This window comes from Deltaproteobacteria bacterium (assembly GCA_016930875.1).
In the GTDB taxonomy this organism is placed as follows: Bacteria; Desulfobacterota; Desulfobacteria; order Desulfobacterales.
Genome location: JAFGFW010000047.1, coordinates 1 through 57671, shown reverse-complemented (window position 1 = coordinate 57671; position 57671 = coordinate 1). Strand labels below are relative to the sequence as shown.

Here is a 57671-nt window from a genome sequence, read left to right as displayed (position 1 = left end):
GCAGGGCACGTGTAGAGGAGTTGAGTGATGTCGTATTCTCCTTCACACCCCAGACATCGATAAACAACGCGGCCGCTTGACTTAGGGATTAGGTATTGCTGAATATGTTCAGGAAAGTTTTGTATTTTCATAATAGCGATCCATGGAAATGAGATAAAATGCCACCATACGTTTTCTTGGATAACTTCAAGCCAATACTTCGACCAATCTTAGTTAACCAAAGGAAGGTAACTCTGAACGGTGAACTCTGAACCTGTAAACGCCCACCCAATGACCAATAATCAATGACAATGACCAATAACTAATTACTAATCCTCTCCACTCCATCCATATAGGGCCTGAGGGCTTCGGGAATAATGACAGAGCCGTCTTCCTGCTGGCAGTTCTCCAGTATGGCGACAACCGTGCGGCCAACGGCAAGCCCTGATCCGTTCAGAGTATGGACCAGTTCTGTGCCTTTCTTCCCTTTTCTCCTGAAGCGGATCTTGCCTCGTCTGGCCTGGAAGTCTTCGAAATTGCTGCACGATGATATCTCACGATATTTCTGTTGTCCGGGAACCCATGCCTCAATGTCATAGGTTTTGGCAGCAGAAAACCCCAGATCACCTGTGCACAGCTCAACTACCTGATAAGGGATCTCAAGTCGCTTAAGGATAGTCTCAGCGTCTTGCAGAAGCCTTTCCAGTTCTTCATAGGAGGTCTCCGGCGTGGTAAATTTTACGAGCTCCACCTTATTGAACTGGTGCTGTCGTATGAGTCCCCTTGTATCCTTGCCATACGATCCGGCCTCGGACCGAAAACAGGGTGTATAGGCAGTGTATAGCTTGGGGAGTTCTCTCTCATCAAGGATTTCGCCCTGATGTATGTTTGTGACAGGAACCTCTGCAGTAGGCACCAGGTAATAATCCCAGCCCTCCAATTTGAACAGATCCTCTTCAAACTTAGGCAACTGCCCTGTGGCAGTGGCGCTGATGCTGTTGGTCATGAAGGGCGGAAGCACTTCCAGATACCCGTGTTCCTTGGTCTGGATATCCAGCATGAAGTTGATCAAGGCTCGCTCAAGCCTTGCCCCCTGACCTATATACAACGCAAAACGTGCCCCCGTGATCTTGGCTGCACGCTCAAAATCGAGAATCCCGAGATTTTCTCCAAGTTCCCAGTGCGGGAGTGGTTCAAAGCCAAATGAAGGGATCTCGCCTACTTTCCTCACGATTGGGTTGTCTTCGCTGTCTTTGCCCACGGGGACGGAGGCATGGGCAAGGTTGGGAAGACCCATCAGGACAGAGCGCAAGGTCTGTTCGTGTTGCGAAAGTTCTTCGTCCAGCCCCTTTATCTTCTGTGAGACGGCCTTCATTTCGACCATCAGGTCCGAGGGATCTTGGCCATCCCTTTTTATTCGTCCAATACGTTCAGAGGCTCTGTTGCGCTGACGCTTAAGCTCCTCAACCTCAAGCAGGATGGCCCTGCGTTTTGAATCACAATCAAGAAAACCGCCAAGGCTGTAAGCTTGTCCCCGCTTGCGCAACGATTCCTGAACCAACTCCAGGTTCTGTCGAACAAATTTGATTTCGAGCATGATCCATTACCTTTTCGGGGATCGCAACTTCTAACATGCAGGTATTAGTTAGTCAATAATTATCATTACTTGACTTTCTTGCCATTTTTTGCTATTTTAAAAATTTATATAATAAATCACATTCACAGCGCAGACGCATACCTGCCGCAGACGTTTGTTAAATTTGTAAGCAAATTGCGGAGTCATCTCATGCAGGATTTAAAGGAAAAGAAGTCTGAAATTAGGCGTAATACCCTCGCACAACGCGATGCCCTATCAGAAGAAAAGCGTCATGAAAAAAGTAAGGCAATCATGGAACATCTCTTTGATTTTGCCAATTTTCTTGAAGCTAAAACCGTTCTCTTCTTCATGAACTCCACTAGCGAAGTGGTCACCGAGGCCATGATCCGCAAGGCATGGGAGTACGAAAAGCTCGTTGCCCTGCCTCGGGTTGACAAGAAAGAAAAAAAGATCGTCCCGTTCAGAATTGACGACCTTGATCTGGATCTTCGGCCCGGTTATCGAAAAATCCGGGAACCCGTTCCGAAACGGTGCAAGCCGATCCCTGTTGAGCATATCGACCTTGCGATCATCCCGGGCATTGCCTTTGATGAACGCGGAGGCCGCATTGGCCACGGTACGGGGCTCTACGACAAATTCATTCCGACCCTTGATGTGACGACTCGAAAAGTGGCACTCGCCTTTGAATGTCAGATCGTACCCCAAATTCCCATGGAGCCACACGACCGGTATATCGACATCATTATTACCGAAAAGCGCATGATCTACAAAATTTGACCCGGCGGATTGTAAGTTCTTAATAACCTGCGGCATGAAGACTTTTTCTGCAAGGCGATATCTTTGTTATTGGTGCAAGTCTTCGCAGTGGCCAGGCATCATTGGTCCGCCGCAGGCGGATTGATATCGCCTGGAAGCAAAAGCCTTCATGCCCCGCGCGTTTACGGCCACCGCGCCGCCCTGAGTTACCTCGAATTCAATACGTGCTCAAGGCCTTCCAGATTCTTTTTCTCCCCAATTGCCACTACTGTGTCGCCGCCCTGGAGTTTGCTCTCAGAGGAGGGGTTAAATAACATCTCCCCTCCAGGCTTCCCGATGGCCACAATGATCAGATTGAAGTCCGTGCGGATCCCTGAGTCTTGCAAAGCCACGTTGATCAATTTTGACGAGGGGTGTACCGGTATCTCTTCCATCTGAATGTCGCGACTCTTGTCCATCAGGGTGAGTTCCAGGAAGTCGGTGACTGTTGGGCGGGCTATCATTTGGGCAATTCGGTGGCCGCCCATGACATAGGGGGAGACCACTTTGTCGGCGCCGCCCGCGATCAACGTCTTTTCTGATTTTCTCTCCCCGGCCCGCGCTATGATGAAAAGATCCGGATTGAGCTGTCTGGCAGCCAGGATAACATAAACATTGTCGCTGTCAGTTTTCAGTGCGGCCACCAGTCCCCGTGCCCTTTCGACTCCCGCCTTGATGAGATTCTCTTCATCAGTCGCCTCACCAGGCACATGGAGTATCTTACGATCCTCGAGTTTTGCAATTCTAGCAAGGTCTCGCTCTATAACAATGACGCCAATATGTTTTGAAGTAACAAGCTCATCGCAGATACTTCTTCCAACACGACCGTAGCCGCAAACAATGTAGTGATCCTTTTGTGCTCGAATATCTTTTCCCAATTTTCGCCTCCCCATAATCTCCCTGATACGACCCTCCATCATGAACTGAATCATGCTGCCCGCAAAATAGAAGACAAAACCCACTCCCAGAAAAATCAGGACCATTGTGAAGATCCGTCCCGGTATAGAAACCTCTTGAACTTCGCCGTATCCCACGGTGGCCAGGGTGATTACTGTCATGTAAAGGGAGTCGATGAGTGGCCAGCCTTCTATCAACATGTATCCGAAGGTGCCGCCCAAAAGCATCAGAACTAAAAGCAAAATGCCAATCATAAGGTGGGATGTACGGTTCAAAGCAAGACTCCGCTTATTCTATAATATAGATATAGAGGTATTGTAAAAAATTCAACAAATCTTTTGGCATATTGCGCTTGCTCTAGATATGGAAACTGCGGGGAGTGTGAATCTGCCGCCAAGCGCGGCATAATCGGAATCTTAAACCATAAGACGGGAGACGGCTCACGACTTGGAACAGGGAAAAACGCCGAACAGAGGCATCCAGCCATTTGCTCTGAGCCCCAAGGGCATGATGCCCATGCTGTGGGACACCAACAACAAGAAGCGGTTCCTTTTCCCAAAGCAGCAGGGGCTGCGAGACGTCCATTATGCCGGAATAGAACCTACTACCTCCACGCTGAACTCACCTAACTCTTCAGGCAAATCAAAAAATACAACCATGAAGGGAAGGACTTTGCCATTAGGCACCCTGAAGTTCAACTTGTTCTGACCGAATCTGTTACCCAATCTCTTGTTGATGGTCTGTCTGTCCAGGCTTTGCAAGTCAGTATCCGATAAGACGTTGCCGCAATAAACAATACGATCTTGCGCTATCTTGCCGTCCTTCAAGTAGATGACACCTTTCAACCTTATGAAGTTGCGTGTTTCAGGATAATTACTTCTAATCTTACCCTTGACCACGAAAAGGCGTCCAGCCGATTTGCTCTCAACGAATTCACCGGCAATCAGATTCTCAAGCAAGCTTATATGCATGTTTCCAAGATCAATCGTCTCGGATTTGCCGGCGCCTGCCAAAGATTCCAGAAAAGGTATTTCTATATTCTGGCTCTTTAAAATCGTGTATGCAGCATAAGCCCCCCCTCCTACGAGGACAATGATCAACATCACCATAAAGGGCATGCTGATACGTCTTTTCTCCGGGAGCTGTTCAACTATTGGTGGAGGCGGAATTTCATCTTGAATACCTTCTTCCGTCTCTTCGCCTTCCTCCACGGAAGCAATAGGCAAACCTTCAGGCAACGGCACGCCGGCATCTTTCGGTATCTCTGCTGTCTCTTCCTCGGCAGGCCCCTCTTCAGTAAGCTCCTCTTCGACCTCGACTTCCTCCACACTCAGGTCTTCAAAGGAAATTTCTTCTTCAGGCTCATCCTCCAGAGTCAATTCTTCGGTCGGTTCCGGTACTCCTTCGGCAACAGGTTCTTCCTCCAGACTGAAATCTTCAAAAGAGATCTCCTCTCCGGCTTTGATCTTTTCTTCTTCAGCCTGTTCTGCTACCGGAGGAACGCCTTCAGATGGAGTTCCTTCTTCCAGGCTAAGGCCATCAAGATCGATCTCCTGCTCCCCTTTTTCCTCAGAAACCGGCTCTGGCGTTGGTTCAGGCGCTTCCTCAAAACCAAGATCTCCCGCAGTGATCTCCTCCTCACTTACAGATATTTCTTCAGAAGCCTTTTGTTCTGCGGACTCTTCTTCGAACCCGAAATCCTCGAGCGAGAACCCCTCTTCATCCTGTCCCTCTTCTGACCCAAACAGATCAAAATCAAGGGGCTCTTCAGAGGATTCATCGGGTTGCGCTGGATCTTCCTCTTGGAGGTCAAGAGTTGGGCTGATCTCCTCGGCCGCGGAAGTCTTGTAGGCCGTGAATATGTGCTGACAGTTGGAGCATCTGACTTTGGAACCTGATTCCTTGACAAGGCTTTCGTCCAGCCTAAACTTGGACTCACAATTTTCACAGGTTATGACCATTGTGGGCTCCTTTCCCTCACAGTATCAAATGGTAGATTTCCGGCAGATTGCGATATTTCTCATCAAAATCCAGCCCGTATCCCACCAAAAATCCAGCATCCACCACATACCCTGCATAGTCAATCGGAATTTGCACCTCCCGACGTTCAACCTTATCAATAAGGGCACAAACCTTGACAGACTCGGGATGGAATTGCTTGAGATAGTCCAAAATGTATGCAATAGTCAGGCCAGAATCCACTATGTCCTCAACCACGATGACATGTCGACCCCTTATGTCCGTTTCAATTTCCTTTGTTATTCGGATTTGCCCGGAAGATGATGTGTCGGAGCCGTAACTGGCCAAACGGGCAAAGTCTATCTGAACAGGGATGGTAAGCTCACGGACCAAATCGGCCAGGAAGATGAAAGCGCCTTTAAGGATGCCGATGAGTACAACTTCCTTTCCATCATAATCTTCGGAAATGCGATTTGCGAGGATTTTGGTCTTTTTCTCGATTTCAGCCTTGGACAGGACTGGAATCAATTCTGGCGGCATAAGCTAACCTCAAAGCCCGGTCTCTGCCAACTCCTCGATCAAAGCCTTCTGTTTCTTGCTCAAACGTTTGGGAATCTTGACCAAGACCCGGGCATAAAGATCCCCCTTTAGCCCCTTTTTCATTATAGGGAGGCCGAATCCCTTCAGACGCATCTTGGTGTTGTGTTGAGTACGTGGAGGTATTTTTAGATTAAGGTGCTTTCCGTCAAGAGTTGGAATCTCAACTCTTGTCCCCAACAATGCATCGGTCAGCCTTATCTCTTGATCGATATAAAGGTCGTGGCCCACATGTTTGAAGACTGGGTCATCCACCACCTTGGCCTGGATGTAGAAATCTCCCGGCGGTCCACCAAAGGCCCCAGGCTGCCCCTTGCCGGCCAAACGCAGTTTCTTCCCCGTCACCATCCCCTTGGGGATCTTTACGATGATTTTTTTATGTGCTCCAACTTGCCCCTGAGCTACAGTTTTGGTAGCGCCATTGAGTACTTCTTGGAGGGTCAAAGGCAGTTCGTATACCAGATCGGCCCCTTTTGCCGGGGCCCTCTGCGGTGATGTGTAGGCCGTAAACGGATCTCCGCCAAAGTCAAAGCTGGCCTTCCGACATCGCCTCCCACCCGTGAATACATTCCCAAAAGCGCTATCGTCAAAGCCGAATTCCCTGAAAATGTCTCCAAAATTGAAGCTACTGAAAATGTCTTCCTGGGAATATCGCTGGCGAAAGCCGGAAACGCCAACGGCGTCATATTGCTTGCGTTTTTCCTTGTCACTCAGTACTGCATACGCCTCACTGACCTTCTTGAACGTTTCCTCAGCCAACTTATCCCCTTTAGTGCGGTCAGGATGATACTTCATGGCCAGTTTGCGATAGGCCTTCTTGACCTCACCCTCGCTTGCCTTCCTGTCCACACCCAGGATTTTATAATAATCGGTTTCTGCCATAATATTATGATGTTGCTCTTTGCAAAAAAAGAAGTCGGAAATTGTAAAAACCCTATGTTTTAAATATAATTGAGGTCTTGATATTGTCAAGGGAATAACATGAGTATGGGAGATTAGCCCTCACAAGCCCAGGCGTTGAAGATCTTGACATTTCTTTGGTTTTTTGCCATATGGTGCGGCAGACTTTGTCCTCGGAGATTGGTTGCGCCATGAATGTGCAACACGGCTCATGAGGGCTGGATTTTGCTTGTTGACGTTCTAGAAAGGAGTTGGAGAGTGGAAGTCGTTGTTTTATTGAAACAAGTTCCTGATACTGAGACTGCGATCCAGATTGGGGAAGACAAAACTACCGTTAAGACAGAGGATGTGAAATGGGTCATTAACCCTTACGATGAATTTGCCGTTGAAGAAGCCCTGAGAATCAGAGAGAACCAAGGGGGGGGCAGAGTCACAATCCTTACTGCAGGACCAGAGAGAGCAGTCGAGGCTATCCGAACCGCCCTTGCCATGGGCGCCGATGAAGGAGTGCTTATCAATGATCCGGCGCTTGAGGGAGCCGACGGCCTAGGAACAGCTAAGGTCCTTGCCACAGCTTTAAAAGACATCCCTTATGACATCATCATAGCAGGCCAGCGCGCAGTGGATGATGATGGTTACCTGGTGCCGGCAGCCGTAGCGGAGTTTCTTGACATCCCTCAGGTGTCCATGGTGTTCAAGCAAGAGATCAGTGACGGAAATATCAGGTGCGAACGAACCGTTGAGGGAGGGACAGTGGTTATTGAGGCTGAATTGCCGGCGCTTTTTACCACTCAAAGAGGTCTCAATGAGCCAAGATATGCCTCCCTTCCGGGGATCATGAAGGCAAAGAAAAAGCCCCTGGGAAAAAAGACACTGGCTGACATCGGTTTAGACTCGAGTGAGGTGGGCCCGGCTGCGGCCAGATGTAGAGTTAGGACGCTCTCGTTCCCGCCGGAGAGGGCCCCAGGCAGGATTATTGAGGGAGAGACTGTTGAGGAAGTGGCCGGTGAACTCGTGAGATTGCTACGAGAAGAGGCGAAAGTCATTTAGAGCCCCCACAACGGTCGTGGGATCGCAAAACAAAAAGAGGAGAGACTGATATGGCAGAGGGTGTTTTGGTACTGGCAGAACAGGTTGATGGTGGCTTGAGAAAGATTGCCTATGAGGTCGTCAGTGAAGGCAGCCGGCTGGCTGACGTCCTTGGAGAACCGCTCACAGCAGTAGTTCTGGGTTCCGGCGTGGAGGGAATTGCAGCGGAGCTGGCCAAGCACGGGGCAGAGAAGATCCTGGCAGGAGATGATCCGGCACTGGCTGACTACACTACAGATATCTATACGAACGTACTTTGCGATATTGTGAAGGACAAAGATCCGAAGATCTTGTTACTGGGGGCCTCAACCCAGGGCAAAGATCTCTCCGCACGGCTGGCTGCGCGGCTCGATGCCGGTCTTGCCATGGATTGCATTGCCCTAAAAGTTGACGGAGAAACACTCATCGCCACACGTCCGATCTTTGGGGGCAAGGTTTTGGCCGAGGTTGCCATTGAGGGGACACCACAGATGGCGTCCATACGCCCGAACGTGATGGAAATCATTGATGCGAAAAAGACCGCAGATGTGGAGAGCATTCCGGTCAATCCCGGCGTGGGCAAGACAAGAGTTCTGGAAAAAAAGGTGGAGGCTGCCGCCCAGGTCGATCTAACCGAGGCCGATATCGTTGTCTCAGGCGGACGCGGAATGGCAGGGCCCGACTTCAGTGTTTTGGAAAAACTGGCCCGGCTTCTAGGCGGGGCTGTCGGGGCGTCAAGATCTGCGGTAGATGAAGGCTGGCGACCTCATTCCGATCAGGTAGGACAGACCGGGAAGGTCGTGTCGCCAAACCTCTACATTGCTTGTGGCATCTCAGGTGCTATACAACACCTTGCCGGCATGGGATCATCAAAGTATGTTGTAGCCATCAACAAGGACGCTGAGGCGCCCATCTTCAAGAAGGCTGATTTTGGCATTGTGGATGATCTCTTCAAGGTCGTGCCTGCCATAACAGCCGAGGTAGAAAAGCTTAAGGGATAAAATGACCTGATAGCGGATGTCTGATGCCAGTTACCATTTGGCATATCCTTAAGTTCAGTACAATGGCAATAAGAGCAGGGCGAATAAGTGCCTTGCTCTTTGTTTTTCAGCCAGGTGATATGTGAGAAGGGATTTGAATTCAACACGTCCTGCATTGAATGAAAATACATTTCATCAGTCTTGGCTGTCCGAGGAATTTGGTGGACACGGAAATCATGCTGGGCCGCCTACTTCAGGCAGGCTGCACCATTACCTCCGAGGAGTCAGAGTCTGACTGCGTCGTGGTAAATACCTGCAGCTTTATACGCCCTGCCGTGGATGAATCGATCGACACTATTCTTGAGATGGCGCAATGGAAAAAGCAGGCTGTGGGCAGGAAACTCGTTGTTGTGGGTTGCCTCCCGGAACGTTATGGCGCAAACTTGGCCAAGGCGCTTCCGGAAGTAGATGCCTTTCTTGGAACAGGGGCCTTTCACCTGATCATTGACGCTGTCCGGGGTTCATTAGATGGGACGTGCGTCCTGTTGCCCCATCCGTGTAATGGTTCGGACCTTAACGAAAATGTCCCCAGGTTACGCACCACGTCGCCCCATACCGCTTATCTGAAGATTGCAGAGGGATGCTCTGGCCGTTGCACCTACTGCATTATTCCAAAGCTCAGAGGACCACTCAGAAGTCGTCCCATGGAAAAAGTGCTATCTGAGGCGACAATCCTTGCCAAGACCGGGGTTGAGGAATTGATATTGGTGGCTCAAAACACCACGGCTTACGGCCAAGACCTGGACCGCGGTTACGGCCTGGAACACCTCCTGACGAAGTTGGCGGAAATCTCCGGGTTAGCATGGGTGCGGGTCCTTTATGGCCACCCGGATTTCATAACTGATTCACTCATAGAGACAATCGGCACGCACAATAATCTCTGTTCATATTTTGATATCCCGGTCCAGCACATAAGCGAGCCGATTCTCAAAAACATGGGGCGTCGCCACAACAGTGCGGAAATCCTCAAGCTCTTTGAGCGCATACGTGACAAGGCGCCTGGCGCTGTGCTGCGCACCACGCTCATCGTAGGATTTCCGGGTGAAACAGAGCATGATTTTGAATGCATGTTGGACTTCATTGAAAAGGTCAGGTTTGACCACCTGGGAACGTTCATGTATTCCAATGAAGAAGACATCCCGTCGTACAACTTAAGAAATCATGTGGCGGAGCAAGTGAAGCAAGAACGTCTTGACCGTCTCATGACGCTCCAGGCTGCTCTTTCCAGGGAAAACAACCAGAAATATGTAGGCAAAACCCTCCAGGTGGTCGTGGAGCGGGCTGCCGAAACCAGCCAAGGTCAAATGATCGCAAGGGCCGCCTTTCAGGCGCCTGATGTAGATGGCGTCATCCGCATCAATCAGGGCGGGGCAGAGCCGGGTAGCTTTGTGAAAGTGCGGATCACCGAAGCCCACAACTATGACCTGACAGGAGACACGGTATGACCGGGCTGAAAGAACGGATACTGGAGGCCATTTCACAGGACCTGGTGGGAATCGAGAAGGCCCTTGCGGAAAACCTCCAGCCTTATCTTCCCCTTGTTTCTCACGTGGCCAAGTACATAATGTTTAGCGGCGGCAAAAGGCTCCGTCCAGTCCTCATGGTACTCTCAGCACGACTCTGCGGATACAAAGGAAATTATGACAAAACCCTGTCCGTCGTGTTTGAATACCTGCACGCTGCCACCTTGCTTCACGATGATCTGGTGGATGGGGCTGAGGTTCGCCGGGGTAATCCGGTAGCCCACTCAATCTGGGGAAACCCAGCTACAGTCCTTGTGGGAGACTTCTTGCTCGCCCGTTCCATTGCCATTGCAGCCAAGACGGATCAGATCGCCATAATTAACATCCTTGCCCATGCCACGGCCGAAATGTCGGAAGGCGAAATTCACCAGCTCTTGCACCGGCGAGATGTAGCCCTGGACGAAGGGCAATACATGGAAGTGATCAAGCGCAAGACTGCCTGTCTAATTCAGGCTGCGTGTCAGTCAGGGGCCTTGCTGGCAGGCGCCCCTGCGGATAAGGTAGATGCCCTGGCCCAATACGGGCATTGCCTTGGAAGCGCATTTCAACTGGTTGATGACCTGCTCGACTACACGGCAGACAGCAACGTCCTCGGAAAGGCAACAGGGGCAGATCTGAGGGAGGGAAAATTGACCCTGCCTCTCATTCACGCCTTAAATCGTGCCGCCAAGGAGGACCGCCACACAATGGAGACTATTATCCTAGATGAGGAATTCAAGAGCGAGGACTTTGACACCATCCTGGACCTTGTCAGTAAGTACGGCGGTATCGCCTATGCCAGGAAGCAAGCCGGGGAGCACGTTGACAGAGCAAAAAGATGTCTTGGCATATTTGAGGCCTCAAAGACCCGAGCCCTCCTTGAAGACCTGGCCGATTATGTGCTCACGCGGAAGATGTAAGCAAGCCTTTATCGCGCAGGATGTCAAGGATTTGACAGGAGTTTTCTCCCTTGACAACAGAGGGTATTTGTACTAATAGAAATGCACTATTTTTTCGGATCATGTGGCGTTTGCTTGCCAGTCCTCTTGGCGTCAAGAGGTGTGATTGACCCCGGACAAAAGCAAACTCATTTACCCTGTATGAAAGGAAATTTCATGAATACGAGACTACGACAGGAAAGGAGGGGAGGCCCTGGAAACGGAGAGCACACAGGTCGGGGAGCCTGGTTCTTATCCCCAGCATGTGACTTTAGGATGAAGGATATTTTGAAGTTTTTTGGTTTTCAGGTTTATTGATAAGGAGGTATGCGATGTCATTACTGATAGAAACGCCCCCGCCTCATGGAGGGAGACTGGAAGAAAGGGTCGTGAGAGATCCTGAGTTAGGAAGAAAGTTGGCAAAAGGCTGTCCTGTTTTTGACATCAAGCCGACCCTGGACGAAAATGGTGTGCCTATAAGGAATGTCTACAGGGAGATCATGTCCATCTGCTACGGTTTCTTTTCTCCTGTTGAAGGGTCCATGAAGAAGGCAGAGGTCGAAAGGATATTAAAGGAAAGAAGACTGTTAAATGATTGGGTTTTTCCCTATCCGTTGGTTTTTGATATCAGTGAAGAAGACTTTAAGAATTTGGGTGTCACTGTAGGAGACAGGCTGGTCTTGAGGCTTAAGGGAAAGCCCTTTGCAATCCTTGATATCGATGAAATATGGAGAATTGACAATCCGGAAGAGCTGGCTACTAAGACCTTTGGCACGCCTGAAGGCAACCCTGAGGTCGTAAATGAGCCATTTGACAAGAAGATGCCGGGCTGGGTTATTTACAAAAATTTGAATCCGGTGGTTTTGGCCGGAAAGTTCAGGATCATCAATGAGCCCACGTTCTTGCCGCCCTTTGATCGGTTCTGGTATCCTCCCAAGAAGTCCAGGGAGGAATATGCCAGGAGGGGCTGGAGGACTGTCATAAACCATCAAACGAGAAATGTCCCACATATCGGCCACGAGTTCCTCATGAAGAATGCCGCTTATATGGGGGATATAGAGCCCTGTCACGGCATACAGGTAAACGCGATCATTGGTGTTAAGAGACCCGGGGATTATCCGGATGAGGCAATCATTGAAGGTCATGAGGCGGTTAATCTTGGAGGCTATATCAAGCCGTCTCGGCACCTGGTAACGTTTACTCTGTGGGACATGAGGTATGGAAATCCTCTTGAGTCTATGCTGCACGGGATCATCAGGCAGAACATGGGGTGCACGCACCACATGTTCGGAAGAGATCATGCGGCTGTCGGTAAATATTATGATATGTATGCCACACAGACACTCTGGAGTGTGGGAATACCCAGTTTTGGTTTTCCTGCTGCGATTAATGAGGTTCCGTATGGTTTGAAGATGCGGCCTCAGAATATGAAAGAATTCTGGTATTGTCCTGTGTGTAACGAGATCGCATACAGTGATTGCTGTGGTCATGACAAAGAAAAAGAGAAATTCAGCGGGAGTTTTGTCAGGGGCATGGTCGCAGAGGGTGTCTTTCCACCTAAGGTTATCTTCAGGCCCGAGGTATACAAGGTTATTGTTAAGTGGTGGAAGAAATTTGATTATCCCTTCTGCAATCCGAAGTATGTGAAGGAAAAGGAAATGAGACTAGAGGTAGATTTGCCTGATATGGATATCTAATAGGAGGTGCGAGATGGCTAAGACCATAGTTGTACTTTTAGACGACAAAAGATTAGGGGCAATCAAGGGAAGTGGGCTTGAGGATAAAGTAGTGGACCTATTTGGAGGCGGCGTACAGGCCTTGAATGTAGAAGTTCCTGAAGATAAGGTCAAAGATATCACACATGCCTTTGACACCGCAAGGATAGATACAAGGGATTGTATAACAGATACACCTATAGCATTTAACAGGACGCTTTTTGAGGAGATAGCCAAATCAAAGTCTGTTGGTGCAGAGGCGGTAGATGGTGTTTTAAAGCGAATGGATGAGATAAAGGAGATGGCTGCCAAGGAGGGAGAATACTTGCCTGTTCCGGAGTTTTAGAATGTGATGGGTTTGCGCAGGCGCGTTGGGCTACAAGAGTTTTTAGGGCCTACCGCCCACAGTTTTTAGGGAAGAAAAAAGGGAGAGACGGTTTTAAGTCTCTCCCTTTTTTGTTGGTAACCGTTCAAAACAATTCCGTAAGGCATAAATGTAAGCTGTACAAAAAAAGCCCCTTGGACCCTTTGCTGCAACGGTCCAAGGGGCTTTTTTTTCCAAAATCCGCGATCTAAAATCCTATTTATTCCAACGGCTCCCTCCCAGAATACCGCGAGTAGGACATGGCCAGTGTTCGATAAACAAGGTGCGCAAGCTTTGAAAATGGCAGATAGGTAAACAGACAGAACACAAAGACCAGATGAGCAAAATACATGGGATAGGCCACAACAGGCATGTGGGCCAACCGGGTTAATTGCGACAGCTCGCCGGTAACCCCTAATCCCAGAACCAGTATAAGCAAGGACCAGTCAAAATAACTTCCCTTTCCAACATTAGTGCCCCTGTCTTTGGCGCGATTAGCCATCATGAGTATGGCTCCCACAATGAGTGCAATGCCACTGACATTGGCCAGGATCTTTACAGGGTTGGTCTGGGAATACGGCCCAGGCACCTGAAGTATGTACAAGGCAACAAAAAAGATGTTCGTGACCACAAAAAGCCCGATAAAGGAGTACATGACGAGGATATGGGCAAGGTACCTGTCTTTGTTCGTGCTACACTCGCTGAACTTGCTGTGCCTTAAAATAGTAGGCAGGGTGCAGACTATAGTTCTTAGAAAATCCGGGACATTTAAATCCTTCCGTTTGGCCTTTCCATCTGCAATGGCATGCTGGCGGATGTCAGTCATAAATCTTGAGATGCCGATTCCAAAGGTCAAAAAAACCCATCCGGTTAGAGGAATAAAGATAGCGTCCACTAGCAAGGTGGGAAAGAATTTGGCAAATTCGATCTCACCCTCTGGTACGTGCAAATGACCGATTGCACCAAGTAGTAAAAAATAAAGGGCCACGGGGATCCCTAACAACAGCCACCACAACCTCGAATCGGCCACAAGCTTGCCCAGCCAACTCGGCCAGGCATATTCCTGAATGCTGTACGCTCTCACAGCATTTAGCACATCCCCAGGTCGTGCCCCCCTTGGGCAGTATGTAGAACAATCATTACACTGATGGCAAAGCCAGACATCCATGTTGCCAACAAGCTTGTCCTTCAACCCCCACTGGGCAGCAATCATCTCTTTTCTGGGAAACGGTTTTTCGTCCGGCGAGATGGGACACACTACCGAGCACGTCGCGCACTGGTAACACTTCTTGAGAGTATCTCCCCCCAATGCCTTGAGCTGTCTGACAAAGTTAAGATCAGGTTCCACCCACTTGCTGTCTGCCATTTTCCTACCTCCTCCTGCCGTTAAGACCAAGGTTTATTGGGTTTACCGAGGAACACTAAAACCCCTTAAACGGGTTAGGGCCAACCCCTTCTATTACTTCCATGAACTCTGCGATTATGCCTGGAAGCTTCTCGTACTCGTCAATGGCGATCTGGACCTGCTGCACTCGCTCTTTTTCAAGGGCCAGGCTCTGCAAAGCGTCGCCTATTTTATCCATGCGGATGTCGGCCAGTTCGCTTCCCTTGATAAAGTGGCATTGGTAGTCGTCGCCAAACTTGCAGCCGATCATAAGAACACCGTCCATCCCTTTGGACAGGGCATCCTTGATCCAGACCACGTTCACCGAGCCAAGGCACCTGACCGGAATAACCCTTACGTGTGCATTATAGTTGAGACGATTCAAACCGCAGATATCAAGGGCAGGATAGGCATCGTTCTCACATGCAAGTATCAGGACCCTCAGTTTCTCCTCATCGTCTTCGGGAACGTCAATCGCCTTGACCATGGAGCCGATCGAATCAATATTGTAATCGGAAAAACCGATGATGCGCTCCGGACACGCCCCCATGCAGATACCGCACCTTCGACATCGGGTCGGGTTGGGTAGCGGTGTACCTTTCTCGTCGTCATCCAAGGCCCCAAAGGGACACTCTTCAGTACATCGCTTGCACTGTGTGCACCGCTGAAAGAAAAAATCAGGAAATGTCATATCCCATGACCTGGGGTGCACCGCCATGCCCCGGTTGGCCGACTCGAGACATTGGATCGCCTTTAAAGCAGCACCAGTTGCATCCTCCCTGCATTCCTGTATTCCTAACGCCTTGCGTACGCAGCCTGCCACATAGATACCCGTCCTTCGGGTCTCATAGGGGAAACAGATGAAATTCGAATCTGCATACCCGTCAAAAAGGTCCAGATCCTTAAACCCAGGCCCTTGTCGATAGGCGAGATTTAGGATCGGATCATCCCTTGTCACCGGCACCATGCCCGTGCCCAGGACCACCATGTCCACGCCCACCTTGATGTTCTCGCCAAGAAGCGTGTCATTGGCTTCTAACACAAGGGTGCCGTCGCCATTTTGAGACACGCTCACCACGTCCCCCTTGGTTAAAAAGATCCCTTCGTCCTGTTGGATACTCTTATAAAAATACTCGTTCTGCCCAAGGGTACGCATGTGCTGGTAGAAGATATATGCCTTGGCATCGGGGTTGTCGTCCCGGACATATTTGGCCTGCTTCAAGGCAACCATGCTGGTAACTGCTGCGGCATACGGAAAGTCCTCGTCAGCCCCCTGTCCGGGACACTGGACAAAGGCAACGCTCTGGGCAGGTTTCCCATCAGACGGTCGCAAGATCTTGCCCTGGGCCGCCATCTCTTCAAAGGCCACGTTAGTCACAACGCCCGGAAGCTTGCCGAAACCAAGATGATCGTAACTAGGCTCTTCCACTGCTTCAGCTTCCTTACCCTCTTTGGGCGCCCCACCCTCTGTCTCTGCGGGTGCTTCAGCTTCGGCTTCTTTTTTTAGCTCATACGGTTTCCAGCCCGTGGCTAATATGATTGCCCCAAAGCGCTCTGCCTCAGGATCCCTTGCCAGGATGTTGGCAGGGTTCTCAGGAGTAGCTTTGTCCGCACCGGGCGGTTGCGGTGGGGCTTCAGCTCCCTCGGCCGCTTCAACGGGTGCCGGTATGTCCCACTTGCTCTTGGTCCCGGGCGGCTTAAAGCTCACGTCATATAGCCCAGGGGCGCCAAAGACACGGGCCACCTCGGTCTCTGTACGGATGGTGATCTTTGGATTGGCCTCCGCCTCTTTTATGATCTCTTCAATTATGGGCGTCTGCAAGTTCTCGTACGGAAAGGACCAGGGTGTCTGTTTCCTGAGCTTAGCCGCAAATCCGCCGACTTGAGGCTCCTTTTCAATGACCGTGGCCTCGTAGCCGGCCTTTGCTGCATCAAGGGCCGCGCTCAGGCCGGTGACACCGCCTCCCAGCACCATGATCCGTTTGTTAATCTCTTCCTCTGGATGATATGGCTCGGGACGCTCGATCTTCTCGGCCTCGGCAATGCCCATGCGGAGATAATCCTGAGCCATATCTTGAAGCCACTCGTCTACCTGGGGGCCCTCTTCGGGCATGGCATCTTCTCGAGGCTTATGGCTCCATACCACGCCTTCTCTTAGATTAACCCTTTCTACAACCGCCGGACGAAAATCAAAGACATCCCAAAGCACGCGTCGTGAACAGGCAGCAATAACAACCGTATTGACCCCTTCGGTTTCTATGTCATTTTTGATGAGATCAACGCCTTCCGGGGAGCATAGGGCGGGATGGGTCTTGCAGATCTTTATCTTTGGCGGGACCTTTTTTTCCAGTTTTTCTATATCCAGGGCCTCTCCCAGCCCACAACCTTTACAGATGTATACGCCAAACTTCTTTTCCATGGATTACCTCCTACCTGCTCACCAAAGTCTGAATGGCCTTAAGGGCCATACCAGTGGCATGTTGATTGGATGAAACTACATCTAGGGGCTTTGCCGCGCAACCCGTGGCAAACATGCCGCCCTGGGCCAGATCCGAGACCACAAAGCCATCCGGGTCGTACTTGACATTACCGGGTAACTTGGTGTCCGCCGTGTTCGGAACCATTCCAGTAGCCAGTACAGCCATGTCAACCGTTTCCTGGATTTTTTCGCCGGTCACTGCGTTTTCTGCCACAACCGTAATATCCTTGGTGCTCGCATCTTCCTGAACTTCTGCGACTTTGCCCTTGATCAGGAAGACATTCTCGTCCTCTTTGATCTTCTTGTAGAACTTTTCGTAACGCTGTCCAGGTGCCCGTATGTCAATATAGAATATATAAACCTGTGCTTCAGGATACTGCTCCCTCACATAGGTTGCCTGTTTTAGTGATGCCATGCAGCAGATATAGGAACAATAGGGCAAGTGATTTTCGTCTCTTGAGCCCGCGCATTGAACGAAAGCGATCTTTGAAATCTTCTTATTATCCGAAGGGCGCAGGATTTTCCCGTTGCTCGGGCCGTTAGGGGCGGCAAGGCGTTCCATCATCATGTTGGTGATGACGTTGGGATATTGGAAGCCAAGATTATCTATCTTGGCAGCATCATACGGCCTCCATCCGGTTGCCCAGATGATGGCGCCCACCTTCAAATTTATGGTCCTGGGTTGCATATCAAGATCGATAGCATCGTACTTACAGGCCTCAACACACTTTTTTGCGTCCTCTGTGCCGATAATCTTGGGAGAAATGACGTAGCGCATGGGAAGGGCCACCTGGTGCGGCAGATAGGCGCCTTTCATCGTACACATATCGAAATTGAATTCATCAGGTAGTTTTGTCATGCAAACCTTTTCGCACTCGCCACAACAAGTACACTTTTCATTCACATAGCGGGGATTGAGTTTGACTGTCACATCATAGCTTCCCGGAGACCCTGAAACGCTCTGTACATCTGCCAAGGTGAAGTAGTGAATCCTGGGGTTTTCTTTAATCCTCCTATAATTGATCTCAAGGCCGCATGTCGGAGGACATAGCTTGGGGAAGTAGTGCCTCAATTGGGCCACCCTGCCCCCCAAAGAAGGCTCCTTTTCCACAAGGAAGACCTCATGGCCTACTTCAGCCGCTTCAAGGACTGCAGTGAGCCCGCTAATACCTCCTCCCACAACCAGGATGCTGCCCGTCTTAATCGGATCTTCGGCTCTTTGTTCTTCTGTCATGCTATTCCTCCGTAGGTGTACGTTCTTGCGGAGAACCCCCGCGTTCCAAGGTTGACAAACTCGTGAAAAGCTGGTTTATGCCGCTTCGCGGCGTCCTGTCGACAACAAACTTGAATTAGGTTCGTTGGAAGTCTCAACAACCTGTCATTTCAAACGCAGCGAGAAATCTTTCCCGCCTAACAGCAAAAATACAACATTTCTCCCTGCGGTCGAAATGACATATCCAACGGATTCCACTTTTTACGATTCCATCAAGGTTCAAGTTAAAAAAATCTCCAGGTGCCGCAAGAGCGGCACCTGGAGTGTTAGGATATTATCCCCTCACAGGAATCGTAACCCCTAGGGAATGACCTTGATATAGTCTTTCTTAATCATAGTCCACTCTCCGCTCGCCGGATCATACTTGGAATTCCCAAAACAGAACCAATTTTCATCATCGGTGGCCGGAAAGTCTGCCCTGTAGTAGAAGCCCGGATAGCGGGACTCCTCCCTGAAGAGGATATGCCGGTTATGGAGCTCAACAGTCCAGAGTCTGTGTCTCATCTCATGGGCCCGCAAGAGTTCATGCAGGTCGCCAGCGCCCAGTTTAAAAGAATCCTCATGCATTACCTTGAACATATCCATGAGAATCTTGAGGTTGGTGCCGTTCGTCTGATAGTACGTGGCCCAGCCGCCGCCATACTCATTAGTAGCCTTCATCAACCGCATGGAAAAACCCGAGGGCTTGATGTAATTCGGGTTGATGTCAGTTGCCGTGGTGTACTCATAGTTGTCGAGGAAGAGTCTCACCGGTTGCCACAGGTAATCTACGATCTCCTGTGCGGACTCCTTGGGCGCGGGCACATAGTCGGCATTGTCGACCCCATACTTGCACATCGCCTTAATAGCAATACGACCCTCTGCGTGGGAGCCTGAGGAGAACTTATGCCCGGAGGCGCCTACAACGTCACCGGCGATAAAGAGGCCATTTACGGTCGTCATGCGGTTATAACCCGTCTTGTAGGCATCCACGTTCCAGTCTTCCATCGGCCCGCCGCACCATACACCGCAGCAGCCGGAATGAGAACCGAGCAGATACGGCTCCGTGGGCATGATCTCTGACATGGTCTTTTCAGGCTCAACGTTGTTTGCGCACCACAGGTTGGCCTGGCCGCAGGTCATGTCAAGGAAGTCTTCCCATGCCTCGGATTCGAGGTGTTTGAGCTCTTTCTTGTCTAGCTTCTCTGCAAGCGCGGCCAGGGCGGTCGGGGTATCAAGAAAGACCGGGCCACGGCCCTCTTTCATCTCCGCCAGCATCACGTGGTTCCTCAGACACGTGGGGGTCACCGCAGCCAGCCCGTAAGGTGCATATTTCTCAAGCTCGGCCTTGGTAAAGTCGCTCAACAGATAGTTTTCACCCATCCCGTTTTGGACCTTTGCCTTGAAGAGGAGGAACCAGGCGCCCACCGGACCGTAACCGTCCTTGAAGCGAGTCGGGGTGAAACGGTTTTCCATCATGGTCATTTCAGCGCCGGCCTGCATGCAAAGGGTATAGCCGGACCCGGAGTTCCATACAGGAAACCAGGCACGTCCCTTGCCTTCACCCTGGGACCGGGGCATGTAAATGTTTACGGCGCCGCCGCAGGCAACCAGTGTGGCCTTGGCCTTGATAATGAAGACCTTGTTCTCGCGCACACTAAAGCCGCAAGCGCCTGCAACGGTGTTCTCCTTATTGGCATCGAGCAGCAGTTTTGTGATGTAGACTCTCTCCAGGATGTTCTCTTCGCCGAGTGCCTTCTTGGCAGCTTCTGCCACGATGCACTTGTAAGATTCCCCATTGATCATAATCTGCCATTTCCCGGTGCGCACGGGCTCGGCCCCGTCTTTTAGCAGACCCAACTCGAGGCCCTTCTGACCGTCGATGTTCTTGCCCTCCGGGCTCAGTTTCCAACACGGGAGACCCCACTCTTCAAAGAGATGGACAGAGTCATCCACGTGACGGCCTACATCATAGACAAGGTCATCGCGGGTAATACCCATGAGGTCATTTCTAACCATTTCGACGTAGTCCTCAATCGCATTTTTGCCGATATAGGTGTTGATCGCTGAAAGCCCCTGGGCAACCGCGCCGCTACGCTCCATGGCCGCCTTGTCAACCAGAAGGACTTTCATGTCGCCCGACCATTTCTTGACCTCAAAGGCCGCACCGCTGGCAGCCATACCGCCGCCGATAATCAACAGATCGACTTCTCTTTCCTCAACTTCCGGATCTCTTACCGCGAGAAGCTCTCCCGTCGGTTTACTAGGTATTGCCATATCCGTATCCTCCTTAATGTTAATGATAAGTTCTTTGTTTGATCAAACGTCCCCTGACAGGCTCGAACTTCTAGAGCTTAGGAGTGGGCAGCGTCATGCCGGCGGCTTCTTCGGTAGAAAGCAAGCCGGAGTCAAGATCCTTACCCTTCAGGTCTTCATACGCATTAGCCGCACCTTCCGGTGTGGTCCGGATGGGGAACTTAAAACGCTTGATCATGCCATTTCTGAACTTGCAGGTCCACATGACATCCTCGCTGCCTCTCATCGGCATAATGCTGGAGCCGAGGGGAACGAAGTCAGAATAGCCTCTCACCTCTATAGCCTGGGTGGGGCAGATCTTGACACATGAAAAGCACTCCCAGCACTGGTCGGGCTCCTGGTTATAGGCTTTCATGGCCACTGGGTCCAGGACCATGAGGTCATTGGGGCAGATGTACATGCAAGCAGTCTTATCCCCGCCCTTGCAGCCATCACATTTTTCTTGAATTACAAAACTTGGCATTGATCTACCTCCTAAAATTGATTTTTTTGATTACTCCTGATGAGAGATCCTTCCACATGCTCTCATGTGGTTCAGTATCTCGCGTCTAATACGCACCTGTCCTCACATCCCCCCTTTCAACTAATTTTTCTTCAAACATACCCCATCACTGTAAAGATGGCTCTCACGGTTTGAGAGACACTTTGCCGGCGCCAAAATGCGCAGCCATAACTAATCGCGCGCTTTCACAATCCGGCTGGTAAACGTATCCACTAATTTTCCCAATAAAGGAAGAAAAGACGAAGTATTGACAACTCAAACCCACAGCGTTGAACTCACGTTGCAACCCCGGATTCATCTGATTCGCCACGGTTTGACACCTGTCATATTCGTTTCTACTCGTTCCTAGAATACCGCTTCGGCACGAAGAAGGTTGGGGAATTTTGTAAAGAAATTCAATAGATTGTACTGTCCCCCAGAAAGTCTCTCCTGAGTATCACTATAGGGCCATCTTGTCAAGGCCTTTTTAGGGTATTCTTGTGGAAAAACAGACAGGAAGCACAAAAAAAATCCTGGCCCATCTCGGCCAGATACCCAAAACCCGTAGATACCGGAAACCGATCACCTCGGACTATTGATCTGACGTCCATCTTATTGACTTTGGACCAATCAAAATGGTAAACGAAAACCGAATTCTCGTACAATGGAAAAAAATCGACGTTGTGGGGCAACAGCAGATGCCTATGGAGAACTTTCAAGAACTCACCATGGATGACACGTTCCGGTTTTCTTGCCACCCCGGCATTGCCTGCTTTAATCATTGCTGTCGTGATCTGAATCAGTTCCTGACACCCTATGACATCCTGCGTCTCAAGAACAGGCTTAAACTTTCTTCTCACCAGTTCTTGAGTCAATACACCGTGTGTCATATTGGGCCAAGAAGCGGGCTGCCGGTGGTATCGCTCAAAATGTTGGCGGATGAAGACCTGAATTGCCCTTTTGTAAGTCCAGCCGGCTGCACAGTCTATGAAGATCGCCCCGGTTCTTGCCGCACGTATCCCCTCGGCCGCCTTGCTTACAGAAAACGTGGGGACCAACCCTGCAAGGAGCGCTATTTCCTTATCAGAGAGGCCCACTGTCTTGGCTTTAATGAGTCAAAGCAATGGACAATGAGAGAGTGGAAGAAAAACCAGCAACTGGAAACCCATAACGATATGAGTGACCTGATGATGGACATCTTGTCACTGAAAAACCGGAGTGGGAAAAAGGAATTAACCAGGGAAGAGAATGATCTCTTTTACATGGCCTGCTACGACCTGGACAGATTCAAGGACTTTGCATTTGAAAAGAGGCTTTGGGATACCTCATCAGTTGAGAAGACTGTAGGTCAAAACATCCAAGAAGACGATGTGGCATTGATGCGATTTGGTATTGAATGGACAAAGCGTACCCTCTTTGGAGAGCCAAATGGAACTTAAGGGAAAAGTAGCCCTGGTACTGGGCGCCATCAAGGGAATTGGCAAAGGGATCGGGCTTGCCTTGGCCAGAGAAGGCGTGAAGGTGGCCCTGACCTATTATGATTGGGAAGAACATTTGAAGCAGATGAACCATGATTTTGAACAGGCCGGGGCCGAGCATCTCGCAATCAGGATAAACCTCCTCGACACAGACGAAATTCCCTCCATGACTGATAAGGTCATCGACAGACTCGGCCGCCTTGATATCCTTATAAACAACATTGAGCGTGGCGGGTGGCCCGTCGTCCACGGTCCTTATGTCCGGGAACAATGGGACCTGGAGCTGGCCACCACGCTTCGGGCAAAATGGTGGGTCTACAGCTCGGCTCTCCCCCACTTGAAGGCCTCCGGCGACGGTGTCGTGGTCAACATCTCATCCATTGCCGGGCTCGTTGGCAGAAGCGGGCCAGCGGGCAGGGTCTTCAACGACGGTTACGCAGCCGCTAACAGGGCCGTATCGTCTTTTACCGAGACCTGGGCGCGAGAAGCTGCGCCTGAAGTGAGGGTCAATGAGCTCATGATCGGCCTGGTTGAAACGCGCCATGGCCCTGAAACCCGAGGGTGGGGCCTGCTCACCCAAAGCCAACGCCAAGAGATCATTGATCACACTCTCCTGCGGCGACTGGGTCGTATCGAAGATGTTGTAAAAGCGGCGCTTTTTATCATTCGGGATGCATCTTTCATGACCGGCAGCGTGCTCAGGGTTGACGGAGGCTATATGCTGGGCGGAGAATATTCTGAGCCAATGCCAAAAGGAGTGATTGAGTAGCAGAAGATAACAGAGGATGCCACGAAGATACTATATATTGCGTTTTTTTTTGGATGGACCACAATATATGCTTGACAATGGCTTTTGGACGTGCTAAACATCTTATATGAAGTTACGATTCTATTTCCCGTCAGCAATTTACGGAACAGGCTAACTGTTTTCGGCTCTGGGGGCCCGCCATTATGTCCTCCAGAAATATAGGCACGCTTGTGCTGCAAGTATTACACCCCAGAGCCGAAACACAGCCTCCTACACTACCCACTCTGGAATAAACTTCAATATATGTTCTTTGATCTCTTCAAACTCCTGGGCCTCCACCTCAGCCTCCACTTCGTCAGCATCAAACCAACAGATTGACGCCCCTCGGTGATCGTACACATTGAAAATTCGCTTCCCGTCCGCGGTGGGGTGCTCCATCTCTACGACTTCTGCCACAATTTTCTTTGCCTCTTCATACGATATGTATCGTGGTTCTTCCATAAGTGCTTCCTTATTAAACAAGTGGGGATGGGAAAAAGATCTCTTCGTAAAGATTCAAGGCATAGCGGTCGGTTATGCTGGCAACAAAATCACAGACCTTCCGCTCCTGGGTCGTGCCAGGCGGAAAGCCTCCCATCTCCATTTTCTTGATTTCTTTTTCAAAGACCTCCTGGTTTTCCAGCAGATAATAGAAAAGCTCGGACAAGATTTTCTTGGCCTTTACAAACTCTCTGTGTACCTGATCAGAACGGTAGACATTGTCATAGAGAAACTGCCTGAGAGAAGCCATGGCCTCTGAAACCGATTGACTCAGGACAAGGTGCATCTTCCCATCCTCAATCCGGCTTGATGTCACAAGGTCGTTTATCATGATCCTTACACGCTCAGGATGGGAACTGCCCAGCACTTCCACACACAGTCCCGGAATGTCCTCAGTGTGGATAACTCCGCTTCGGATGGCATCATCCAAGTCATGATTGAGATAGGCCATTATATCGGCAAAGCGCACTACCATGCCCTCAACGGTCACAGGTATGTCATTGGGCTCCTCCGGCAGGACCGCTCCGTATCCCTTTGAATGCTTCAGGATCCCGTCACGAACCTCAAAGGTCAAGTTGAGACCTCGCCCGCCTCTTTCCAGCACATCAACGACCCTTACGCTCTGTTCCGGGTGAGAGAAACCCTCTGCGCTGATCTCCTTTAGGACAACCTCGCCGCCGTGTCCGAAGGGCGTGTGTCCTAAGTCGTGGCCAAGGGCTATGGCTTCGGTCAAATCCTCGTTCAGCTTCAAGGCCCTGGAAATGGTACGTGCAATCTCAGAGACCTCCAAGGTGTGTGTCAGCCTTGTGCGGTAGTGGTCTCCCAGCGGTGACAAAAAAACCTGGGTCTTGTGTTTGAGACGCCTGAAGGCATTGCAATAGACAATGCGATCGCGGTCCCGTTGAAATTCCGTACGGATGGGACAGGGTTTTTCATAGGTTGCCCTTCCCCTGGACTCGCTGCTCAAACAGGCACATGAAGAAAGGTACTCCCTCTCACGCGCCTCGATCTCTTCCCGTATGGATGCAACCTTATAGAGTCGTGGCCTCTTCAAGGCCCTCGACACGACCATTGATTGAGACTCCTCTCAAATAATTCGCATGGAACTGCAAGCGGAAAGGAATGATTTCCTTATTGCACATGAACAAGGATTTGTAAAGGTATAATGCGGGCTTTTGTCGCTTTGCTTTATCCGGAGTTATGAGTTATTAGAGCGGTAGCATCCAAGATAATTGGATTTGTTATCGTCAAGTCATGTGTCCATTACTCCGGGTCCGATGCTGCAGCAATAAAGTGTCGGTCAGTATTGACGGTACTAGTCAACGACATTGGACAGCTATTTGGGTCAAAGCGAGGAAGCCGCTCACTATGGACTACGAATTCTTCATGGGAAAAGCTATTGAAGAGGCACGGCAGGCGCTCAGCATTGGGGAATTCCCCGTGGGGTGTGTGATGGTATATGACGATAGGGTCCTTGTCACAGGCACACGGCGTCACAGCGCCCCGGACAAACATAACGAACTGGACCATGCTGAAATGTTGGCCCTGCGCAGATTAATTGACCTGGAACAACAAGTCGACAGATCAAAGGTCGCTCTGTTTTCGACTTTAGAACCTTGCCTTATGTGTTATTCCGCCCTCATCGTAAACGGCATTAGAACTATTGTGTATGCCTATGAAGATGTTCTGGGAGGGGGCGCCAAGCTGGACCTGACGAGACTTAACCCTTTTTACAGGGAGATGAAGGTTGCCATTGTACAAGGTGTTCTGAGGCACGAAAGCCTCAGGCTGTTCAAAGACTTCTTCTCCGATCCTAACAATAATTACCTCAGAGGGACTCTCCTTGCTGAACATGCCACAAACGAAGAGCTATCGGTGTCATGTTAGAGGTTGGAAGAGCGCTTGGCTTTTGACGTTGAGGCATCTCACTTCGTTCCGTTTGAGGTGTGAGGCTCGTCCCGTTACCGGCACTTAAGGTTGGAGGCAAAAACAGAAACACCTTTTCTTGCCTCCAACCTCCAACGTCTTATCTCCCCTCCAACCTCAAGGCCCAAGGGGCCAATCCTCCGGCCTGATCACCTGGGCCTTAGATATGGCGTTTTAATCCTCCATACAAAATATTCTACCCAACCAAAACCGAATTTCATCAATTCCACGTCGTCTGTTCTAATCTTTTTTGTCACTTCGGACTTCACCTTGTACCTCTTCAAAAAGGTGCTGTGAAAAAGGAAGTCGCGAAATCTATCAAGGTTGTACGTGGCCATGAAGGCCATCTTTGCTTTTGGGCCATAGGCACCTTCCGCCCCCCAGGGATCAGACTGAAACAGCCCTTTCACTCCTGCCCATCTGGCTGTCATTTTATGATAAATGCCCGCCCCCTGGTCTTCTGCCCAGCTTTCTACTGTCCACTCTTGTGGTTCATACTGTCCAAGACAAAAATCCGGTGGTTTGAAAAAGTACACATCACTGGCCTTGCCTTTTGGCCCTTGAAACATAATGCCCTGTTCAAGAGGAAAAGTGCGACACGTGTCAGGTCGATCCGGATAAACCATGCACCCGGCTTCCGCCAAAAAAGGGCATGTCTTCTGATCATTTTCGGCCATGCGGAGCAATACGTCCGGAAAGTAATTTGATTCTCGCAACACTACATCTACATATTTATCCAGAAACTGATCAGAAGACATGTTGAGTCGGTTCTTAAGGCGCAACACATCATAAGGATACAAGAACAAATTTAAGTTCCGGCAGCATTGCGTAAAACATGCCAGGCCTTCGTGACAGCGAAATGAGAATGTTTCCCCATCACGAAGCCTTTTTGCAAGCAAGTCATCCTTGTGTATACTTTCTATGTATTTCATTGCTTGTTTTATCCCTTGGTGATAATAACCCACAAGAATCCGGCACACAAGGGCTTTGGGAGTTTCCGTGGAAAAAACCGTCTCCTTTCAGAAAAACGCAAGAAACATATTCTTCCATATACTAACCCGCTGTAACCTCAGGTGCAGGCACTGCTACATTAACCCTGAGCAGCATGGCAGACAAACACTGCCTGTCGAAACCATAGAAAAGTGGCTAAAGGCCTTGCTGCGTGAGGAAAAGGCCTCCAACCTCATTTTGATAGGCGGCGAACCGACCCTGCACCCTGACCTTGACCTTTGTATCAAGGCGGCGAGAAAGATGGGATATGCCTCAATCACCGTGGACACGAACGGGTTCTTTTTTAACCGAATCTTGGACAAGGTGACCCCGGAAGAACTCGACTATTTCAGCGTAGGGCTGGACGGTTCGTGTGAGGAGGTCAACGCCCTCATTCGCGGCAAAGGGAGTTACGACAAGTGTCTTGCCGGCATGAGAGAGGCTCTTACAAAAAATTTCAAGGTTAGCGTTATCTATACGGTAAACCAATTGAACATCCGTGATGTAAAAAACATGCCAAGCCTGCTAAGAACGCTCGGCATTGACAGATTCTTCATACAGGTCGTTGGGATTCGAGGAAAATCAGCACAGGACAAAGAACATAGCCTTCAACTCACACGAGAACAATGGGTCGATGTCGTACCCGCGGTGGCGGCAGATGCTGCTCGTCTCGGCATACACGTCACCTATCCCAAGGTATTTCTGGAAAAGTCAGAATGCTTTGAATGCGCGGCGCTGGTAGCCGAAAACTTTTTCATATTTCCCAACGGCAGGGTATATCAGTGTCCCCTGTGCGAAGATTTCCCGCTCCATTCCTATGTCTTTGAAAAAAACAAGCTCTCTCCAAGGCCTCCCATAAATGAAACAAATCTGTTTCAGCTGTCTATTCCGGAAGGTTGCGTCATGAACAGGCTCATTCAGCCCGGCAACCTGAACTATGACAAACAGGGGAAGCCTAGGTATAAGATTGCCTGCTGTCTGTTGAAGGAAGAGATCAAACCAGTAGCTGCCACAAGTCGTTGAGTGGTTAAGTGGTCAAATGGTTCAGTACTACTCAACCATTCGACTACTCGCCTATTCAACCAACAAGGAGTTCACAATGCTGCAAAAGTCCAAACCTTACGATGTGCTTATTGATTTTGTCACAGGAAAGGAAGTCCCGAATATCGGGGCAGAAGAAATACGACAGCAGGTGGAGCGTTTCCTGGTAGAGACAAAAGGGTACGGTAAAGATCACATTGAGGTGGACGCTGAGCTGAGGTTCACTATTGGCGATGAGGAGGTCCGTTCCAGCGTGGATCTTGTTGTCCGTCTTCAGGAGAAAAGGTTCATGGTCATCAAATGCGTGCCGGGTTCCTTGGGATCAAGGCAAAGAGAAACGCTGGCCGCGGCCAGGTTGCTGGATGTGTATCAGATCCCATTTTCCGTGGTCACGGACGGAAAGGAGGCGGAATTGCTCGACACAGTCACCGGAGAGCTACTAGCGCATGGCCTGGAGGCCATTCCTTCCAAAGATCAAAGCATGCAACGGATGAAGGAGATAGATCTCCAGCCTTTTCCTGAAAAAAGGCTGGAGCGAGAAAAGATCATCTTCCGCTCCTACGATGAGATGAACATCAATGTCCAAAGGAAACTGAAGCGCATAGCGCATAACACTCCCTGCGCTATGCGGTTTTGACTTCAGGCAAATCCTTGCCACAGTGTTTGCACACAATGGCTCGTGCCTTGATGATCTCGGCACAGAAGGGACATTCCTTGGTGTAGTTTCGTTGGTGGATCATCTCAATGCTGGCCTCAACCTTTTCTTTTACTGGTTGATTCTTAAAGACATGGTTCCGGACAGGCTCAATGACATCCAGTTCCCCAATTTCCCCTATCATTTCAGCCGCCTTAAACCCGACCGGTGGCAGGGTGTCATCAGCTAGGAGTACCTTGAGTATGGAATTGGCATCCCGAGCCTCAAACAAGGCGTCAAGATCCTCCAGCCCCTTTTTCTTCGCAACTTTCAGCGCCTCTTCTCTCGCCCTGACCTCTTCATCAATAATACCTCCTGAGGCTCCTTCGCGGCTGTAAACCACCATGGAATTTATTACTCCTGACATGGGATCGCATATACATCGGTAAGAAGCCGCCGTTGCATAGTTGTCCATGATATCCTTCCAGCCTTGAACAAAGGGGGGGCAATTATCATTGAAACACACGTAAAGATAGGGCGTGCCCCAACCCAAGCCGTCTGAAAAGTTCACTGGCGGGCATTCCCATATGACCATCTCCTGGCCGCAATGCGGGCACACGGGTTTCTTTTGACTGACCATCTTGTTGTACACGTCTTCTCGTGTAAGAATTGCCATGTTTGACCTCCTATCAAAAAATCGCTTGCGCGATTTCATAGAACGCGGCTTCGCCACTTGAAAAAACAAATTCTTGTATGTTTAACATAATACTCTGCTTTCAAAAGTCAACTTGTTTCCAAAAAACACCGGGGTTCCTGTATCTATTGAGTATTGCAGGAATTTCAGGAATACTCGCATCTTGCCTCAAGCGAAAAGGTGCAGGGTAAGGATTGACACCACGACTTCACGTGGTAATAGTTGTGGGCAGATGATATAGCCCTGAAAACTCATCTTGTGCCCAGCCTTTTGCAGGCAAGAAAGGATGCTATATGAAAAACCCTGGTGAAACATATCAAGACGGGATTGAGCCACGGAAATACAAACCAGACACCAAATTCAATTTCGCCTGCCACAAGGGTAAGGAATGTTATACCCATTGTTGCAGTGACCTCAATTTGATCCTGACACCGTACGACATCGTGCGGATGAAAAACAGACTTGGACTCACCTGTGATCAGTTCCTGGCCATATACACAAAGCCGGAGATGCTATCGAGAACTCAGCTTCCAGTGGTCACACTGAAAATGCTCGACGACGACAAAAAAAGCTGCCCCTTTCTCACGCCACAGGGGTGCACCATATATGAAGACCGCCCTGTAACGTGCCGCTACTATCCTCTGGGCATGGCTGCGTTCAGGGAACAAGAAATCCAGCCCACCGGGGAAGATTTCTATTTCATGGTCAGGGAATCCCATTGTCTTGGCCATCAAGCGGATAAGGAGTGGACCGTAAGCGAATGGCGCAAAGACCAGGGCGTAGAACTATACGACGAGATCAACAAGGGCTGGATGGAGTTCATGTTGAGAAAAAAATCCTTCGCGTTTCAGATGGAACTCAGCGAACAAAGCCGGAGCATCTTCTTCATGATGAGCTCCAATGTAGACAAGCTCAAACGTCTCATATTTGAGAGCACTTTCCTGGACAAATACGATGTTGAAAAGGATGTCCTGGAAAAGATTAAAACCGATGAGGCCGCCTTGCTCAAGTTTGGTTTTGACTGGCTCCAAAGTGCCATCTTTGGGGCAGACAAGGTCAAGATGAAGGATGATGTGCTCAAAGCCTATAAAGAAAAGGCTGAAAAGGAGGCGAAAAAGGCGATGGAGGCAAGCTCAAAGCTCAAAACCCAAAGCTCAAAGGCAAAAGGTAAGACGAAAAAGACAAAAAGATGAGCGATGGAGAATGCGGACGTGCGGTTTTCAGGTTTGGTCTTTCAGCTTCAATATTCGCGTGATGCCAAGCATTTGAGCTTTTTTATTTGTCATTGCCTTACATTGCCTCCACCAATTTCTTAATATCCTCTGTTCTGTTCTTATGGACAATGAGGAGCCCAGCTCCGGCCCTAACGACCACAAGGTCTTTGACCCCGATGAGCATAACGGTTTCTTCGGGGTCTTCGCAAAAGAGCACGTTATCGGTTGCATCGAGCGTTATAGCTTTCCCTCTAAAGCAGTTTCCTGCTTCATCCTTTGGCAGATAGCTTTTCAGCGCCAACCAGCCTCCAACATCGTCCCACGAAAACCCGGATGCCACACAACACACCTTTTGCGCCTTCTCCATGACGCCAAAATCAATGGAAACACGAGGAATCGAATGGAATGATGCCCTGAGGGCATCATTCCATTCAGGCGTCTTATCAAAGGCGGCAACACGGGACAGGGCCTTGGCATGGTCTGGCAAGTGCGTCTCCATCTCTTTTAGGATCGTATCCGCCGTCCATACAAACATACCGGAATTCCAATAGAACCTGCCGGACTTCAAATACTCGCGGGCGGTTTCCAGTTCAGGTTTTTCCTTAAAGCGCAGGAGTTGGAAGTGTTCGATCCCGTCATCATCAAGAACACGACTGCCCCGTTCCAAATACCCGTACCCGGTAGCCGGGAAGGTCGGCTCAATGCCGAATGTGTAGAGGACATTATCGTTAGCTGCTCTGCGGGCCGCTGAAAGCAGGGTCTTCTGGAATAGAGAAACAGGTTCGATCAGATGATCCGCCGTCAGTGTGACGATGACCGGGTTGCCAAAACGCTTTCGACACAGCACCGCAGCTAGCCCGACAGCAGCAGCCGTATCCCGCCTCATGGGTTCCCCGATAATATTTTCGGCCGGAATCTCGGGAAGCTGGTCCTTTATCATAGAAACAAAGGCCGCGTTCGTTAACACCAGCACACGCTCAGCAGGGACGAGATTCGAAATGCGATCAAAGCTCTTTTGCAGCAACGTGCGGCCACCGAAAAGATTCAGAAACTGTTTCGGTCGTTGGTCCGTGCTCAAGGGCCAGAATCTTGTCCCCGCCCCTCCGGCCATAATGACGACGACTAGATCCAACTCATCTTCTTCCATATGCAATCTCCCTGACTCTGCGGTCACACGGCTCTTCTCGTCTATCACCAGCTTTCATTCCCTTCCGAAATCATCCTCCAGCCGTTCAATATCGTCTTCCCCAAAATAGTCACCAGTCTGGACCTCAATAAAGGCCATATCCTCAGTTCCGGGGTTCCCAACACGGTGAACAGCGCCCCGTGGAATATCAATTGACTGCTCAGCTACGAGATATACTTCTTCATCGTTCCGTCTCACAATGGCTTCCCCCTTCAAGAGGTACCAATGTTCAGCCCGGCGTTGATGTCGCTGCAGGCTCAAACGTTTGCCGGGATAGACAACGATCCGCTTGACCTTGTGGTCTGGCTCGTCCGAAAGAACCTGGTAGTAGCCCCACGGACGATGGTCTTCTTCCAAGACTCCGCTCATGGCTTATCACCTCCTGAAATGCTTTCTGCAAAAATTTTCTCAGCTATCGCCAACTCGTCCGGAGTGTTGATGTTAAAAAATGAAAGCAGGTCTGGATCTGCGGCTCTGATCTGTGCATCAGACACCGCCTTGACTTTAACCTTTGGGAAGAATCTGATGATTTTCGGGTCTTGATTCTCAAGTTGATCATCAATCGGCTTCATGCAGCGCTTCGAATAGATAGCGCAAAGCGGTTGGCGGCCCTCCGCGGTGACCGGTATGATCACATCCCACTTAGGCTCGATCTCTTCAAGCAGGCGCTTGATCAGCGGCCTTGACAAAAAGGGCGTATCACAGGCCGTGACAAAAATATGAGGCGCCGAGGCATGAAACAGACCTGCATGGATGCCGGTGAGGGAACTGCGGACAGGGAAAAGATCGCTCACGATCAACGCGTCCCATGACAGATATTGAAGCGGATCATTGGTAACCAGCAACACCTCTTCAAAAAGGCCGTCAAACGTATTGAAAAGGCGATCCAGGATCCGCTGATGCCCCACGGAAAGAAAGGCCTTGTTCTGGCCTCCCATTCGGCTATTCAAGCCACCAGACAATATGACCCCTGAGCAAGGATATCTCATGTCCCCTCCAAAACCGCACACTGTGCGACTCCCAAGAAAGCGCGGGCTGTATGGTTACCGTAATCACTGGGGAAGAAGGCTTTTTCTGGAAGGCGATATCTGTTTTTGTTGGCACAGGCTCTCGTAGCGGCCAGATATTTGTGATTGTTGGCCGGATCTTTCTGTTCTTGACAAAAACTTTGTCTAATCACAAATAGCTGGCCACGCTGCCTCGGCATAATTAATATCGCCTGGGGAAAAAAGCCTTCTTCCCCAGTGATTGAAAACGCACCGGACTGTGTGGGAAGAACCCGATGTTACAGAATAAAGCTATCAGACCTATGCCCCAGTGGTCAAGTACCATTGCTGTGGAGTTGCCCTTGACTAAGAAAATACAAGGTGTTATTCATTATGTCCGTACGGGATCGAGGCTGTTTAAACGATTTCGAAATTACTCAAGCGCTGAGATTGTCTCCTTGTCATGGGACGGGTTGGGGCTGGCCTTGAACTGGAAGGCTCGCAAGATCCATGGCTATGTTAGCGACTTTGCCATTGCGGATTTTGATAACGACGGCGAGGAAGAAATAGTGGCCGCAGTGGTCATGAGCAGGGGGGCATCTCTCGTAGTCAAGCCAAAAAGCGCTATCATAAGCTACGATCTGACAATCCCAGAGGCGCAGGAGAACCAGTGATACTCTCATTGGCGGTGTAGCTCAGTCGGTTAGAGCATGCGGCTCATATCCGCAGTGTCCGGGGTTCGAGTCCCTGCACCGCCACCATCTTTTCTTATAAAGACAATAAGTTAACTCTTTTAAGGGAGAATCCTTTATCCATACGGATGAGACAAGGGTTGTCCCTTTTTTCGTGCGTGATTTCAACTAGATCCAAATTACAACCAAATTGGAGACAGTGGCGAGGCGGTTGCCGATGGCATTTTTAGGAATGACGTATGAAGTGCGGGTTATATTCCGGCTTCATTTTTGACTTTTCGCAATGCGTAGTCGCAAAGTCGGTCGCTGATCCATAGCTCCGGTCGGGCCTGAATCTCGGCAATAAGGAGTTCGAACTCCTCCTGGCTGAGAAAACCCTTTCTGAAACCTTCAACCAGAATTCCGATTGTTCCTTTGAGGGGCAAACCTTGCAGCCGGGCTATCTTGCGGGCGTGCTCATTGTCAATCAGCACCCAGTTCGCTTTTTTCTCTTTTGCTAAGGCAATAACCTCTACCTCCCCGGCATCAATATTATTCATGGATTGGCGCTCCTCTTCCGAAAGGATGACGTCTTCCACCAATATGCGCCCTTTATCCACGATACGTTTAATGGCAGAGGCGTCGGAGGCTCCTATCCTGATGCCATTTACAACCACTTCATTGTAGACTTCACGGGGAATAAGGATTTGTTTATACAGCTTCAACAAAAGCCCAAGCTGTCCCAGCTTGCCCATGGCTATTAGGGGACCTGCATTGCTAACGATGATCACGCCAGCTCCTCTTCCAGCGTTTTATCATCACAAGTGGCCCGCAGGCCCTGAGACACGGCGTATTGGGTCATCTCTCGTAAGGAAACCCCAGCTATACGAGCTGCCTTCCAAAGGGAAACGCCTGCCTCTCTGAACAGTACAAGGGCCTGCTGCATTTTTATCTGTCGCAGGCCCAGAGCAAGGACTTCACCGAGATTCCCTTTGTAGGCCTCCAATTCTTTTACAAGGCCTTCCGGAACTTCCACCACTAATTGTTCCATGTCCCTTCAACCTCCTAACAATAAATCTAAGTATTTAGGGTAACACAGAAAACTTATGCAAACAACGGTTTTTGTCTCAGCCAAGGCGTACCTGTTCTGCTCCCTGCCCCCAGAGCCTCCTGTTCAAGCTTTTCCAAACCGACTCTATTTTCCAACGGTTGTCGTGTAAATCCCGGGACTACAGGCCATCGGATCAGAAAAAGCGGACTGCGGCGTAGCGAGCGAATCCAATAATGGCAGGCTTCCTTTTGAAACAAATCCATTCACTCGGAGAAAGACGCCCAATGTGAGGGGACGCATGCCGCGGCATACGTTTTTCACATTTTGCGCCAACGTCCCGGTCGGGCCGCCCGGGCCTACCCAGGCACGAGTAGCGCATTGTTAGGCGTTTCCACCTAATGGACTATACTGAAGTCAAGAATCCGTATTTCCACCTTTGTGCTAGGTTTCTGAGATAGGACGGGCAGGTCCGGCGTGGTCAACTTTTGGACGCTCCCGTCTACCTCACTGGCAACCCGCCTCGCAAGCCCCGATGGAATAGTGCCGGAGTAGCGAACAAAATCAACATCTGGTATCTTCCATGACGAGGAGAACGGTTGAGCCGAATGCCTCCTTGGCGATTTCCTGCGCAGTCTGAGCATGCGCCGAACTCGCTACGATGAGAAGGAGCAATGTCGCATACAGTAATGCGAGCGTTCTTGTTGTCTGTGTCATCACATCATCCTTCTTTGTCGCGCCACCTTTTGCTGTGTGTGTTGATGGCATTATTAGGTGCCGATTTGTTTGATCTCATTCTGGTTAATACCAAACACGGTGCACAATTTTTTATGATGGGTTTCATTTGTCTGACTGAATAATAAACGATCAGGTTTGTGGTCATCCAGCCAAAGAAACAGATGGACCCTTCCCTTTTCGTCTCTAATACGGCCATGCGAGAACTGCCTGTAAATCGGGTGAGCCGTTCCATCATTGGCGTAGAAGTTTCCAGTAAATATACCCAATAGATCGTTGAATCCGCACATATCGTCGTGATTTACGAGCGCAAGAACGTTTGGATATTTTTGGTCTTTGTTTACTGCGTCAAACTGTTTCACAGCCTCATGAACATCCGTTGTAAGCCGGTTAAATATTGGATCATTCCTTGCGCCACCGGCCAGCTCACCAGGAGAAGCTTCACGCAATTGTTCATCAAGCCACCGATCTTCGGGGCTTGATTTGACCTCGCAAAAGAATAAAAATTCGCCATTTCGTGATACTCGAAAATCTGGGGTCTTTCCAGTGCGCGTTTCCGCCTTGGAAAAGCGTTCCGCCGTAAGCCCCTTACCTTCGAGGTAAATCTTAACTCTCTCTTCGTCGGGTTCCATCATCGGCTCCGAACGTGGTTGTAAGCCCATGGGCCTGTTAGGCGTCGTTTCAATCTTTGCCCGTCCAAGACGGAAGTTTACCACCAATCTCCCTAGCTACCTGTTCGTTGAACTCATCGCGCTCGCGAATCTTAGAACGTACGAAGATGACCGCTTGATCGGGTGACATGATCTGAACAAGGTCCCGCAACTTATGGCGATTACCAAGAATGCCTCCCGGCTGAGACTTTGATGCACCGTCGCCAGTAACAAGGATAGCCCTGTACTTAGCCGCCTCACAGACAATTTTTATATCGTTTCGTTGATTCTCGCCCACAGCACCTTGAGGGAACAAGGCAGCTTCGACTCGCTTGAATGTTGGATCGCTATCATCGATGGCCGGGGTAGCGGTAAAAATTTGTTGATTGGCCTTTCCCGTCCGGAACTCATTGCCATCTGCTTGTGCTTCTGCATGGGCTGTGGCCGACATATTGATCAGTATGACTCCATTCGCGTACCAACGTTCAAGTTGGTTTACCGCCTCTAGCTTCTGCCGCGCGTTGATAAGATTGGTGTCGATATGAAGTACAGGAATGTAAAGCATTCGACGCTCCATGTGAATTGTCACGGATCCTCCAACGCCCACCGGCGCTACTCACCGCGTGGCCGGAGGCTCACCAGCACTGGAGTTCGTCCGGTGGAGCGGTTAGTTCGAGCATTCATAATGTGCCTCCATTTCTGCCTGATTCTTCTCCCTTGCTCCCTCTATCTCATTTATCGTGAGCTGCGGCAGGTCTGGATTCCCCTTTTCAGTTACGTAATCATTATACCACCGGAGAGCCAAAGCATCGGCTTCTGTTTCTTGGGCTGCGTTTTTTTCAGGAGTGATCCCGTCGAACATCGGTGACCGATGCTTCAGGTATGCATGGGCGACCTCGTGAAAGACCGCGAATATGGAGTACCGGACCGCCGGATCGGCTTCGTTCATCCCTTTTCGAGGGAGGATCCGCTCTGAAAGAATGATGATCTCCCTGCTCTCACAGAGTGCCCGCGCGACGCGACAGCCATCGGACTCACCGGTGCTTATGAAAACGAGGGAGTCTTTGTATTGGTCCAGCACGGCCGGTGGGAGGCACTCTATAGCATGTTGAACCCATCCGTTGTAACGTCCACCGCAGTGAAGCATTTGGTTCATGTAGGTCCCTTTGGTAAACCACGGGCCATCTTTCAACCCATCGTCATGCATGGTGTCATTCTTCTTGTAGGCTCGATCTATAATCGGACGGAACACCTGATTCCGCATCATCTTGATATTGGATGTCTTTTGCGGAACACAATTTATCTCTATATTTCAGGAGGAACCTCCGTTTCAGTGTGTTCCTGGCGGATAATCACCAGCTTCAGGTTTTGTCTTATTTGTATCACCGGTGGCGGGGCTGTCAAGCCCATCAGAGATGACTGGCAACAACGAAGCTCAAACTGATTATGGGCCGATTATACCTCCGCCACTAGAACCGGCATATTTTCAAGATCTTAAATGGAGATGGAAAATTTCGCCAGAGAGAGATGAGTCGTGATCGCGTGCGACTGTCCGTAATTAACAAGTTATAGATTTCACCCGCACATCACAACCGAGACAGAGTGGATCACATAGGTGTTGGGCAAAGTCCAGGCTCAGCGGCTCGCAACGAAGCGGTAAGACGACAACAACTGCAAGGAGCGGCAATCCGCATACAAAGGTGACTATATGGTTACGTTAAGGACACCACATGGTTACCTTGAGGACACCTCGCTTGCATATCCTGGTCACCTTTCTGCAAATCCGTCGCATCTCCGGCCTTTTCCTAAACAGCTGAGCCCCGCCGATTTCACCATTTCCCTATTATTTAGATAGAGAATGCCATCGTTGTTTTCCGGCATTTACAAACACGAATGGCAGTGGTCCGCCCCATAACCGGAATAGGCGCGGAACAACGGAGCTTGCGGGATCGCCCTCGCAACCGCCCCAAGAACGACCAGCGTGGCAACGGGCCACTTTTCGAGCTTTCGGAAATGGTGGCGGCTCATGCGGCAACTTGCTCTGATTGCGGAGGCCAACCAGCGCACGCGGTGTAAGAAAGCAGCCAAGGGAAACCATGGACTACAAGTATGTTTTGATTGAAGTGGAGGCAGGATGCGAATTGCGATCGAGGTTTTTGTATTGATGCGTGATGCCAGGCAGGATGTAGTGGCCGTCAGTTTGACGGCGAAGCACAAAACTGACGGCTACGGCTTTCAGGCGGGTTTAGAAATCGCAACATGCTGGATTTATAGAATCAATCATTCGTAAGGCAGGTCCGAAACAAAGAAAGATATCAATCACAAGACAACCCATTGAAAATCCAACCAAAGTAGCCAGAAACCAGAGAATTCCAACACTCAAATAGACAAGCAGCAATGCTTGTCCTGACCTCCTTTTTTCACGTTTCGGCGTGTTCTCATATAGCGAATTATGGATCTGCATCATCCTGTTTGCGTTGTCTTCAGGCAGTGCCGGGACGCTATTTCAGATAGCGAGTGGATCAATCGCATTGACCTTTTAAGATCGGGGGCTTGGCACCTCAATTCGCATGAGCAGAGAGGTGTTTTCCATGACAAGAACAGATTCATTCATCACAAGGGCAAAAACAGACATGATCTCACCAAAAGTGCAGGGGCGGCCTCATCGCACACTCCAAGGTTGTAAGGCATGCTTACGCTCAAACCGCGGGGTTCAAGCCTTTCGTAGAGTTCCTTTGCGGACAGGCTTTTAGAAGAAACCCAGAGCGGATAGCAGGTCAAGAGCAGAACAAACGGGACTCGGGAAGCCAAAGGAGTTCTCAAGGTTGAATTGGGCTATGACAGGGACAGCATGGATGTGTTCAGCCAACATATGGGCAGATCTCGGATAGCAGCCCCACCAAAAAATGGGGTATCCCAACGATAGTCTGGTTGAAAATATAATCCCATGGGTGGCCCAAAACGGCACTGTGTCGATTTGGGCCACCTAAATTAAGAAAAGAGAGTACTTAGGGCGGTCGGAAACGGAACTCGTTCCGTTAACGACCAGCCGACAAGCAGGAGCAAGTAGGAATGCCCGAAAAAGGAACTTGTTCCGTTTTCGGACACCCAAAAAATCCATGGTAACTCGCTAAAATCGCAAGAAAACCTAAGCAAATCAAACGCCATTACAGGATACCTTCAAAATGTTTTCGATAGTCGGTTGGGAAGCATTTCCGATCCTGATTATGGGCACTTACAGACAATTTTTAAAGAAAATAGCAAACCGGCACGGGTGACGGACCGCCCATGACGTTGACCAGTCCTACTCAAAATGGTACAGGGCCTCCTGGAAGGGAGGTGGTATGCATGCTTGGGTGGATTCGTATCAACCAAGGGAAAAAGAGATCAATTTTTTATGTCGTGATTCCCTGGGATCGCCTGGACGGCTCGGGGCGAAAGAAAAACTGGCAGTTCAAATTCGACAGGAACGGAGACAGGTTTGAAAGTGAGGCCCATGCACACAGGCATCTTGAATATCTGAGGGCGCTCATCGATGATAAGGCATTCAGTCCTTTTGACTGGATCGAGGAGAAACCTCATAGTTTTGAAAACCTCCAGGAAACGTATTTCAAGGCGTGCCTGTCAATTGTCAAAAGAGACGAGATGTCTCCCTCCACCATAAAAACCAAACGCCGATATTGGAAACTGTATTTCCTGCCCTTCTTTTCCGGCATGGACGTGAAACAGATCCAGAACATTCATTTTAGACAGTTTCATGATCAACTCCCTTCCACATTGAAAGCAAAGACACGGCTCAACATCGTGAGCGATGTGGAGGGGGTCCTCAGATGGTGCAAAGAGGAGGAAATCCTCAAGGGCGCCGTTCCTCACTTTACGGGAATGAAGGATCTCCGCAAAAAGGCCCAAAAGGAAAGGCCGAAGCCGAGAAGATCAACGCACATGATGGGCGGAGACGACTTTTCCAAAACGCTTGAACAGATGAGTCCCCACGACAGGCCCGTATTTGAGTTCTTGCGGGCCACAGGATGCAGGCAGTCGGAAGCACGGGCCTTGCAACGCCATGACATTGACTGGAAAAGCCCTATCATTGAGATACGTCGCACGTTCGTTGATGGTGAAAATGGCGAGGTCCTCATTGACCGAGCCAAAAGCGACAGCGATCACCCGACATTCCTCACGCCGTACCTGGAGGATGTGATCAAGTCCGTTCCTCCTCGCCTAGACCATTCCTTTGTGTTCTGGAATAAAAAAACAGGCAAGCCGTACACGCGCCGGGAGATTGACTACTGATGGAGGACAGCTCAAAAGAAAGCGGGTCTCCCTCATCTGCAATTGAAAAATGCTACAAGGGGGCATGCTGTCTGTGAACTCTTGGAGCTGGGGTATTCCTACGCCGAAGCGGGGGCCTTTGTGGGCCACAAGAACGAGAGCACAACGCGCCATTATGGACAGATCTTTATGGACAATCTGGAAAGGATGGCGGGACGAAAACCAAAAGGCACTACAACCAAATTACAACCAAAAGAGAAAATTAAAAAATAAACCTATTGAAATAAAAAGCAAAACAGATGTTCTGGCAAGGTTCAAATCCCTGCACCGCCACCATTTATTATAGGATATTTCAACTAGTTAAGTCGTTTTTAAGTAACTTCTCAATAAGTCCTGGTATTTCCCTGATACAGCCTCTCGATGTCCCCAAAAAGCCCTTGAATGGCCTTACTGAACTCCCCCTCCCTGTTGAGCACAGAGGCCACGCCTGGTTCCAGGGCAAGAAAATCCTCGCTGTAGGGCAGAAAGTACGTGACCGGCTTCAGTCCAAAGCGCTTCATAAAGGTTTCCACCTTGTTTTCATCTTCTTTTCCACGCACCTTGTTGATCACCAGCTTTAGGTCGGGAATGGAGAGTTGCTGGCCAAGGGTCATAGACTTCCGGGCAACATGAAGGGCAGCCGTCGTGGGTTCTGCGACCACGAGCAGGAGGGAGAAGTCTTTGAGCAAGCCACGGCCAAAATGTTCGGGGCCGGCTTGTGTGTCCACGAGGATAATGTCACCGTGCTTCAGGACAATGAACCGCATGACTGCTTTTAGCAGCATGTTTTCAGAACACAGACAACCGCTTGCCGCCTGCTCGACCGTTCCCATGGCAAGGAGCGAGAGATTAGGTTTTATTTGCAGCCCAAAACGTCGGACCACATCGCTTACGTCGGGGTTTAGACGCAGCAAACCGCCCCATCCCGAGCCGGGCTTGGCCCCTGTCTTTTCCTCGATATAGATCTTATTGGCGCTTAAGGGGACGATTTTTTCCGCCTCTTCAAGGGAGACCCCTAAGCTCAAAGCCAGGTTCATCTGCGGGTCTTCGTCTGCCGCCAGGGCTCGACAGCCACGGCCGGCAAAAAGCTCTGCCAGCAAGGCCACCAAGGTGGTTTTCCCAACCCCACCCTTGCCGGCAACAGCAAGTCGAAAGCCTTGCTCAACAATCTCGTTTTTCTGTTGACTTAAGTTTGACATTTTCATTTCATTATATAAATTTTTATGATATATAAAAATTTTCTCCTTGGCAACCGCAAACAATTGGAGAATAGACTAACTAACATTGGCGGTTTTCAAACCCGGCGATGAAAAGAAAGGGGAGATAGATTTGAGGGAATTTAGCAGCTTAGAAGTCAGGGTCGTCAACAATGACCTTGAGAGGGCCATGAGAGTGCTGAAAAAAAAGATTCAGAATGATGGCCTTTTTCGACGACTTAAGCTCAAGAAAAGCTATGAGAAACCTAGCGAATACCGCCGTCGGAAACGTCGGGAGAGTGCAAGGAGGCAAAAAATAGCCCACTTGAAAAGCTCCAGGTACTAGTCCCGTTCGTGTAATTCTCTAAGCCCGGCCCTCGTGCCGGGCTTTTTTTTGTCCCCACGAATGATTACTCGTCGAGTCGTTGAGTTGTCGATCGGCACTTTCAAGCACTCAACTACTCAACCATTTTTCCTCTACGACCCCATGGCGTTTTGTGTTATAGGAACAACCCATGTCTAAAAGGGTAGTTTTCTTCGGTATTCTTGTTGCTGCTGTGCTTTTGTCATCACCGGCCCGTGCAGGCATGGACACCATTAGCAAGGAGTCTGATCTTCCGTACCATATCAAGGCTGACTCTTTGGATTACGATGAAATCACCATGACATACAGGGCCAGGGGGTTCGTAACGATTGCAAGAGGAGATCAGTTCTTGCATGCAGATGCCGCGGACTTCAATGAGCAAACCGGAGATGCCAAGGCTTGGGGGGATGTTCGCTTTTTCTCTGGCAAAGACTGGTTAACAGGCAGCCGCATGGAGATAAACCTGGACAACGGCACGGGCACGGTTTACGACGGAACCATTTTCATCGAAGAGAGCCATTTTTATGTCCGGGGAGACGAGATCCAAAAAACGGGCAAGGATTCCTATTACATAAAGGATCATGCCAGCCTCACGACTTGCGATGGCGACTCGCCGGACTGGCAAATCACGGGCAGGGACTTTAAGGTCACCATAGAAGGTTACGGCACGGTAAAACACGCGGCCCTGTGGGCAAAATCTGTCCCTGTCCTGTATGCGCCATTTATTCTTTTTCCCGCAAAGATAAAGCGGCAGACCGGATTGTTGGTCCCCTTGGTCCTCTATTCGAATACAAACGGCTTTGAGTACATCCAGCCCTTTTTCTGGACCATCAGTGAAAGCAGTGACGCCACGTTTTATGAGCACTACATGGCCCATCGTGGATTAAAACACGGGGTCGAATATCGTTACGTGTTGTCGCCAGGCGCCAAAGGCACGGCAATGTATGATTTTCTTTACGATGAGCAAATCGATGATGGTACGACCCCGGTAGATCCGCAGGGGTATTACTATGAGGGATTCAAGGGCGACAGCGAGGACCGCTTGAACAGAAAAAGGTGGTGGTTCAGGACCAAAAGTGACTGGGAACTGCCGGCTCAATTCAAGGCGAAACTCGATGTGGACGTCGTGAGCGATCAGGATTATCTTCGTGAGTTTGACACGGGCTATTCAGGCTATGAGATCTCTAACAGATATTTCGAGAAAGAATTTGGCAGGGGACTTGACGATGAGACAGACACGGTTCGCTTGAACCAGTTGAACCTGAACAGGACTTGGGACCAGTTCAGCCTGAACACCGATCTTCTCTGGTATGACGACGTGCTCGCCCGAATAGATCACCGCGATGACACCACCCTTCAGAGCTTGCCATCGGTGAGTTTTTCCGGTTCCAAGCAAAAAATCTTAGATTCCCCGTTTTATTTTGATCTGTCAAGTTCCCTTAACCATTACTGGCGTGAGACGGGAACCAGGGGATACACCGTAGATGTTTCCCCAAAAGTCTACTATCCAATAAGTGTTTTCAAGTATTTTGACTTTGAACCCTCCTTGAGTCTGCGCGAGACGCTGTGGCAGGCAGAAATATACGACCCTCCAAGCGCAAAAAAAGAGGACCAGTTACGATCACGTGAGATATGCGACTTGAAAGCGGACCTATCCACAGAGATCTCGAGGGTGTTTGACATCAGAGGATCAACTATCGACAAGATAAGACATGCCATCAGGCCTCAAGTCGTATATACTTATGTCCCTGATGTGGAACAGGGGGACCTTCCGGATTTTGTGAGCTCAACAAGCGAAACAAATTCCTTGTCTTATTCGGTGACAAACACCTTTACCTCAAGAACGATCCAAAAGGCCGACTCCGAAAGAGAGGCAGAGCTTGAAGCCAAAGCCTGGGGAGCATGGGCTGCGGACACCCAAGAAGAAACAAGCGAGGCTGACGACGAGCAGGAATCACTGCCACCCAAATACACTTACCATGATTTCTGTAGGATCAGTCTTTCCCAGACTTATGACATACTGACGGCCCGGCGTCCTCCACCAGCAGATGGCGAAAGACGACCCTTCTCGGACATCTCGGGGAGGCTTGAATTAAACCTCTTCCAATCCGTGGATCTCGATTTTGTGGGAAACATCACCTGGTCACCCTATGATGGGGAGTACAAGAGCTATGATGCAGCAGCGGCCTTCAGTAATTCACGTGGGGACGAAGCATCACTGGACTACCGATATACCCAGGACAGCAGCAAAAGCATTCTGACCAAGGTCTTCGTCAATCTCTTTGACCCGGTTTCTGTCTACTGGGAACACGAACGCGATCTCAAAAACAGCAAGGAAATAGAATCGGTGCTGGGATTCAGGTATGAGCCCCAGTGTTGGTCTTTATATGTCAAGTACACCCATGACTGCACAATGAACACACGAGAGTACTCCTTTGAGATAAGCCTCTACGGACTGGGTAAGTACGAGCTGGGTAAGTACAGACCTGGCAAGGGAAAAGACACATGGATGAAAAAAGGATAGGTTATAGGCCTGAAATAGGATTGAGGGTTCGGAGAAAACACTGATGACAGCACCATCTGATATGGCTTCTGCGTGGTATGTGCTTCACACCAGAAGCCGCTTTGAACAGGTTGTCTTTGACGGTCTCGAAGGAAAATTACTGGAAGCTTTTCTCCCCAAGATGACTGTTGTGAGTAAGCGCCGTGACCGGCGCAAGACGATCCGGGTTCCGATCTTTTCCGGTTATGTATTTGTTAAAAGTGATCTAAACGTCTATGAACGCCTCGAGATAGTAAAAACCATAGGCGTTGTCCGCATCGTAGGAAACAAGGACGGCCCGATCTCCGTTCCTGACCAGTCTATCGATTCTCTTAAGATCATAGTTGCCGGGGACAACGAAATCCTGACCGGGACTCGATTCAAAAAGGGAGATCGTGTCATAGTCGTGGAGGGGCCCTTTGCCGGTGTCACAGGTGCCTTTGTCAGGTACAAGGGCGGCGGACGCGTGGTTGTGGCTATCGAGGCACTGGGCCAGTACGCTGCAGTCAATGTCCCGGAAGAATATGTAGAGAGGATTCCGGAAGGCGCTTGACGGTGTTGACTTGTTCCATAGCAATAGTTCACCCTCTACCCCTTTTTCTGTCATTTCGACCGTAGGGAGAAATCTTATGACGCCCTGACTATACGCTATGCTGGAAAAGATTTTTCGCATTCGTTCGAAATGACAAAGGGGGTGAACTATTACGAAGGTCTTTGACGATAGAGAGAGTAATGGAAGGAGGTGAGGAGTCATGCCAAGGGTTGCACGAGTCACTGAGGTCATTGCCGGGTCACCGGTCGGTTTTGATGATGCTATCAAGGTAGGCTTTGAGCGAGCTTGCAAAACGCTTAGAGGGATCACAGGCGTTCGCATCCTTGAACAGCGCATTAAGGTGGAAGACAACAAGATGGTGGAATATCGCGTAAGACTTGAGATTATCTTTGTGCTGGAAAATTAACTATCATTTTTCTTCGGCCCGTCGTCTCACCATGCGAGTCAATATCCGAATTAGATTTGTGGCGAGGACGATGCCGCTTAAGACCATGAGTACCAGAGGCACCCAACCGTGCCTCTGGTACTCTTCGTGTTCCAAAGCAAAGCGAAGGCCAATTTTGCTGAAAAGAAAGATAAGGGCCATGAAGACGGAGATCACAATGCAGAAGACATCAGAATCGTACCAGGGAATGACAACTTTTCGAAACGAAGGGTTTTGGTGCAGTCTCATAAATAAATATTACACGAGCTCCCACCAGAAATCAAGTAACCGAATGCCTCAAGTCCGGCAGCATCTCCTGGAATTCGGCAGAATCACTCCTTTTCAGTATCTCAAAAATAATCATTTCCGTTGAGCTGATTGTGGCTCCCGCCTCCCTCATTCTGTCCAGCCCTGCCTTCCAGTTCCATTCAGTCCTGGACGAGACGGCATCTGAAGCGACATGTACGTTGTAACCCCGCTCCATGGCCCCGAGGGCCGTTTGGGTCACACAGATATGGCTTTCTATTCCAGACACAATAAGGGTGTTTCTTGATTTCTCCATCTGCTCAACGTGCCTTACGAATTCCGGGTTGTTGAAACAACCGAATTCCACCTTGTCTATCGTGGATGTTCCGGGGATCTCCTTTCCTATCTCTTGCACAATGGGGCCAATCCCTTTTTCATACTGAGTGGTCAGTATCAATGGGAGTCCCATTATGCGGGCGAACTTAATCAAAAGCTTGCAATTGTTCGTGACACGCTCCGGCTCAAAGACCTTGGGCAAAAGCTTTTCCTGCGGGTCAATGATCAAGATAACGGAGTTTTCTGTTGATACCGTATGCAGTTTCATCTTTCCTATCCCTTTTTCCGGCACCTGAATCCTTGTGCTTGAACATCGGCCTTTTTTTGATAATGTATAGGCGTGTGAATGTCAACCAATAGAAAAATGCCTTTAGGCATTATCTCACTCGCATAATGACCGTAAGAAGAGGACAGATTCTGGAGTTAAGGATTGAGAAACTGACCTACGGGGGTCGTGGACTTGCCCGTGTGAATGGCTTTACCGTCTTTGTGGAAAGGACAGCGCCGGGAGATGTGGTGCGAGCCAGGGTCTTTCGGAAGAAAAAGAATCACGCTGAGGCGCGAGTTGTGGACTTGATCACACCGTCCCCTTTCAGGGTGGAGCCAAGCTGTCGTTACAGCGGCTTCTGTGGCGGCTGTCCCTGGCAATTTCTTGAGTATGAAAAGCAGCTCTTATTCAAGGAAGAACATGTGGTCGAATCCCTGGAGCACATTGGTCAACTCAGGGGGGTCCGGGTTCTTCCTGCCATAGCCTCTGAAAAGAAATTCGAATATCGCAATAAGATGGAGTTCTCCTTTTCTGACAGAAGGTGGCTCTTGCCCGAAGAACTCTCCAAGGCCGAGATCTCCAAGGACTTTGCCCTTGGACTGCACGTGCCGGGGACCTTCCAGAAGGTCTTCGACGTAGATGCCTGTCTACTCCAGCCAAGCCCGGGCAATGAGATACTCGGAGAGGTGAAACGCTATGTGAAAGAAAGTGGCATACCCCCATACGGTTTAAAATCCCATGAAGGATTTTGGCGTTTCTTGATGCTCCGCCATTCCTTAAGTTATGACACCTGGATGGTTAATGTCGTCACTTCGCAAGAGCAAACCCCATGGGTACAGCCCATGGCCAACCTCCTTTATGAAAAGCATGAGAACATCACTTCGATCGTTCACAACGTCAATACAAGGCGAGCCTCAATTGCAGTGGGGGAGCACGAAATACTCCTTGCAGGAGAGCCTTTCATAAAGGATCGAATTGGAAGGTTCGAATTTGAGATTTCAGCCAATTCTTTCTTTCAAACAAACACTGCCGGCGCCGAGTCTCTTTATGGAATAGTAAAGGATTATACAGGCCTTACCGGAAGGGAAACAGTAGTGGATCTTTACAGTGGAACAGGGACCATCCCCATATTTCTTGCTGACATAGCCTCAGAGGTCATTGGCATTGAGATCTCAGAAACCGCCGTAAATGATGCCAAAAAAAACTGCAAGAAAAACCAGGTCGACAATTGCAGGTTCATCTGTGGAGACATCAAGGCGGGACTTAGGCACATTGAAGACAAGCCTGATGTGATGATCGTGGACCCACCAAGGGCAGGCATGCACCCGGATGTGGTCAAGGCTGTTTGCGCCCTGGCGCCAGGCAGGGTCATTTATGTTTCCTGCAATCCGGCCACCCTTGCCAGAGACCTTGCCATGCTAAAAGCAGATTATCACGTGATGGAGGTCCGGCCCGTCGACATGTTTCCGCACACCTATCACATTGAATGTGTGGCAAGACTGGAGCGGATGGGAGGGTAGGAACGCCTTCTCCTTGACATAGACGCGATAAATGCGTAAATACCCTTGACCTTTTCCGTCACCCACTGACATGACGACCCGACGATTGACCATAATAGCGGCCCTCGCTCTTTTCATCGGCGCGGCCGGATTCGTTGCCTATCGATACCTGGCCCCACAAGCGCCGGGAGTGGAGGAAGACTCCGAAGCAGGCCACCGCAGGTTTAGGCTGGAACCAACCAGGGTAAAGGCTCACCTCTACTTTTCTGATGTTGATAATAGCTCTCTTGCGGCTGAAGATCGCATCCTTGCGTTGCCTGATAACGTGGTTGAGCGTGCCAGGGTGATGGTCAGCGCCCTCATTGACGGTCCAAAGGCCGCCTTGACTCCGACACTTCCGGCGGAAACAAAGCTCTTGGCCCTTCATGTTACTGATGATGGCACTACTTATGTCGATTTTAGCAGAGTGATCAGTGAAAAGCATCCCGGGGGGAGCTTGTCCGAATTGCTGACAATTTTTTCTGTTGTAAATACGCTCTCACTCAATATACCTGAGATAAAGGCCGTAAAGATCCTCATAGAGGGCCGAGAGGCTAAAACATTGGCCGGTCATATAGATATCCGGTTCCCTTTTCGGCCCAACTTACTAATGGTAAAATAGATGGAAAAACCGTTTCCCATCACAAAAATACGCAATATCGGCATCATTGCCCATATTGACGCAGGCAAGACCACCGTCACAGAGCGTGTTTTATACTACACAGGCCGCTCATATAAGATGGGGGAGGTCCACGATGGTGAGGCGGTCATGGACTGGATGCCGGACGAGCAAGAACGGGGAATAACCATTACCTCGGCGGTGACGACCTGCCACTGGAAAGACGCCGAGATCCATATTATCGACACCCCGGGCCACGTGGATTTCACCATTGAGGTGGAGCGGTCTCTCAGGGTTCTGGATGGCGCAATCGGGATATTCTGCGCAGTCGGCGGTGTGGAACCTCAATCAGAGACTGTGTGGCATCAGGCGGACAAGTACCATGTGCCAAAAATCGCTTTTGTGAACAAGCTTGACCGGGTAGGGGCTGATTTCCTTGGAACGGTTCAGATGATGCGTGACCGTTTGGGCGCAAACCCGCTCCTCATGGAAATACCGGTCGGAAGCGAAAACTCCTTTCAAGGGGTTATCGATCTTCTGAATATGAAGCAGGTCATCTGGGAAAAGGAAACCCTGGGGGCTGTCTTCACTGTCTCTGACATCCCCGAAGACCTGAGAGAGACTGCCGACGAATACCGTGAGAAACTGGTGGAAACCGTGGCAGAGTTTGATGACGAGATCATGGAGGCTTATCTTGCCGATGCCCGTCTGGCGACCGAGACACTCGCGTCAAGTATTCGCAAGGCGACCATTGGCTTGAAGCTGGTCCCTGTGTTTTGTGGCGCAGCCCTCAGGAACAGAGGTATTCAACCCCTTCTTGACGGGATTGTTGACTTTCTGCCAAGCCCCCTGGACGCCCCTCCGGTTGAAGGCGTGGACCCCCACACGGGCCAGATGAAGCAGTCTCCTCCCACTGACCGCGCCCCCCTGGTCGCTCTGGTGTTCAAGGTAATGATGGAGGAGGGACGCAAACTGAGCTACGTGCGTATCTATTCAGGGCGACTCCTTGCAGGGGACGAGGTCGTAAATCCTGCGAAGAACAAAAAGGAAAAGATTGCACGAATCCTTGCCATGCATGCAAACAAACGGCAGCGTATCAATGAGGTACGGGCCGGAAATATTGTGGGGATCATCGGGCTCAAGGCATCCGGAACCGGCGACACGCTTTGCGATCCGTCAAATCCGATTATCCTCGAGCCGATTGAGGCCTACGAGCCCGTGATTTCCGTGGCCGTGGAGCCGAAGACCCATGGGGACCAGGAAAAGATCGAACAATCCCTTGCCAAGCTCGAAGCCGAAGACCCCACTTTCCGGGTCAAGTACGATGATGACACAGGCCAAACCATTATCTCGGGTATGGGTGAGCTTCACCTTGAAATCCTGGTGAACCGCCTGAAGCGCGAGTTCCACACTCAAGTGAACGTGGGAAAACCTCAGGTTGTCTACAAAGAGACCATCGAACGGACTGCCGAGGCGAGCGCCACCTTTGAAAAAGAGGTGGGAGGCGCCCATCACTTCGGCCAGGTGGCGATTTTGCTCTCTCCCCGCGAGCGCGGAAAGGGAAATCGCTTTGTAAACAGCATATCTGATGAAACGTTGCCGGCAGAATTCATTCCGCCAATAGAACAAGGCTTGATAGAATCCATGGAAAGCGGGGTTGTCCTGGGATATCCGGTTGTTGATGTGGAAATGGCCCTGGTAGGCGCCGTGTACAAAGAATCTGCCAGCAGCGAGTTGGCCTACAGGGTTGCCGCATCCATGGCCTCCAAGGAAGGCCTCCAAAAGGGGAATTCCTATCTGCTAGAACCCGTAATGGCCGTGGAGATCCTGGTGCCAGAGGCGTTCATGGGAGAGGTGATAGGAGATATCAATGCCCGAGGAGGAAAAATCGAGGACCTGAAGCCCAGGGGAGAGTTGCAGCTCATAGGAGCCACCGTGCCATTGTCCAGGATGTTTGGCTATTCAACGGCTCTGCGGTCCGCCACCCAAGGCCGGGGTACCTTTACCATGCACTTCTCCCACTACGACCGGGCGCTTAACCCTCCGGTCTAAAATCCCCTTTGCGTCCCCTTACTCTTGTCTTCTGATTTCTTGGGCTTGGGCAAATCCTTCAGCGCTTCTTCAATCACCCGTTGCCGTTGAGGATCTTTGGCAAACATCTTCAGGGCACGCTTGAGATGGAAGCTCGCATTCTTTGACAGCCCTTTTTCCTTATAATACATGCCCAGGTAGTAGTGTGCCTCCGGCAGGTTGCCCAGTTTTCCATAAGCCTCCCCAAGATAATACATCCCTGGCAGGTAGTCAGGTGTCTCCATATGCAGCGCTTGAAAGGTCTCGATAGCTCCTTGAAGATCGCCCGTGTTCATCTGTGCCCGGCCTAAGAGAAAGCGCCCCTCAGGGTCCTTGGAGTTAAACGCAAGCGCCCCTCTTAGGGTCTTCAGGGCGCTGCCATAGTCTCCCATGTGGAAATAGATCCTGCCAAGGTCCCGAAGAATATCTGCATCAAGAGGAAGCAACCGGACAGCTCGTTTGAGGCTCTGCTTTGCGTCTTCCTTTTTTCCTTCCCGATCAAGGAGCAACCCCTTGCCGTAATATGCAATGGCATCCTTCCGGTCATTCCTCAGAGCAGCGTCAAAGATATTCCGGGCTGTGTCCGTATCACCATAAAGGCCGATCAACTTAGCACGCACTTTTTGGAAATCCCTTGAATCCCGCCACTTGGCCGACTTCCTCCATTCAGGATGAGTCTGTATCCAGGTGTCAAGATAGGCCATCCTTTCCTCAACGGCAGGATGGGTGTTCAAATACGAAGGGATCTGTTTGGATCCGAACCACTGTTTCCCCCTGATTTTTTCCAAGACCCTCAATAGTCCTTCGCCACCGTATCCGGCCCTTGTCAGGTATTTGAGCCCGACCTGATCGGCCTGTCTCTCGTCTTCCCGGCTGTATTGGAGTGCAAGTGACTGGCCTGCCGCAATCGAACCGCTCGTAATGGCGCCCGTGGCTGCACCGCTTCCACCCAGGAAAATCCCCGCCAGGACCCCTGCCAGTGTCACGAACCCGATCTTTTTGGACTGTTCTATCCGTTTTGAGATGTGCCGGCACAAGACATGGGCAATCTCGTGGGCCAAAATACCGGCCAGTTCTTCTTCGCTTTCCATGGCGGCAATAAGGCCCCGGTTAATGAATACATGGCCTGCGGGAGCGGCAAAGGCATTGTAAACGTCCTCGTCGATCACGTAGAAATCAAACTCAAATGGCGGAGAGGAATGCTGGGCCACAATATGTTGACCTAGCTTCTCTATATAATTGACGATAGACGGATCCTTAATGAGGGGAAAGCGCCTCTTGACATAGAACATGAATTCCTTGCCCAGGTCGCGCTCTTCTTCGGTCGTCATGGATGCCCGAGAAAACAGACCCGAGTGAGCCCGCTGCACAGGGTGTACAACAAAGCCCGTGATCAGGACTGCAAAAAAAATTGTCTTTATGGCGCCCATACTTCGTCTCATTTTTGATTCGTTAACCAATTCTGACACATTTGCAAAAAGTCGGATTAAGCAAATCTGTCATTTTGACCCCTTCGCTTGTGTCATTCCGAGCGAAGCGAGTCCGCCTCCGGCGGATTGGTATTACGCTCAGAGCAGGCTCCGGGAGAAATCTTATGCTTTCGGCACGTTACATCAGAAAGATTTCTCCCCGCTAATAACGGGATCGAAATGAGAGTCTATTAGCAAAACCTTTTATCAGTTTACGATAATAATGAACCACCAATCAATCAAGTAATTAAAACGCTTCGCCATCTCACGTCCATTTTTTGAATCCCGAAGGCGTTATGGGTTTCCAAAAAGGGGCTTTTGTGGTAAAAAATCCGAGCACGTCCCGGAAGGTGGGTATAAGCCTACCATGAAATGTTTGACAGAATTAACAGAATAGACAGGATAAAGATATGCAATATAACGAATTGACAGAAAAAATTATCCTGTTCATCCTGTCAAAAAAAGAGACTACTACACTGCTGTGAGCCGCATTATTTGCATTGCCAATCAAAAGGGAGGGGTGGGCAAAACCACCACGGCCGTAAACCTTGCTGCCTCCCTGGCCGTTGCCGAGCGCAAGACCCTGCTTGTGGACTGCGATCCCCAGGGAAATGCCACAACAGGCATTGGTATAGACAAGGCCGGGCTCTCCAGGACCCTCTATCACGGCCTGATCCAAAGAGCGCCCGCAAATGACATTATCCTGGACACGGAACTTGCCTTTCTCAGGATCATTCCGGCCAGCTCTGACCTGATTGGCGCTGAGGTGGAGTTGGTTGCAAGGCAGAATCGCGAGACAATCCTCAAGAAGCTTCTCGGGACCCTTGTGGACGACTATGCTTACGTATTGATTGATTGTCCCCCTTCACTGAACCTGCTTACGGTAAACGCTCTGACTGCAGCGCATACCCTGTTGATCCCGCTTCAGTGCGAGTTCTATGCCTTAGAAGGCCTTAGCCAGCTTTTACGAACATTCAAGCGTATCAAGAGGCGCTTGAATCCCGGACTCCGCGTGGAAGGGGTGCTTCTGACCATGTTTGACAAGCGCAACAACCTTTCCCATCAGGTCGCCGAAGAAGCCGAAAAGCATCTTAAGAACCTGGTCTTTAAGACGCGAATCCCGAGAAATGTTAGGTTGGGAGAGGCCCCCAGTTTTGGCAAGCCTATTCTCCTTTATGATATTACATCCCAGGGCGCTAAGAGCTATCTCGAGCTTGCGCAGGAAATAATGAATGGTAAGGGGACACGGAATGCCTAAGAAACATGCGCTGGGGCGCGGACTCGACGCCCTTATACCTGACGTAGGAGACTCGGATTTTGAACCCACAGCCTTTTTCTACTGCGACATTGACGCCATACGGCCCAATCCGTATCAACCCAGACGAAGCTTCACCAAGGAAGAGTTGAGAAGTCTGGCCGAGTCCATAAAAGCAAAAGGTGTGATCCAGCCTCTGGTTGTCCGGTCGGCCTCCTCTGGTTATGAATTGATTGTGGGGGAACGCCGGTGGCGGTCTTCTCGCATGGCCGGCCTTAAGCAAGTACCGGTGGTTGTCAAGGACGTCTCTTCAACGGAAATGCTTGAGATGGCCCTGGTGGAAAATATCCAGCGAGAAGACCTCAACCCGTTGGAAAAGGCCGATGCATACCACCGCCTTATGAAGGAATTTGGCTTGACTCAGGGAAAAGTGGCAAAACGTGTAGGGCAGGATCGCTCCACGGTTGCCAATTTCTTGAGGCTTCGAAGTCTTCCCAAACCGATCCAGGCCGATATTATCAATAATACCCTGTCCATGGGCCATGCAAGGGCACTCTTGGGAGCTCAAACTCCTGCTCAACAGAAAACGGCGTGGCGACGCATGGTCTCGGAAAACCTTTCCGTTCGCGCTGCCGAGGCCCTGGTAAAAAAACTCAAGGCAGGCAAGGGCAAATTATCGAAGTCAAGGCCTAACGCTTCGGAAAATATTTATTTTGAGAGCATGGCAGACGACCTGACCCGCCATCTTGGGACCAAGGTGCGCATTGTGCGTGGCGGAAAAAGGGGAAGACTCGAAATCGAGTTTTACGGCAATGATGACCTGGACCGTCTGGTCACCCGCCTTAAGGCATCATAAAATCGCAAAACGATTTTATTACCATGTCCATTCACATCGTCATAGACGGCTACAACCTGATCCGGCAGTCTCCGACCCTGAGCATCATTGAACAACAGAGTCTCCAGGACGGCCGTGACGCCCTTGTAGAACGTCTTGTGTCCTACAAAAAACTCAAACATCATCCCATCACAGTCGTTTTTGATGGGGCCGAAGCCCATAACCTGATGGAAAAGAGAAACCGCCGCAAAGGGATCGACATCATCTTTTCCCGAGCGGGCGAATTGGCTGATAGCGTAATCAAGCGACTGGTCATCCGGGAAGGCGAACGGGCCGTGGTGGCGACTTCCGACAAAGAGGTCGCCGATTTTGCGGCCGAACACGGGGCAGCCACCATAGGCTCTATCGATTTTGAAAACAGATTAGAAATGGCTGCACGGCTAGATCCGGCCTCGGCCGATTTCACCGAGGAAAAACAGACCGGCTGGACACCTACAACAAGAAAGAAGGGACCACCCCGGCGTCGCTCAAAGCGCGAGCGAAAAAGCCGGGCAAAAACGAGAAAGCTTTAGTCCGTTTGCCGGTTGACCCGTTTCAAAGCGGCGAAGCCGCGTTTCATAAAATCGTGAAACGATTTTATACTTTGAACTTCCCCACCATCTCCTTCAACTGGTCCGTCACCTTGCTCAATTCCTCTGCGCTCAAGTTAACCTGAGAACTACCGTTGGACATCTCTGTGGATGCCTGGTTTACCTCGGCAATATCTCTTGCGATCTCTCCTGCCACAGTGGAACTCTGAGCCACGTTCTCCGTAACCTCCTGAAGCCCCTGGGATGCCTGCGTCACGTTGTTGGCAATCTCCTTTGTGGTCACGGACTGCTCTTCAACTGCCGTGGCAATGGTGGATACCATCTCATTTACGTCGTTTACAACTTTTGAGATCTGTTCGATCTGGGTAACAGTATCCTGCGTGGAACTCTGAATGCCTCCGATCTTATTCCTTATCTCCACCGTAGCTTCTGCTGTCTGCTTGGCAAGTTCCTTGATCTCATTGGCCACTACGGCAAAACCCTTGCCGGCATCACCGGCTCTAGCCGCCTCAATAGTGGCATTTAAGGCAAGAAGATTGATCTGCTCTGATATCTCCGTAATGGTTTCTGTGACATTGCCTATTTCGTTGGCCGCCGTGCCCAGTTCATCCACCTTTTCTGAAGCGCTCTTGGCTTCAGACACGGCTTTTCCCGTGATGGCGCGGGTCTTTTCAGTATTCTGGGCGATCTCGTTGATGGTGGCTGTCATCTCCTCGGCGGCAGTGGCCACCATGCTCGTGTTGGTTGAGGCCTCTTCAGTGGCAGAAGCCACGGAATTCATATTGGAGCTCATCTCTTCGGCCGCGGTTGCCACGGTCCTTGATTTTTCCGAAGTCTGTTCCGCCCCGGAAGACATCTGCTGGGAAATCCCGGATAGTTCCGTTGAAGAAGAAGCTAGAGTCTCCGTAGTTGAGAGAATGTCTTTGAACATGTTGCCAAGATTTTCCGACACATGATTGAGCCGTCCGCCGATATGGGCGAGTTCGTCTCTTCTCTTGATCTTGCGGCGATACGTGAGATCGCCCTCGCTTAGTCTACCGGTTGCCTCCAGCAGACCCTCAATCCGTGAGTTTACCAGTCGATGAAACAGCGCATAAATCAGCACCATGATAATGCCTAAGCCCACTGCCCCTACGAGAATATTTCTGTTTCGGGCTGCATGGATGGCATCAAATCCCTTTTTGGCAGATGCACGGATCAGGGACCCCCCCAACACCTTGCGTGAGCTGCCGTGGCAGTGAGAACACCGGGCTTCGTTCAGCACAGGACGAAAAAGAGTAATATAGGGGATGCCATTGATCCATTCTTCAAACGGCTCGGCCGGGGGCTCTCCGTTTTCGAGCATCCTGGAAACAGCCTGTACGGCATACTCATCTTTTATGAAATTTCCCACGCTTTTTCCCGCAGCATCCGGGTTGGTGGCAAAGGCAACCGCCTGTTTGAAATCAAAAACGAAAATATCCAGATCAGGTATTTTCTGTTTGAGTTTATTAAACTGTTGTCGAACCGCCTCATTGTTTCCTACGGCCAGGGCATCATTCGTGCTCCCTTCCACAGACGCAGCCAGCATCTCGCCCTGTTGTTTCAGTTGGGCCTTCATCATGCCATTCTCACCTCTGACATTCAGAACGATTATTGTGCCCATAACGAGGATAAACACCGCTGATAAGGCAGTCAGGATTTGGACCCACAGATGTTCCTTGAAATACGAATACAGCTTCATCGTCTTACCTCCTAATCCATATATACAGGAATCAGAAAAAAGAAAATTACCACGAAGACACGAAAAACAAAAAATCATTTCGTGTTTTCTTACTTTCGTGTTTTCGTTGTTGTATTAACAATTTTGTACCAGAAAAAACGCCAAGGTCGTGATTAACAGACTAATGTGCTCCGCCGTAGATCAGGGGCTTGTAGTCAAAGGCCGCTACCCGATCTGAATTGTGGCAGGTCTCACAGTCCTTTGCCGTGAGGCTCCCGTTGATATCATCCGGTTCTTGGCTTTCTACATGAAGACTCCCCGGCCCATGGCATACCTCACAACCTGCATCCTTGAGTTCCGGCGTCTCATGTTCGGAGCGAAACCCGCCCGCTTTTCTGTGCCCCGTGGTGTGACATTCGAAGCACTTCACAAACTCCGCCTCTGTGAGACCCTCTTTCATGACCTTGATGCTCTCATAAGAGTGGGCCTTCTTGCTATAGGTCTTAAAGCTCTCATATTCGGTTTCATGGCACTCCCCACAGGCCTCGGAGCCGACATAGGTTTTGTCCGTTTCAGATCCGGCCTGGCTCACGGGCCATCCCCACATGAGGATTGTGGCAAAAGCAAGCGCCCACGCTGCCTTTCCTCTACCAGTGGTTCTTGACATAACAACTTCCTCCTCTCTTTTTTCAGTTAAATTGCTTTTCAACAAAATTGCCCTTAAGTGCAAGCAAAATTCATGCCTGCTTCAGGAGGTTCGTAGCTTGACAAATACCTCCAGAATATCCGGATCAAATAGCTAGTGCCCATCCATAAAAGGGTCTTAAGACACTGGGCACTAGCGTCAGTTTCCAATGCTGAAAAAACTGATCTTTCATACACCTTCATCAAAGTCCGACAAAACCGACCCAAGCTTCTCGAAATCCTCTTCCAGTTTCCCGACAACGGGAAGGGCAACATCCAGTTTGGCATCTTTCCCTGCCGTTTCTATCTCAAAGGCAAGATCACTCAGCGCTTGAGCCCCGATGTTTGCAAACGCCCCCTTGATCCTGTGAGCTTGCCGTCGAACCCGCTCAGCGTCATTGTCGTTCAGGGCTTGCCTCAACTGTTCCAACTGCACGGGAGCATCCTTCATAAACACACTGATGACTTCGTTAAAAAGCTCCTCGTCACCACCCAATCGCCCCAGCAACACGGACCTGTCAAAGACTTCCTCATCAATGAATGTGGTTTCTTCGCTTGAGGCCGGCTCGGTAGCCTGTTGTGCCCAACCAGAAAGCTGTCTTTCAATGGCATCAGCCAGGGCCTTGGGTTCAATCGGTTTGGAAACATAATCATCCATTCCAGCTTCAATGCACTCTTCCCTGTATCCATGCATGGCGTGGGCAGTCATAGCGATGATCGGAACATGTTCCGATCGAGCTGGAAGTTCGTCGGTAGTCGTCCTGTCTTTTGCTTTGAGCTTGCCGACTTCGCCCGCCTGCGGGCCACAGCCTCCGGGCTCTCCGCCATAGGCTCCGGCCCGCAGGCGGGCGGAGAGCCCCGAGTG

At 50.1% G+C, this 57671-nt stretch carries 56 protein-coding genes and 1 tRNA gene (1 of these 57 running past the window's edge); 26 read left to right on the top strand and 31 right to left on the bottom strand.

The features are described from left to right. Window positions 1-131, bottom strand: partial view of a threonine synthase gene (gene thrC, locus JW883_04805; GenBank protein ID MBN1841590.1) — the 5' end (the start) only. It extends 1384 nt beyond the left edge of the window; only the first 131 of its 1515 coding nucleotides appear in the window; the start codon lies at window positions 129-131; the stop codon falls past the left edge of the window. Between the two features lie 170 nt (window positions 132-301). Continuing rightward, entirely contained in the window at window positions 302-1576 is a 1275-nt protein-coding gene (serS, locus tag JW883_04800; protein ID MBN1841589.1) for a serine--tRNA ligase, read from the bottom strand. A gap of 189 nt (window positions 1577-1765) precedes the next feature. On the opposite strand from serS, the gene JW883_04795 reads away from it, so the two are divergent. Next, window positions 1766-2353 (top strand): 5-formyltetrahydrofolate cyclo-ligase, encoded by a 588-nt coding sequence (locus JW883_04795; protein MBN1841588.1) that lies wholly within the window; start codon window positions 1766-1768, stop codon window positions 2351-2353. A gap of 185 nt (window positions 2354-2538) precedes the next feature. Here the strand turns inward: JW883_04795 and JW883_04790 are convergent, their stop codons facing one another. The 4 genes from JW883_04790 to JW883_04775 form a co-directional block, all read right to left on the bottom strand. Then, complete coding sequence (locus tag JW883_04790) at window positions 2539-3543, bottom strand: potassium channel protein (GenBank protein ID MBN1841587.1); 1005 nt, start codon at window positions 3541-3543, stop codon at window positions 2539-2541. Window positions 3544-3852: 309 nt separating this feature from the next. Then, a complete protein-coding gene (locus JW883_04785) occupies window positions 3853-5229 on the bottom strand; it encodes a zinc-ribbon domain-containing protein (GenBank protein ID MBN1841586.1) in 1377 nt (458 codons plus the stop codon). 16 nt (window positions 5230-5245) lie between these two features. Further along, window positions 5246-5767 (bottom strand): hypoxanthine phosphoribosyltransferase, encoded by a 522-nt coding sequence (hpt, locus tag JW883_04780; GenBank protein ID MBN1841585.1) that lies wholly within the window; start codon window positions 5765-5767, stop codon window positions 5246-5248. Between the two features lie 9 nt (window positions 5768-5776). Further along, window positions 5777-6706, bottom strand: a complete 930-nt coding sequence (locus JW883_04775) for a J domain-containing protein (GenBank protein MBN1841584.1) — start codon at window positions 6704-6706, stop codon at window positions 5777-5779. Between the two features lie 276 nt (window positions 6707-6982). Between JW883_04775 and JW883_04770 the strand changes: the two genes are divergently transcribed. From JW883_04770 to JW883_04745, 6 genes are all read left to right on the top strand, one after another. After that, window positions 6983-7774: an electron transfer flavoprotein subunit beta/FixA family protein gene (locus JW883_04770; GenBank protein ID MBN1841583.1), complete on the top strand. Its 792-nt coding sequence runs from the start codon at window positions 6983-6985 to the stop codon at window positions 7772-7774. Between the two features lie 50 nt (window positions 7775-7824). Continuing rightward, window positions 7825-8793, top strand: a complete 969-nt coding sequence (locus JW883_04765) for an electron transfer flavoprotein subunit alpha/FixB family protein (GenBank protein MBN1841582.1) — start codon at window positions 7825-7827, stop codon at window positions 8791-8793. A gap of 158 nt (window positions 8794-8951) precedes the next feature. After that, a complete protein-coding gene (gene rimO / locus JW883_04760; protein MBN1841581.1) occupies window positions 8952-10277 on the top strand; it encodes a 30S ribosomal protein S12 methylthiotransferase RimO in 1326 nt (441 codons plus the stop codon). Beyond that, a complete protein-coding gene (locus JW883_04755) occupies window positions 10274-11254 on the top strand; it encodes a polyprenyl synthetase family protein (protein ID MBN1841580.1) in 981 nt (326 codons plus the stop codon). Before rimO ends, JW883_04755 begins: the two co-directional genes overlap by 4 nt. Window positions 11255-11604: 350 nt before the next feature. Then, a complete protein-coding gene (gene sat / locus JW883_04750) occupies window positions 11605-12969 on the top strand; it encodes a sulfate adenylyltransferase (GenBank protein ID MBN1841579.1) in 1365 nt (454 codons plus the stop codon). Window positions 12970-12982: 13 nt separating this feature from the next. After that, window positions 12983-13333 carry a hypothetical protein gene (locus tag JW883_04745; protein MBN1841578.1) on the top strand — a complete coding sequence of 117 codons (351 nt, stop codon included), beginning with the start codon at window positions 12983-12985 and terminating at the stop codon, window positions 13331-13333. Window positions 13334-13571: 238 nt separating this feature from the next. Here the strand turns inward: JW883_04745 and qmoC are convergent, their stop codons facing one another. The 5 genes from qmoC to aprB form a co-directional block, all read right to left on the bottom strand. Next, window positions 13572-14717 carry a quinone-interacting membrane-bound oxidoreductase complex subunit QmoC gene (gene qmoC, locus JW883_04740; protein ID MBN1841577.1) on the bottom strand — a complete coding sequence of 382 codons (1146 nt, stop codon included), beginning with the start codon at window positions 14715-14717 and terminating at the stop codon, window positions 13572-13574. A gap of 55 nt (window positions 14718-14772) precedes the next feature. Beyond that, window positions 14773-17154 (bottom strand): FAD-dependent oxidoreductase, encoded by a 2382-nt coding sequence (locus tag JW883_04735; protein MBN1841576.1) that lies wholly within the window; start codon window positions 17152-17154, stop codon window positions 14773-14775. A gap of 10 nt (window positions 17155-17164) precedes the next feature. After that, window positions 17165-18448: a CoB--CoM heterodisulfide reductase iron-sulfur subunit A family protein gene (locus tag JW883_04730; protein MBN1841575.1), complete on the bottom strand. Its 1284-nt coding sequence runs from the start codon at window positions 18446-18448 to the stop codon at window positions 17165-17167. Between the two features lie 339 nt (window positions 18449-18787). Then, window positions 18788-20743 (bottom strand): adenylyl-sulfate reductase subunit alpha, encoded by a 1956-nt coding sequence (locus JW883_04725; protein ID MBN1841574.1) that lies wholly within the window; start codon window positions 20741-20743, stop codon window positions 18788-18790. 70 nt (window positions 20744-20813) lie between these two features. Beyond that, a complete protein-coding gene (gene aprB, locus JW883_04720) occupies window positions 20814-21245 on the bottom strand; it encodes an adenylyl-sulfate reductase subunit beta (GenBank protein ID MBN1841573.1) in 432 nt (143 codons plus the stop codon). A 716-nt stretch (window positions 21246-21961) separates the two neighbouring features. Between aprB and JW883_04715 the strand changes: the two genes are divergently transcribed. Together JW883_04715 and JW883_04710 are read left to right on the top strand one after the other, a co-directional pair. Beyond that, window positions 21962-22702 (top strand): YkgJ family cysteine cluster protein, encoded by a 741-nt coding sequence (locus JW883_04715; protein MBN1841572.1) that lies wholly within the window; start codon window positions 21962-21964, stop codon window positions 22700-22702. After that, a complete protein-coding gene (locus JW883_04710; protein MBN1841571.1) occupies window positions 22692-23510 on the top strand; it encodes an SDR family oxidoreductase in 819 nt (272 codons plus the stop codon). The genes JW883_04715 and JW883_04710 overlap by 11 nt, the downstream gene beginning before the upstream one ends. 249 nt (window positions 23511-23759) lie before the next feature. Here the strand turns inward: JW883_04710 and JW883_04705 are convergent, their stop codons facing one another. Together JW883_04705 and JW883_04700 are read right to left on the bottom strand one after the other, a co-directional pair. After that, window positions 23760-23990, bottom strand: coding sequence for a hypothetical protein (locus tag JW883_04705; GenBank protein ID MBN1841570.1), 231 nt, complete (start codon window positions 23988-23990; stop codon window positions 23760-23762). 13 nt (window positions 23991-24003) lie between these two features. Further along, the gene (locus JW883_04700) at window positions 24004-25101 is read right to left on the bottom strand and encodes a deoxyguanosinetriphosphate triphosphohydrolase (GenBank protein ID MBN1841569.1); all 1098 of its coding nucleotides are present in this window, start codon (window positions 25099-25101) and stop codon (window positions 24004-24006) included. A gap of 296 nt (window positions 25102-25397) precedes the next feature. Here JW883_04700 and JW883_04695 point away from each other — a divergent pair, with 296 nt between their 5' ends. Continuing rightward, window positions 25398-25916 carry a nucleoside deaminase gene (locus JW883_04695; GenBank protein MBN1841568.1) on the top strand — a complete coding sequence of 173 codons (519 nt, stop codon included), beginning with the start codon at window positions 25398-25400 and terminating at the stop codon, window positions 25914-25916. Between the two features lie 188 nt (window positions 25917-26104). On the opposite strand, the gene JW883_04690 is transcribed toward JW883_04695, so the two are convergent. Next, entirely contained in the window at window positions 26105-26887 is a 783-nt protein-coding gene (locus JW883_04690) for a YkgJ family cysteine cluster protein (protein ID MBN1841567.1), read from the bottom strand. Between the two features lie 67 nt (window positions 26888-26954). Between JW883_04690 and JW883_04685 the strand changes: the two genes are divergently transcribed. Continuing rightward, entirely contained in the window at window positions 26955-27968 is a 1014-nt protein-coding gene (locus JW883_04685) for a radical SAM protein (GenBank protein ID MBN1841566.1), read from the top strand. Between the two features lie 76 nt (window positions 27969-28044). Continuing rightward, entirely contained in the window at window positions 28045-28623 is a 579-nt protein-coding gene (locus JW883_04680; GenBank protein MBN1841565.1) for a type I restriction enzyme HsdR N-terminal domain-containing protein, read from the top strand. Here the strand turns inward: JW883_04680 and JW883_04675 are convergent. Beyond that, window positions 28610-29296 (bottom strand): zinc ribbon domain-containing protein, encoded by a 687-nt coding sequence (locus JW883_04675; GenBank protein ID MBN1841564.1) that lies wholly within the window; start codon window positions 29294-29296, stop codon window positions 28610-28612. The genes JW883_04680 and JW883_04675 overlap by 14 nt on opposite strands. A gap of 311 nt (window positions 29297-29607) precedes the next feature. Between JW883_04675 and JW883_04670 the strand changes: the two genes are divergently transcribed. Continuing rightward, window positions 29608-30507: a YkgJ family cysteine cluster protein gene (locus tag JW883_04670; GenBank protein MBN1841563.1), complete on the top strand. Its 900-nt coding sequence runs from the start codon at window positions 29608-29610 to the stop codon at window positions 30505-30507. A gap of 97 nt (window positions 30508-30604) precedes the next feature. Here JW883_04670 and JW883_04665 read toward each other — a convergent pair whose 3' ends face one another. Genes JW883_04665 through JW883_04655 form a run of 3 tightly spaced genes read right to left on the bottom strand, consistent with a single transcriptional unit; the run spans window position 30605 to window position 32703 of the window. After that, entirely contained in the window at window positions 30605-31675 is a 1071-nt protein-coding gene (locus JW883_04665) for a mannose-1-phosphate guanylyltransferase (protein MBN1841562.1), read from the bottom strand. Window positions 31676-31729: 54 nt separating this feature from the next. After that, window positions 31730-32083 (bottom strand): phosphomannose isomerase type II C-terminal cupin domain, encoded by a 354-nt coding sequence (locus JW883_04660; GenBank protein ID MBN1841561.1) that lies wholly within the window; start codon window positions 32081-32083, stop codon window positions 31730-31732. Next, window positions 32080-32703 (bottom strand): molybdenum cofactor guanylyltransferase, encoded by a 624-nt coding sequence (locus JW883_04655; GenBank protein MBN1841560.1) that lies wholly within the window; start codon window positions 32701-32703, stop codon window positions 32080-32082. The genes JW883_04660 and JW883_04655 overlap by 4 nt, the downstream gene beginning before the upstream one ends. Window positions 32704-32996: 293 nt before the next feature. On the opposite strand from JW883_04655, the gene JW883_04650 reads away from it, so the two are divergent. Both JW883_04650 and JW883_04645 read left to right on the top strand, forming a co-directional pair. Next, window positions 32997-33374 carry a hypothetical protein gene (locus JW883_04650; protein ID MBN1841559.1) on the top strand — a complete coding sequence of 126 codons (378 nt, stop codon included), beginning with the start codon at window positions 32997-32999 and terminating at the stop codon, window positions 33372-33374. A 10-nt stretch (window positions 33375-33384) separates the two neighbouring features. Further along, window positions 33385-33461: transfer RNA gene (locus JW883_04645), tRNA-Met, on the top strand. Between the two features lie 182 nt (window positions 33462-33643). Here JW883_04645 and JW883_04640 read toward each other — a convergent pair. From JW883_04640 to JW883_04615, 6 genes are all read right to left on the bottom strand, one after another. Further along, the gene (locus JW883_04640; protein MBN1841558.1) at window positions 33644-34162 is read right to left on the bottom strand and encodes a DUF3368 domain-containing protein; all 519 of its coding nucleotides are present in this window, start codon (window positions 34160-34162) and stop codon (window positions 33644-33646) included. Then, window positions 34159-34422 (bottom strand): UPF0175 family protein, encoded by a 264-nt coding sequence (locus JW883_04635; protein MBN1841557.1) that lies wholly within the window; start codon window positions 34420-34422, stop codon window positions 34159-34161. The genes JW883_04640 and JW883_04635 overlap by 4 nt, the downstream gene beginning before the upstream one ends. A gap of 561 nt (window positions 34423-34983) precedes the next feature. Next, window positions 34984-35136 (bottom strand): hypothetical protein, encoded by a 153-nt coding sequence (locus JW883_04630; protein ID MBN1841556.1) that lies wholly within the window; start codon window positions 35134-35136, stop codon window positions 34984-34986. 53 nt (window positions 35137-35189) lie between these two features. Beyond that, a complete protein-coding gene (locus JW883_04625; GenBank protein MBN1841555.1) occupies window positions 35190-35786 on the bottom strand; it encodes a hypothetical protein in 597 nt (198 codons plus the stop codon). A gap of 49 nt (window positions 35787-35835) precedes the next feature. Further along, complete coding sequence (locus JW883_04620) at window positions 35836-36393, bottom strand: hypothetical protein (GenBank protein ID MBN1841554.1); 558 nt, start codon at window positions 36391-36393, stop codon at window positions 35836-35838. Window positions 36394-36471: 78 nt separating this feature from the next. Further along, window positions 36472-37056: a hypothetical protein gene (locus JW883_04615; GenBank protein ID MBN1841553.1), complete on the bottom strand. Its 585-nt coding sequence runs from the start codon at window positions 37054-37056 to the stop codon at window positions 36472-36474. Window positions 37057-39152: 2096 nt separating this feature from the next. On the opposite strand from JW883_04615, the gene JW883_04610 reads away from it, so the two are divergent. After that, window positions 39153-40097, top strand: a complete 945-nt coding sequence (locus tag JW883_04610; protein MBN1841552.1) for a hypothetical protein — start codon at window positions 39153-39155, stop codon at window positions 40095-40097. 362 nt (window positions 40098-40459) lie between these two features. Here JW883_04610 and JW883_04605 read toward each other — a convergent pair whose 3' ends face one another. Further along, entirely contained in the window at window positions 40460-41314 is an 855-nt protein-coding gene (locus JW883_04605; GenBank protein MBN1841551.1) for an AAA family ATPase, read from the bottom strand. An 85-nt stretch (window positions 41315-41399) separates the two neighbouring features. Between JW883_04605 and rpsU the strand changes: the two genes are divergently transcribed. From rpsU to JW883_04585, 4 genes are all read left to right on the top strand, one after another. Next, entirely contained in the window at window positions 41400-41657 is a 258-nt protein-coding gene (rpsU, locus tag JW883_04600; protein ID MBN1841550.1) for a 30S ribosomal protein S21, read from the top strand. 169 nt (window positions 41658-41826) lie between these two features. Further along, window positions 41827-44199: an LPS-assembly protein LptD gene (locus JW883_04595; protein ID MBN1841549.1), complete on the top strand. Its 2373-nt coding sequence runs from the start codon at window positions 41827-41829 to the stop codon at window positions 44197-44199. 61 nt (window positions 44200-44260) lie between these two features. Further along, window positions 44261-44770 carry a UpxY family transcription antiterminator gene (locus JW883_04590; protein MBN1841548.1) on the top strand — a complete coding sequence of 170 codons (510 nt, stop codon included), beginning with the start codon at window positions 44261-44263 and terminating at the stop codon, window positions 44768-44770. Window positions 44771-44969: 199 nt separating this feature from the next. Beyond that, window positions 44970-45176 (top strand): dodecin domain-containing protein, encoded by a 207-nt coding sequence (locus tag JW883_04585; GenBank protein MBN1841547.1) that lies wholly within the window; start codon window positions 44970-44972, stop codon window positions 45174-45176. Window positions 45177-45179: 3 nt separating this feature from the next. Here the strand turns inward: JW883_04585 and JW883_04580 are convergent, their stop codons facing one another. After that, window positions 45180-45443 carry a hypothetical protein gene (locus JW883_04580; GenBank protein MBN1841546.1) on the bottom strand — a complete coding sequence of 88 codons (264 nt, stop codon included), beginning with the start codon at window positions 45441-45443 and terminating at the stop codon, window positions 45180-45182. Window positions 45444-45474: 31 nt separating this feature from the next. After that, window positions 45475-46044 carry a hydrolase gene (locus JW883_04575; GenBank protein MBN1841545.1) on the bottom strand — a complete coding sequence of 190 codons (570 nt, stop codon included), beginning with the start codon at window positions 46042-46044 and terminating at the stop codon, window positions 45475-45477. Window positions 46045-46169: 125 nt separating this feature from the next. Here JW883_04575 and rlmD point away from each other — a divergent pair, with 125 nt between their 5' ends. The 3 genes from rlmD (at window position 46170) to fusA (ending at window position 50253) form a co-directional block, all read left to right on the top strand. Further along, complete coding sequence (gene rlmD / locus JW883_04570; protein MBN1841544.1) at window positions 46170-47564, top strand: 23S rRNA (uracil(1939)-C(5))-methyltransferase RlmD; 1395 nt, start codon at window positions 46170-46172, stop codon at window positions 47562-47564. An 85-nt stretch (window positions 47565-47649) separates the two neighbouring features. Continuing rightward, window positions 47650-48204, top strand: a complete 555-nt coding sequence (locus JW883_04565) for a GerMN domain-containing protein (GenBank protein MBN1841543.1) — start codon at window positions 47650-47652, stop codon at window positions 48202-48204. Then, window positions 48205-50253: an elongation factor G gene (gene fusA / locus JW883_04560; GenBank protein ID MBN1841542.1), complete on the top strand. Its 2049-nt coding sequence runs from the start codon at window positions 48205-48207 to the stop codon at window positions 50251-50253. On the opposite strand, the gene JW883_04555 is transcribed toward fusA, so the two are convergent. After that, window positions 50250-51713: a M48 family metalloprotease gene (locus tag JW883_04555; GenBank protein MBN1841541.1), complete on the bottom strand. Its 1464-nt coding sequence runs from the start codon at window positions 51711-51713 to the stop codon at window positions 50250-50252. The two genes, fusA and JW883_04555, sit on opposite strands and share 4 nt — an antisense overlap. A gap of 508 nt (window positions 51714-52221) precedes the next feature. Here JW883_04555 and JW883_04550 point away from each other — a divergent pair. Genes JW883_04550 through JW883_04540 form a run of 3 tightly spaced genes read left to right on the top strand, consistent with a single transcriptional unit; the run spans window position 52222 to window position 54402 of the window. Continuing rightward, a complete protein-coding gene (locus JW883_04550) occupies window positions 52222-52998 on the top strand; it encodes a ParA family protein (GenBank protein ID MBN1841540.1) in 777 nt (258 codons plus the stop codon). Continuing rightward, a complete protein-coding gene (locus JW883_04545) occupies window positions 52991-53851 on the top strand; it encodes a ParB/RepB/Spo0J family partition protein (protein ID MBN1841539.1) in 861 nt (286 codons plus the stop codon). Before JW883_04550 ends, JW883_04545 begins: the two co-directional genes overlap by 8 nt. A gap of 23 nt (window positions 53852-53874) precedes the next feature. Continuing rightward, the gene (locus JW883_04540) at window positions 53875-54402 is read left to right on the top strand and encodes an NYN domain-containing protein (GenBank protein ID MBN1841538.1); all 528 of its coding nucleotides are present in this window, start codon (window positions 53875-53877) and stop codon (window positions 54400-54402) included. A gap of 64 nt (window positions 54403-54466) precedes the next feature. On the opposite strand, the gene JW883_04535 is transcribed toward JW883_04540, so the two are convergent. The 3 genes from JW883_04535 to JW883_04525 all read right to left on the bottom strand — a co-directional run. Further along, on the bottom strand, window positions 54467-56143 hold the full coding sequence (locus tag JW883_04535; GenBank protein ID MBN1841537.1) for a HAMP domain-containing protein: 1677 nt from the start codon (window positions 56141-56143) through the stop codon (window positions 54467-54469). Window positions 56144-56303: 160 nt separating this feature from the next. Further along, window positions 56304-56789, bottom strand: coding sequence for a cytochrome c family protein (locus JW883_04530; GenBank protein MBN1841536.1), 486 nt, complete (start codon window positions 56787-56789; stop codon window positions 56304-56306). A 207-nt stretch (window positions 56790-56996) separates the two neighbouring features. Beyond that, window positions 56997-57671: Hpt domain-containing protein (locus JW883_04525; protein ID MBN1841535.1), on the bottom strand; the 675-nt coding region annotated here is incomplete at its 5' end.

What these genes read in the sequence shown, in the direction of transcription:
- JW883_04635 (MBN1841557.1), bottom strand. Translation starts at nt 34,422, where the DNA reads ATGGAACAATTAGTGGTGGAAGTTCCGGAAGGCCTTGTAAAAGAATTG.
- rlmD (MBN1841544.1), top strand. Translation starts at nt 46,170, where the DNA reads ATGACCGTAAGAAGAGGACAGATTCTGGAGTTAAGGATTGAGAAACTG.
- serS (MBN1841589.1), bottom strand. Translation starts at nt 1,576, where the DNA reads ATGCTCGAAATCAAATTTGTTCGACAGAACCTGGAGTTGGTTCAGGAA.
- JW883_04680 (MBN1841565.1), top strand. Translation starts at nt 28,045, where the DNA reads ATGCTGCAAAAGTCCAAACCTTACGATGTGCTTATTGATTTTGTCACA.
- sat (MBN1841579.1), top strand. Translation starts at nt 11,605, where the DNA reads ATGTCATTACTGATAGAAACGCCCCCGCCTCATGGAGGGAGACTGGAA.
- JW883_04655 (MBN1841560.1), bottom strand. Translation starts at nt 32,703, where the DNA reads ATGAGATATCCTTGCTCAGGGGTCATATTGTCTGGTGGCTTGAATAGC.
- JW883_04785 (MBN1841586.1), bottom strand. Translation starts at nt 5,229, where the DNA reads ATGGTCATAACCTGTGAAAATTGTGAGTCCAAGTTTAGGCTGGACGAA.
- JW883_04590 (MBN1841548.1), top strand. Translation starts at nt 44,261, where the DNA reads ATGGCTTCTGCGTGGTATGTGCTTCACACCAGAAGCCGCTTTGAACAG.
- JW883_04530 (MBN1841536.1), bottom strand. Translation starts at nt 56,789, where the DNA reads ATGTCAAGAACCACTGGTAGAGGAAAGGCAGCGTGGGCGCTTGCTTTT.
- JW883_04795 (MBN1841588.1), top strand. Translation starts at nt 1,766, where the DNA reads ATGCAGGATTTAAAGGAAAAGAAGTCTGAAATTAGGCGTAATACCCTC.
- JW883_04650 (MBN1841559.1), top strand. Translation starts at nt 32,997, where the DNA reads ATGTTACAGAATAAAGCTATCAGACCTATGCCCCAGTGGTCAAGTACC.
- JW883_04735 (MBN1841576.1), bottom strand. Translation starts at nt 17,154, where the DNA reads ATGGAAAAGAAGTTTGGCGTATACATCTGTAAAGGTTGTGGGCTGGGA.
- JW883_04595 (MBN1841549.1), top strand. Translation starts at nt 41,827, where the DNA reads ATGTCTAAAAGGGTAGTTTTCTTCGGTATTCTTGTTGCTGCTGTGCTT.
- JW883_04630 (MBN1841556.1), bottom strand. Translation starts at nt 35,136, where the DNA reads ATGACACAGACAACAAGAACGCTCGCATTACTGTATGCGACATTGCTC.
- JW883_04745 (MBN1841578.1), top strand. Translation starts at nt 12,983, where the DNA reads ATGGCTAAGACCATAGTTGTACTTTTAGACGACAAAAGATTAGGGGCA.
- JW883_04710 (MBN1841571.1), top strand. Translation starts at nt 22,692, where the DNA reads ATGGAACTTAAGGGAAAAGTAGCCCTGGTACTGGGCGCCATCAAGGGA.
- JW883_04775 (MBN1841584.1), bottom strand. Translation starts at nt 6,706, where the DNA reads ATGGCAGAAACCGATTATTATAAAATCCTGGGTGTGGACAGGAAGGCA.
- JW883_04660 (MBN1841561.1), bottom strand. Translation starts at nt 32,083, where the DNA reads ATGAGCGGAGTCTTGGAAGAAGACCATCGTCCGTGGGGCTACTACCAG.
- JW883_04555 (MBN1841541.1), bottom strand. Translation starts at nt 51,713, where the DNA reads ATGAGACGAAGTATGGGCGCCATAAAGACAATTTTTTTTGCAGTCCTG.
- hpt (MBN1841585.1), bottom strand. Translation starts at nt 5,767, where the DNA reads ATGCCGCCAGAATTGATTCCAGTCCTGTCCAAGGCTGAAATCGAGAAA.
- JW883_04690 (MBN1841567.1), bottom strand. Translation starts at nt 26,887, where the DNA reads ATGAAATACATAGAAAGTATACACAAGGATGACTTGCTTGCAAAAAGG.
- JW883_04545 (MBN1841539.1), top strand. Translation starts at nt 52,991, where the DNA reads ATGCCTAAGAAACATGCGCTGGGGCGCGGACTCGACGCCCTTATACCT.
- JW883_04575 (MBN1841545.1), bottom strand. Translation starts at nt 46,044, where the DNA reads ATGAAACTGCATACGGTATCAACAGAAAACTCCGTTATCTTGATCATT.
- JW883_04725 (MBN1841574.1), bottom strand. Translation starts at nt 20,743, where the DNA reads ATGGCAATACCTAGTAAACCGACGGGAGAGCTTCTCGCGGTAAGAGAT.
- JW883_04535 (MBN1841537.1), bottom strand. Translation starts at nt 56,143, where the DNA reads ATGAAGCTGTATTCGTATTTCAAGGAACATCTGTGGGTCCAAATCCTG.
- aprB (MBN1841573.1), bottom strand. Translation starts at nt 21,245, where the DNA reads ATGCCAAGTTTTGTAATTCAAGAAAAATGTGATGGCTGCAAGGGCGGG.
- JW883_04700 (MBN1841569.1), bottom strand. Translation starts at nt 25,101, where the DNA reads ATGGTCGTGTCGAGGGCCTTGAAGAGGCCACGACTCTATAAGGTTGCA.
- JW883_04730 (MBN1841575.1), bottom strand. Translation starts at nt 18,448, where the DNA reads ATGACAGAAGAACAAAGAGCCGAAGATCCGATTAAGACGGGCAGCATC.
- JW883_04765 (MBN1841582.1), top strand. Translation starts at nt 7,825, where the DNA reads ATGGCAGAGGGTGTTTTGGTACTGGCAGAACAGGTTGATGGTGGCTTG.
- JW883_04695 (MBN1841568.1), top strand. Translation starts at nt 25,398, where the DNA reads ATGGACTACGAATTCTTCATGGGAAAAGCTATTGAAGAGGCACGGCAG.
- fusA (MBN1841542.1), top strand. Translation starts at nt 48,205, where the DNA reads ATGGAAAAACCGTTTCCCATCACAAAAATACGCAATATCGGCATCATT.
- JW883_04580 (MBN1841546.1), bottom strand. Translation starts at nt 45,443, where the DNA reads ATGAGACTGCACCAAAACCCTTCGTTTCGAAAAGTTGTCATTCCCTGG.
- rimO (MBN1841581.1), top strand. Translation starts at nt 8,952, where the DNA reads ATGAAAATACATTTCATCAGTCTTGGCTGTCCGAGGAATTTGGTGGAC.
- JW883_04715 (MBN1841572.1), top strand. Translation starts at nt 21,962, where the DNA reads ATGCCTATGGAGAACTTTCAAGAACTCACCATGGATGACACGTTCCGG.
- JW883_04610 (MBN1841552.1), top strand. Translation starts at nt 39,153, where the DNA reads ATGCTTGGGTGGATTCGTATCAACCAAGGGAAAAAGAGATCAATTTTT.
- JW883_04705 (MBN1841570.1), bottom strand. Translation starts at nt 23,990, where the DNA reads ATGGAAGAACCACGATACATATCGTATGAAGAGGCAAAGAAAATTGTG.
- JW883_04540 (MBN1841538.1), top strand. Translation starts at nt 53,875, where the DNA reads ATGTCCATTCACATCGTCATAGACGGCTACAACCTGATCCGGCAGTCT.
- JW883_04665 (MBN1841562.1), bottom strand. Translation starts at nt 31,675, where the DNA reads ATGGAAGAAGATGAGTTGGATCTAGTCGTCGTCATTATGGCCGGAGGG.
- JW883_04625 (MBN1841555.1), bottom strand. Translation starts at nt 35,786, where the DNA reads ATGGAACCCGACGAAGAGAGAGTTAAGATTTACCTCGAAGGTAAGGGG.
- JW883_04755 (MBN1841580.1), top strand. Translation starts at nt 10,274, where the DNA reads ATGACCGGGCTGAAAGAACGGATACTGGAGGCCATTTCACAGGACCTG.
- qmoC (MBN1841577.1), bottom strand. Translation starts at nt 14,717, where the DNA reads ATGGCAGACAGCAAGTGGGTGGAACCTGATCTTAACTTTGTCAGACAG.
- JW883_04605 (MBN1841551.1), bottom strand. Translation starts at nt 41,314, where the DNA reads ATGTCAAACTTAAGTCAACAGAAAAACGAGATTGTTGAGCAAGGCTTT.
- JW883_04675 (MBN1841564.1), bottom strand. Translation starts at nt 29,296, where the DNA reads ATGGCAATTCTTACACGAGAAGACGTGTACAACAAGATGGTCAGTCAA.
- JW883_04585 (MBN1841547.1), top strand. Translation starts at nt 44,970, where the DNA reads ATGCCAAGGGTTGCACGAGTCACTGAGGTCATTGCCGGGTCACCGGTC.
- JW883_04670 (MBN1841563.1), top strand. Translation starts at nt 29,608, where the DNA reads ATGAAAAACCCTGGTGAAACATATCAAGACGGGATTGAGCCACGGAAA.